The following is a 57,084-nucleotide window of genomic DNA, read 5'->3' as shown; positions in this document are numbered from 1 at the left end:
ATTCTGCGAGGCTCAATGACTGCCCCTGTATCGCTTGTTCAGCGTGGCCCAGTGGCCTGCATCGAGATCGACAATCCACCGGTCAATGCCTTGTCGCACGCAGCGCGCAGTCAGCTCATTGCCGCAGTTGCCGAAGCTGGACGCAGTGAGGCGCAGGCAATTGCGATAGTTGGCAAGGGACGTAACTTCATCGCTGGAGCAGACATTGCCGAACTAGAACATCCGGTGCGAGCGCCCGGACTGCTCGAGCTCGAGGAAGCCTGCCGGCTCGCACCGCAACCAGTGATCGCCGTGATGCACGGTATGGTGCTGGGTGGCGGTATGGTTGTTGCCTATTGCGCCGACTTTCGGATTGCGGCGCCGGGCACACTTTTTGGCATGCCGGAAGTCAAGCTTGGGCTGTTGGCAACCTTTGGAGGTACGCAATTCTTGCCGCGACTGGTCGGCATGCCGGCCGCCCTCAAACTCCTGATCGGAGCCGAGCCAATTGACCTGAAGGAAGCGCAGGAAATCGGCTTCGTCGACGCGGTTGGCGATCTGCAGATGGCAGTGACGATGGCTCCTAGGTTCTCAAAACGCCCGATTCGCAACATCGCAGGCGAACCAGCCCAAGCGGCACTTGCCGCAATCAGTCGCTATGAAACTGCACTGGATCCCGAATGGCAGGCTCCGCAGGCAACCCTTGAGGCTGCACGCGCAGGTGTGGAACACGGACTTGAGGCTGGACTGGCCCTTGAAGCCACCTCGTTTGAGACTCTGAGAGCCTCGCGGCAGTCGCGTGTATTGCGTCGATACTTCTTTGCCAGCCGCGCGCTTGCCCGCCACCCTGAACGCGACATTGCGTTGGCGAGGTTTCGCAAAATCGGGCCTGATCGCGGCGAACTTCGCCGTGCAGCCCAAAACATGATCGATAAAGGCGAGCTAACCGATACCGCAGTCGCAGACGCGGCGATCGTCGAAGCGCTGGCGCTGCCAGCGTGGCGCGCTGACCTGTTGCTCGAGTGATATACTACCGATAGGCCGCAATTCGCCATCCGCTTGGCGGCCTGTCCAAGGCAACAGAGCCCCCAGTCAACTGCCGCGCCCAATGGACCTCGCGGAACTGGAATTGGATCAAAAGCAGAAGGAACCATCATGGCAAGCATTATACGTCTGAACAGCGGCCCCCGGATGAGCCAGGCCGTGATCCACAACGGTACGATATACCTTGCCGGCCAGATTGGGGTGCCTGGCGAATCTGCGGCCAACCAGACCCAAGACATTCTTACCAAGATCGATGCACTGCTCGAGCAGAGCGGCAGCAACAGGTCGCACGTGCTTTTCGCGACCATCTGGCTCGCCGACATGGCGGACTTCGAGGAAATGAACGCCGTCTGGGACAACTGGATCGATCGCGAGGCTCCCCCTGCGCGCGCTACAGGTCAGTCTCGGCTTGCACGGCCGGGTTGTAAGGTCGAGATCATCGTTGTCGCGGCTGTCAAGTAATCCGCCTTCGTTTCAAATTCGGCCGCGATGTAGCCTGATGGCTTTTTCTGGGTACAGCCCGCCATCGCCCGAACATTTAGTCTAATTAGATTGAGCCCCCTTTCGCCAGGGCCTGTTCCCCGCACCATCTTAAGAATGAACTCAGCCTCGCTGGACCTGCCGTGCGGCCACAAAAGGCGCTTGCATTTGACGACCGGTCGGTCAATAAATGGGCCGAAAGTACAGAGGAGAGTTCTCGTGTCGAAGGTTTACGTTGCCGGTGTCGCCATGGTCCCCTTCACCAAGCCTGGGCGAAGCGAAACATACGATCTGATGGGTGCTGAAGCGGTACGCGCGGCTATTGCCGACGCGGGAATTGCCTATTCGAAGGTCGAACAGGCCTATGCCGGCTTTGTCTATGGCGATTCTACCTCGGGCCAGAAAGCGCTTTATTCGGTCGGTTTGACTGGCATTCCAATTATCAATGTCAACAATGCGTGCGCAACCGGCTCCACCGCGCTGTTCCTTGCGCGCCAGGCAGTTGAAAGCGGCGCGGTCGATGTGGCCTTGGCCGTTGGGTTTGAACAAATGATGCCCGGTGCGCTGGATGTAATGTTTACGGACCGGCCTTCGATCCTGGAAAACTACGTCAGGATTGCAGAGCAGGCGCCAGGCGACGACAACACCAGGCCACCAGCTGCCCGGCTGTTTGGCGGTGCCGGCGCCGAATATCAAAGGCGCACCGGCTTCGAGAGCCGAAGCTTTGCTCTCGTAGCGGAAAAGGCCCGCCGTCACGCCTTCAACAACCCGCTCGCGATCTTCCGCGATCCGCTTACAGCCGATGAAATCATGGCCTCACCTACGATCTTTGGCCCCCTCACCCGTCTGCAGTGCTGCCCACCCACCTGCGGAGCGGCGGCTGCGATCATCGTTTCAGAGAAGTTCAAGCGAGCCAATCCGGGTCGCTATGTTGAGATAGCCGCGCAGGCCATGACCACGGACCCAGAGCAATCCTTCAGCAATGGCAGCCTGATCGATGCGGTCGGGTTCAATATGGCGCGTGACGCTGCCCTGCAGGTATACGAGAAAGCAGGCATCGGCCCCAAGGATGTGCCGGTGGTCGAGTTGCACGATTGCTTCACAACCAACGAGGTGCTCACTTACGAGGCTCTCGGGCTGGCGGCACCGGGAGAAGCGGAAAAGTTCATCCGCGACGGAGACAACACGTATGGCGGTCGGACTGTAACCAATCCTTCTGGCGGGCTGCTTTCCAAGGGACACCCGCTTGGCGCCACGGGCCTCGCGCAGTGTAGCGAGCTCGTCTGGCAATTGCGGGGCGATGCCGACAAACGTCAGGTTGCGGGAGCGAAGGTCGGGCTGCAACATAACCTCGGTCTAGGCGGCGCCTGCGTCGTTACCCTTTACAAGGCTGCTTGAGATGGTTGACCTGTCGGTAATCGGAAGAACATGGCCGAAACGAACGATTGTTGCCGAGGAAGGTGCCCTGCGTTTCTTCGCAAAGGCCACGGGCGAGACCAATCCGGTCTACAGCGACGTGTCCGCTGCCAAGGCTGCGGGACACCCGGGACTCCCGTTGCCCCCAACCTATTTGTTCACGCTCGATTTGCTTGCGCCGTCTGAAACCTTCTGGCTCGATGACCTTAAGGTTCCCCTGGCAAAAGTGCTCCATGCAGAACAAAGCTTTGAGTATCGGCGAATGGCCTATGCTGGCGAAGAGCTGACGATCGAAACGAAGATCAGCGATGCCTATGACAGAAAGGGCGGACTGCTCGAATTCATAGTGCGCGATATGACCGTCACCGATACCAAGGGAGACGAATGTGCGCTGCTCAAGACAACCCTGGTGGTGCGACATGGCTGACGAACCAGAAGTGATCTCAGTCGGCACCCGCTTGCCGGAGCACGTGCTGCCGCCGATCTCCCGCACCACCCTCGCGCTGTTTGCGGGGGCGTCTGGCGATCACAATCCAATCCATGTCGACATAGACTTTGCCAGGTCTGCCGGCATGCAAGACGTCTTCGCACACGGCATGCTGTCGATGGCTTACCTTGCGCAACTACTTACCGGCTGGATGCCCCAGGCCCAATTGCGTTCCTGGAAGGCCCGGTTTGTCTCAATCACCCCAGTTGGGGCGGTCGTTTCCTGCAACGGTGAGGTCGTCGAGCTTTTCGAAGTGGATGGTGAGCGACGGGCTCGCCTGAAGATCTTGGCCACGATCGGCGGCGACGTGCAAACTCTGGCCGGCGAAGCGGAGGTCGCGCTTCCATGACTGCAACCGTCATCAGTGGATCAAACCTGATCACCGGCAGTACCATCGACCAGCGCGCTGCCAAGGTGGCGACTGGATTGGCCGAGATGGGCATTGGAGCTGGTGACACTGTTGCAATCCTGCTCCGCAACGATCCGGTTTTCTTCGAAATTTCGTTTGGAGCAAACCTTCTGGGGGCAAATGTCGTACCAGTAAACTGGCACTTCCGCAGCGATGAAGCCTTGTTCGTGATTGCCGACAGTGGTGCCAAACTGATTGTCGCTCACGAGGATCTCCTTCCGGTTCTCGGCGACCATTCGTCACTTTCATTGCCGATCCTGGTCTGTCCTGTCCCGCAAGAGGTCGCCGAGGCCTACGGCAGTCCGGTCTCGACAATCGATGAATGGGCGAGCTGGCGTGACAAGCATGCCGAATGGCGAGGCGAACCGCAGATCACCCGCTTCGGAATGATTTACACGTCGGGAACCACGGGCAAACCAAAGGGCGTGAAACGAGAGCCGGCAGATGCTGAGATGGCTAAACGCATGGCCGCGCTGATGGCGACGGCGCTCGGTCTTGTCCCTGGTCAGACAATACGTACAGTCATAACTGGACCAATTTATCACGCCGCACCCAACACGTACGCATTGGTAGCGGGCCGTGTCGGTGAGTTGGTGGTAATGCAACCGCGTTTTGACGCCGAAGGGCTTCTAGCGCTCATCGAGCATCACCGACTTACTCATGTTCACTTGGTACCGACTATGTTTGTGCGCCTTCTTAAGCTTCCCGAGCAGGTGCGCTCGAAATACGATCTGTCATCGCTTCGGTTTGTGGCCCACGGCGCAGCGCCCTGCCCGCCTGAGATCAAACAAGCCATGATCGCTTGGTGGGGGCCGATCATTCACGAATACTACGGCGGCAGCGAGACTGGTGGTGCCGTTTATCACAATTCCGAAGAAGCCTTGCGCAAGCCCGGAACTGTCGGTCGTGCAATGGATGGCTGCGCGATCCGCATTCTTGACGACGAGGGCAATGAGGTCCCAGCCGGGACCCCTGGCCATGTGTATATTCGTTCAACCAGTTTCCCGGACTTTACCTACCATGGTCGCGATGCTGACCGCCTTGCAATCGAGCGCGAAGGCTTCGTCACGATCGGCGATATCGGGTTTCTCGATGAAGATGGTTATCTGTTCCTCTGCGATCGAGCAAACGACATGATCATTTCGGGAGGGGTCAACATCTACCCAGCGGAGATCGAAGCCGTTCTACTTTCCCATCCAGGCATCGCAGACGCGGCCGTCTTCGGCGTACCCGACGCAGAGTTTGGAGAAGCCGTTTGCGCGGCGATTCAGCCTGCCGACATTGGCGGACCCGATGCCTCGGAAGTAAGGGCCTTTGTCCGCAGCAAGCTCGCAGCTTTCAAGGCTCCTCGGCACGTCGAATTCCACTCCACCCTGCCTCGTGAAGACTCCGGCAAGATCCTGCGTCGCTTGCTGAAGGAACCACACTGGGCGGGAACCGGAAGGACAATCTGACCCTTGCAATCTTTGCCATCAGTGCAGCGGGCAGCAGTCTTGAAGTTCCGGGCAATGGGCGAACTGAGCATGGCTAAGGCTGTACGAGGAGCCCGTTCAATCAGCCAAGCGTCATCTGCCCGGCAGCAAGGCGGCGACGGTCAAGCGATCTTGCGCCATCCGACCGGTACAATGCCTGCTTGAGCAACAAGTTCTTCGGCCGCACGTCGAGGTGGCGATCTTGCAACCAGCGCCGAGCTTGTGACGGACTGAGGAAGGTGCACAATTATGACATCAGCGGGACCGCTCAAAGGCCTTCGCGTTATTGAATTTTCCGGAATTGGTCCCGCACCATTTGCCGCGATGCTGCTGGCAGACATGGGAGCCGATGTTGTCCGAATTGATCGGCCGAATGCGCCGATGGAATATGTTCTAGCACGCGGCAAACGCTCGATTGCGCTCAACATGAAACAGTCGGCGGACCGAGACATGGCCGTTGACTTGATCAAGCGCGCCGAGATCTTAATCGAAGGATTCCGACCCGGCGTGATGGAACGTCTTGGGCTCGGTCCGGAACCGATGCTCGCGACCAATCCCAAGCTTGTATATGGGCGCATGACTGGTTGGGGGCAATTTGGACCTTTAGCCCAAGCCGCTGGCCATGACCTCAACTACATCGCTATCTCGGGCGCGCTCCATGCCATCGGCTCTGCGGATGGCCCACCGCTGCCGCCCTTGAACCTCGTAGGCGATTTCGGTGGTGGATCACTTTATCTCGCCATGGGTTTGCTGGCGGCGCTTAGCCATGCGCGGGCGACTGGCCAGGGTCAGGTCGTCGACGCCGCAATGAGCGACGGAGCAAGCTCGCTGATGGGGTTGTTTTATGGTCTCAAAGCCCGCGGCGAATGGAACGACTCGCGGTCTGCAAACTTTCTCGACGGAGCCGCTCCTTACTATCGCTGCTACCGTTGTGCCGATGGGAGTTGGATATCCATTGCCGCAATCGAACCTCAATTCTGGACGGAGCTTCGCGAACGGGTTGGGCTTGTCGACCCGCTCTTCGACCGTCGGGATGATACCGCATCTTGGCCGGAGATATCTCGAGCTCTTGAAGAAATCTTTGCGACGCGAACTCGAGCGCAATGGTGTGATTTGCTCGAGGGAAGCGATGCCTGTTTCGCACCTGTTCTTTCTTTAAGTGAAGCTCCGTTACATCCGCACAATCAGGCCCGCGGCACCTTCACGGCCAATGCGCAGGCAGCACCCGCACCGCGATTCTCGGTGACTCCTGCCAATATTGGGCAAGAACCTCCTGCCACAGACGCCGATCGTGAAGCCATTTTGCGGGACTGGCTAGGCCATTAGGCGAATTCTGGCACCTTCGGCCAAGCAGGAGCGATCGATCACAGCACAGGGCTGCGGCCAGCGCGTCGATGACCGGCCGGTTTTGAGCGGCATTATCTTGGTCAATCGTATTGGTTTGAGGGGGCGGTATCCGCCGAGAGAATAACGCCCGGTAACGACTCTCTAGAACCGCTGGACGCGATGGAGGCGTCAATGCACTAACAATCCAACCGGACCACTCGGTGGGGGCCGGTCACTCGCTGTGCGCTGAACAACAGCAAATGAGACTCGTCCTACGGAAAATTCTGGTATATCGATCAGAGCTTATAAAGCGTTAGTGCAGCTGAAAATCGATAATAACATTCCAATTTTTGGTGGTTGGGCAGGGCTGTCACGTGGCGATCGATGCGATTTTAAAGTTTATCAACGATCCGGAAACCGGCGAAGGCTCTGTTCGTATTCGTTTTGGCCATGCTAGAAATGAAAATGGCGTGCGAGGGATAGTCCACGCGATCAACGCGCATTCAATACTGGTCGAATCCGACGTCTCAATTGAGCTGGGAGGACGTGTAGATGTCACGGTTCCTCATGCAGGATCGCGAAGCGCAGTCGTTCGATGGGTTTGCAGCAGGGCATCCCAGACACCCTGTTCGGCCCAGCGACGGAAGCGGACATAGACCGAGTTCCACTTGCCGTAACGCTCGTGGATGTCGCGCCAGGGGCAGCCGACCCGCAGCACGTGAAGCATTCCATTGAGGAAGCGCCGGTTATCGCTCTCTCAGCGTCCGCTCGAACCAGGCGACCACGCGCGTGAGAGAATCCATTTGGTTTTCGCGGCGCGAAAAGCCGTGGCCTTCTTCGGGATAATAAACTGCCTCGACCGTCCGCCCTCGTTCTAGCAGTCGGGCTTGCAGTGCCGTCGCTTCGCTCTTCGGGGTTCGAATGTCATTTTCGCCCTGCAGGATCAGCAGCGGCGCCTCGATCCGATCGATATAGGTGGATGGGCTGGAACGCTCATATTGTTCAGCGTTTACTACCGGATCGCCGAGCAGATTGCGGACATAGGCCTGCAATACCGGCTCGGTGCTGGCCAGCAGGGTCTGCCAGTTGAGGATGCCGAAGAGATCAACTCCAGAAGCAAAGACTTCGGGATGGCGCGCCAGCCCCATGACGGTCAGATAACCGCCATAGGATCCTCCCATGATGCCAACGCGGCGACGGTCGACATAACCGGTCGCCAAAAGAAAATTGACGCCGGCAACCAAATCGTCGAGATCGCTGCCGCCCAGATCACCTACATTGGCGAGCTGAAAATCCATGCCATAACCGGTCGAGCCCCGAAAATTTGGTGCGATGACGACGAAGCCGCGGCTCGCCAGAGCGACTGCGTCGCGGTTGAAAAAATCCGAGATCTGCGCCGTCGGGCCGCCATGGGCCATAACAACCGCCGGGGCTGTACCATCGCGCGCGAGATTGGGCGGAATCCATACAAAGGCGCTGATGACCAGTCCGTCCTTGCTGGGATAATGCACCAATTCGGTACGCGGCAGCCGGTCGCCGTCCAGCGCCGCCGGGCTGAGTTCGGTGATCTTGGCCGCGGTTTTCGAAGCCATGGAGTATGTCCAGAAATCATTCGGCTGATGACCAGCTTGATGCCGGAAAAGCAGGGTTGCGCCATCGGCGGTGAAGGGGGACTGGCCGGAGGACGCGAAGCGGTTCATTCCTTCGGGCAGCAGCAGCGATTCGCTCTCGCCACGCCTGGCGTCATAGAGAAAGATGCCGCTGCGTCCCGATGCATTTTCCTCAAACGCGATATCCGGCCGCCCGGGGACGAACCAGCCGCCGCTCTGCGGCCACGGGCTGGAGCGCAGCCAACGGATCGCGCCGGTGTCTAGCGAAAGCAGGCCGCTGCGTCTGTTCTCGCCGGGACTGCTGGCAAAGAAGGCGATGCGGTCGCCTTCGTCGGAAAGATCCGAGGCAATCGCATAGACGCCCTCGCCGCTTGGTCCGAGGGGGTGGGGCGCCGACCCGTCGAGCGGGACGAGGATCATCGCGCCGTCAGTCTGCTGCACATTGAGACGATTGGCGAGCAGCGCCTTACCATCGGGCGTGAACTCTACCGGCGCCCAACGATAGCCGGGTGCATCTTCTGCAATGAGTGTCCGGCGCTTACCTGTCGCGATGTCCAAGACCGCAAGGTCAAAGTTCGAGGCATTCGCCTCGCGGCTGCTGAACGCCAGAAGGCGACCGTCATAAGAACCGACCGCGCCGATTTCAGATGTGTCGGGGCTTGCAGTCACGTTGCGCTCTGCCCCGGTCTCGAGATCGAGCAGGATCAGGTCATACATTTCGCGGCCGCCGCTGTCAGTCTCATACACGATCCGCTTCCGATCCGGCAGCGCTATGGGGTTCAATTGTCGATCAGGCGAGCGAGAGGCCGATCGGGGTCTGTCGCCAGCGCGGTCAAGCGTCCAAAGGTTAAATGGCCCATCAAGATTAGCTGTCGCGAGGATCGTCTCGCCGTCATCTATCCAAATCGCTCCAAACGCATCCTTGGCCGCGAAGAGTTCCTCGACGGATGGAACCAGCGGCCGGGAGAGCGACTGACTTTTGACCAGCAAGGGGTCGGTCAACGGCCGTGGAGGTTGCCCTTCCTCGCCGGAGGCGTTTCCGGGGATGAAAAGGAGGATGAGCGAAAGGGTGATGGGCCATCGGCGAGGAAATAGGCTGTGCATACCCTCATGATGACTGCGGAGAGGTTTTCCGCCATTAAGTCTGTTGTAGGGCCAGAGATCGAAATTGGCGCTACATAGAAGCGCGCGCTCGATTGAAATCCCGGATAGGCATTACGGAAGCCGTCTCCTCATGCATCGATACAAGATGTAGCTTTAGCTGAGGGGACATCCTTGATGATCGCGCGACGAAATGTCCTGCGGGCCGGTATATTTGGTTCTGCCTTTCCCTTGCTCGATAGTTCGATTGCAGTTGCGACAACCGGAACCGACCAGAAATCGGCCAAGGATCGCGTGGAGACGGGGATTATATGCGACACACCTAGCGGTAGAGTGCGCGGTGTCCGCAAGGGTGGTGTCCGGATCTTCCTCGGCCTCCCCTATGCTGGACCCCTTACCTCGGCACACAGGTTTTCTCCTGCGCCCCTTCTCGCGCCTTGGGCTGGAATACGGAATGCGTATAATTATGGGCCGATCTGCCCAAGTGAAGACCGTCAAGGCGATGAGAGCGCGAGTGAATGGCCATTCCTCCTTCAGCGCGGACCTGTAACGCTGGCGGGCGACGATTGCCTGCGGCTCAACATTTGGGCGCCCGCTTCGGGTGATCGACCAAAGCCCGTGATGGTTTGGCTGCATGCCCAAGGATTCGGCGGCGGATCGAGCCAGCATTTCCTTGCGACGAACGGGGAAAATCTCGCGCGCGAGCAAGACGTCGTTGTCATCAGTCTGAATCATCGGGTGGGCGTACTCGGCTATGCCGATTTGTCGCAGGTTGCTGGCGGAGACGAGGATTCGGGGAACGTCGGCATGTTGGACATCATTGCCGCGCTCCGCTGGGTACGGGATCATATTGCAAGTTTCGGCGGGGACTCCGATAATGTGACGATCTTCGGCCACTCGGGCGGCGGTTTCAAGACCAGTGTCCTGCTTGCAATGCCTGCGGCAAACGGCTTGTTTCACAAAGCGATCATTCAAAGCGGCGCGCGGCCCTTTGTCCATGACCGGGTCAGCGCCGCCGCGCTTACGAAAGCCTGGCTTGACGCTCTGGGGGCGCCTGAAGCGAATGTTTCCGAGTTGCGCGCTATGCCAGTATCTCGCTTGCTTGAGGCCGCTGGCAAGGCCTCAGCGGGCGTCCAGCGCAGCGCCGGTCGACCGGCGGATTTTCATCCCCCCGCTTGGTATTGGCAGCCGTTGGCGGGTGTGCCGAGCCTGCCGGACCACCCCTTTGGCGAGAAGGCGCCTGTCTCATCGAGGAGTGTACCGTTGATGATTGGCCGCACACATCATGAATTTCCGCGAAGCGTCGACGCGCCCGAAAATGAAGCGATGGACTGGGAGCAGCTCGCAAAGAATCTGTCTGCTGAGCTTGGCCGCCGTACGGACGGCGCCATCGCCGCTGCCCGCGCGGACAACCCGGCAGCCCCGCCGGTCGAAATCGCAGCGATCTTGTCTGGACGACATTTCCAGATGGGCAGCGAACGCATGGCAAGGCTTCGCGAGGCGGCCGGCCAAGCGCCGACCTGGATGTATCGTTTTGATTGGAAAACCGAGTTGTTCGACGGTCGACCGAGGGCCTATCACGGCGCCGACGTGCCGTTTGTCTTTGCCAACACTGACCTGTGCGACCAGGCGACTGGCGGCGGCGATCGCGCACGCCGTTTGTCGCGCGTGATGGCCAGCTGCTGGGCCCGGTTTGCTCGGACAGGAAATCCCAATGGTCCAGGCCTCCCGCATTGGCCGCCGTTTGCCGGATTGGCTCCGTCGACGATGATTTTCGATGATGATCGCCGCGTGCGCGCCAACCTCGAGCCGGCGCAGCGGCGATTGTTTCGGCCATGACCGACTTGGTCCCCACCGACCGGGCTATATGGATATCGCGGCATGTGCTCCCACATGAGCGAGCCTTGCGCGGTTGGCTGGCCAAATATTCGGCCAGCGCCATAAATATCGACGACATTGTGCAAGAAAGTTACGCGGCAATCTTCGATCTTGCGACCGTTGATCATATTCGTCGGCCGCAAGCCTATTTGTTCGAAATCGCACGCTCAATCATTTTGCAGCAACTCCGGCGGGCACGAATTGTCCCTATCCATAGCGTGGCTGACGTCGCACTTCTCGACCGGCCTGACGATCAGCCCAGCCCGGAAGACATTGTGGCGGGCCGACAAGAGTTGCATCAGCTGGCGGACGCCGTCGCACAGCTCCCGCCACGCTGCGCGGAGGTTTTTCGGCTGCGAAAGATCGATGGTCTGTCCCAGCGTGACACTGCAAGCGCGCTCGGTATCTCGGAGAATACCGTCGAAAAGCAGATAGGGAAAGCCATCCGCGTTCTGTCCGACATACTCGGACGTGGCGGAAAACAAAGGCCCGATGCATCTAAGGCGCGAAAAGTAAACAGGAAAGATAATGATGGAACCCCGCGAGACCAGTTCGGCGATTGAGGCCGCCGCAATCGGCTGGGTTGCCAAGCTCGATCGTGGGCCGCTGTCGGAAAACGAGAGTGCGGCGCTCGACGCCTGGCTGACCAGTGATTCTCGCCGGCGCGGGGCATTCGCGCGTGCGCAAGCCGTGATGGCGCTTGCCGATCGGTCTCGGGCATTGCGGCAACCTGACTCCTTGGGGTGGGACGCGAGGAAGTATTTTTGGCGATGGCCGTCGATCCGTGCAGAACGGTGGCCGAGAGTAGCTGTTGTAGCATGCATCGCGCTGCTGATTGGCTGGGCAGCATTGCCCGGCGCTGAAACGATTGCGACGCAGCGCGGCGAAATCCGCATGGCCGTCTTGTCTGACGGTTCACGTGCAACGCTTGATACCAAGAGTAATCTTGTAGTGCGGTTTCAGCGTTCGCGCCGTGATGTTGAGCTGCTTGAAGGCACGGCACTTTTTGACGTGGCGAAGGATCGCGAGCGTCCGTTCGTCGTTCACGCCGGGCCGATCGATGCGATTGCGGTCGGAACAAGCTTTAGCGTGACGCGCGACAGGAGCGGGGAGGCTGTTGTAACGGTCCGCGAAGGGCGTGTTGCCATCCGCGACCGGAAAGGGCGGATAACCCATATACTGACAGCCAATATGACAGCGAAGGCAGATGACGAGGCGGCGACGAGCGTAGCGAAATTGACGACAGAGGACGTGAATCGCGAACTCGCCTGGCGTTCGCACATGATTGCGCTCGATGGCGACACCTTGACCGAGGCGGCTGAAAAATTTGCCCGCTATGGCGGTCCGCCTATTGTGATCGCCGATAAAGCAGTCGGTTCGCGGACGCTTTCCGGCTGGTTCGCAGCCGACGATCCGCGCGGCTTCGCTCGCGCGGCCGCATTGTCGCTTGGCGTACGCGCTCGCGAGAAGGAAAATTCGATCATCATCGAGTGAAGATATGGCGGAAGCTTCTGCGCCATGCATCGAGAGATGAATGGGTCGTGACTTGGCCCGCAAATTGGGGGGGGGCATATGGCGAAATATCAAACAGCTTTTCTGGCAGGCGCAGCAATTTCAGCACTCGCGGTCGCGGCGCCCGCCGCCGCGCAGGAGCGGGATTTCAACATTCGCTCGCAGTCTGCGACAACCGCCATCCCCGAGTTCGCGCGCCAGGCCCGCATCCAGATCGTCGCCCCGGCGGATACGCTGGTGGGGGTGGTGACCCCGAGCATCCGCGGCTCGCGCGACATAAGGGTTGCGTTAGCCGAACTGCTGCGGGGCAGCGGTCTTGAGATTGTTTCGGATAATGGCCGGGTCATCGTGTTGCGCCGTGTCCCACAAGGCTCGGCGGCGGAATTCTCCGCCGCCGAGCCCGAAGCGGAAATTATCGTGACGGGATCGCGGATACAGGGAGCAGGATCGGTAACCGCCGCGCCGGTGGCGCAGCTTCGAGGCGATTCGGTTGTCACGCGTAGCGGTAGCATTTCGATCGGGGACCAGCTGAGCCTTCTGCCTCAGTTCCGGACTTCGGGCACTCAGGCGGCATCGACAGCGCTAGGCACGCAAGCGCCAGGACAAGTCGGGATCAACCTTCTCGACTTGCGCGGCCTCGGGCCAACGCGAACGCTGGTTCTCCAAAATGGTCGTCGGCTGGTCTCGAGCACGCAGCAAATCTCGCAGCCTGACACCAACACGATCCCCGCGGAGTTGATCGACCGCGTCGATATTCTGACCGGCGGCGCGTCGAGCGTCTATGGCGCCGATGCAATCGCAGGGGTCGTTAATTTCGTTCTGAAGCAAGATTATGAGGGGCTGTCGCTCCATGGGCAAGCGGGGATCAGCGATCGAGGCGACGCAGGCGCTCGGACGATTGGCCTCGTCGCCGGGCATAACTTCGCAAGCGACAGAGCGAATGTGGCAATCGCGCTCGAATATGCGCAGCGCGACGGATTGCGATACACGGATCGCGAATTTTCCAATGGTCAGTCGGACTTTATCCAGAATCCGCTGGCCGCCCAGGCTGGTCAACCTTTGACCATCCCGATCAATGATATCCGCTTTTTGTCCTATTCCAACGGTGGAACGCTACCTTATGGTCCACCCTTCTATCGCTTTCAGCCAAACGGTACCCTCGCGCCAGCAAACACCGGGACCGCAAGCTATCCCAATCTCGGCATCAGCGACGGCGGCGATGGCTATGGTCCGATTGAAGCCGGCTCCTTGCTCCCGGACAATGAGCGCTTCTCGGGGACTTTGCTTGCGCATTTCGGCGTCACGGACGCGATCACCCTGTTCGGGCAAGCTGATGTTATCTGGCAGCGCTCATCCGCATTTAGCGGACCGCTCATCCAGCAGTTCGTCTTTTCGAAAACCAATCCCTATCTTTCATCGCAGGCGTTGGGCGTGCTCAACGCTTATGGCCCGACGGCGGCTGGACCGGATTTTGTCGCCGTCCGAGCTCTTACCGACGTCGGAACCTTTGGTGAGCGCGATACGCGCGAGACCTATCGCGGCGTCATTGGGGCGAAGGGTGAGCTTAGCGACCATTTGCGCTACGAACTTTCCTACAGCTACGGTCGGACGAACGTCGAGACCAATTTCTTCAACAATGTCATCATCCCGCGCACGACCTTGGCCGCGGATGCGGTCATCGACACGGCTGGCGTGCTTGGCACCGTCGGTGCGATTGTTTGCCGGTCCCGCCTGAATGCGCCCACGAGCACAAACCCTGATATTGCCGGCTGTGCGCCCGCCAATTTCTTTGGAAATGGCGCCGTCACCCCGGCAGCGCGCGATTATCTGGCGATTACAACCACGTCTCGGGGCAGATTGCAGCAACATCTTGCCGGGGGCTTTCTCGCTGGTGACACGGGGGGATTTCTAACTTTGCCGGGCGGCGCGATTGGGTTTGTCGTTGGCGCCGAGTTTCGCCGGGAATCGACCCGCTATACACCTGATCCCCGTGACACGCTCGGTCGGACACAGTCGGGCGGGGCCGGTGTCGCAGGTTCGGTCGAAGTGGTCGAGGCTTACGGCGAGCTCAAAATTCCCGTTTTGGCTGACCTTCCTTTTGCCAGGCGGCTCGAATTAGGTGTTTCGGGGCGCCTCAGCGATTATAATTTGTCGAGGGTCGGAACCACGACATCCTGGGGTGTGAGCGCCTTATATCAGCCGGTGCGCGATGTGACGCTTCGCGGATCCTATCAGCGAGCCGTGCGCGCGCCCAATGTCACGGAGCTGTTTCAACCCACGCTGACCGGGACGACGCAGATCACCGATCCTTGTGATGCGCGTTTCATTGCGCAGGGTACATCTACTCGGCGCGCCAATTGTGCGGCCCTCGGCATCCCCACGAATTTTCAGACGCCGACCATTCCGATCACAATCGCTACCGTCACGAGCGGGAACCCCGATCTCGATGTCGAGCGGGGTACCACCTACAGCTTTGGTGCGGTCCTGCAGCCAAGCTTCATCCCGCGTTTCAGCCTGTCGGTCGATTATTACAACATTGAACTCAAGGGAGCGATTGCGGGCGTGAATAGCACGACGATCAGCCCATTCCGCGTGCCGTCGCAATGCGTGGACGCGCCGACCCTCGACAATCCCTTTTGCCCGCTCGTCGAGCGCGACGCGGGGTTCAACATTACGCGCGTCACGCAATATCCGATCAATCTGACGCGGTTGACGGCCTCGGGCATCGATGCTGACTTGAGCTATCGGATGCCATTATCGAGCGATGCAGGTATTTCGTTTCGTGGCCTCGCAAGTTATGTGATCAAGCGTGACGACTATCGCTCACCGGCTCTTCCCGACTTCCGCACGCAAATCGTCGAAACCCCGAGTTCGCCCCGGTTTCAAGCAACTTTGGCAACGACGCTAACGCTGGGGCCGGTGGAATTAACCCATCGAGCCCGGTATTTCTCGAGCGTATATTACAAGAATGATGACGTTGCCTTCTTTGAAAGTGTGAACGGCGCGGCACCCTTAAATGTCAATCGCCGTGCACCGGGTTGGGTGAAGACCGGCTCCTACAACTATCACGACCTTCGGCTTGGCTTTGATTTTGGCGAGGGACGCAGCTTCTATCTCGGCGTCGACAATCTTGCCGACAAAAAACCACCCTTCAGCATATACGGTGCTGGCTTCGGCGGTGCCCAGTTCGATAGCGTGGGTCGGCTGTTCTATGCCGGTTTCAGGGTGGCGATGTGATCACCGCGCTATTGTTGGCGGCAGCTTCGCCGGCCGTGCCCGACTGGTCGGGGCATTGGGAGGGGACGCTCATCAACTTCCCCGAACGGGGGGGCGCTCCGCCCATAACGATCAGTCGGGACATCGGGCCTTGGCCGACGCAGGACGCGACCTGCACGCCTTTTGTGACGACTTATCGTGAGGCTGGCGTAGTAAAGGGGGTCAAGGACTACAAGCTTTGTCGCGGAACGGGCGCCGACGATCTTTACATCGACGAAGGTGCGGTGCCCGAAGGTCCGGATGTTCGCCTCCCTGCGCGCCTTTTCGGCGACACGCTCGTCAGCATCTTCAAATATCGCGACCTGTTGCTTCTCGTATCGACGCAAACGGCGGGCGGCATCATGACTGAGGATATCGTCACTGCTAAGGACGTACCCGCCGGCGATGCCGTCGTGCAATTAAATGGCAGGTCGCTGCAGCGCCTCGAGCTTCGGCGTAGCGAGAAGGGTCACGCCCCATGATCGGAGCCGAGAAGGTCCGCCGCCTCAGCGGCTCGGCCAAGGCAGCCGTGATGCTGGCCGCCATCGGTTGTGCGAGCACTTCTCAGCCATTCGCGTTTGCAAAAGAGTCGAACTCTACCGCATTTCTTAATCGTAACGCCCGCGAGCAAGGCGTCGTCGTGCTCCCAGGCATTCAATATAGGATTCTGGCATCGGGATCACAGGATGGCGACCATCCCAAACTGTCCGGCAATCTGACCGTTCATTATGAGGGCAGCTTGCCCTCCGGCGAAATTTTCGACTCCTCTTTCGCGCGGGGTGACCCGGATACATTTAAGGGGCGTGAAGTAATTCCGGGATGGCAAGTCGCTCTGAGGTTGATGCGCCCCGGCGATGAATGGATGGTCTATATCCCGGCGGAGCTTGCCTATGGGGCAAAAGGTGCGGGGCCGATTCCCCCTGACAGTGCGCTCATATTTCGCATTCATCTGATATCTGCGGCGGCGGAGCAATGATTGCGGCACCATTCCTGCGCAGTTTGGGCGCTATGCTGCTTGCGCTTGGAGTCTCCGCTGCTGCACTCGGCAGTTCGCAGCAGTCCAGGTCGCCGGGGCGCGATATTCAAGAGGTAGGCGCGGCGCGCCTGGAACATCTGCCTCTGATTAAGGAGGCAGATCTCGAAGCCGCTCGCGCATATGAATCGCTTCGCGGCGTCAGTCTGCTCGATTGGTTTGAGGATGGCTCCTTGCTCATCCAGGCGCGAGACGGCGCGGCGAACCAGCTTTTTCGCCTGGCCGCGCCCAAAGGAATGCGGCAGCAGCTTACCACCGCGGCTGATCCCCCTATTATCGGCTTTCCCCTGGCGGGCGGTGGTTTCGCCTACATCCGCGATGCGGCGGGAGACGAATGGTACGAAGTCCTGCTCGCTGGAATTGGTACGGCCCCGCGGCGGCTCAGCGAGCCCGATACGCGAAATCTTCTGACGGCGGTCAGTCCCGACCGACGACACGTAGCTTGGGCGAGCGTCGCGCGCGGTTCCGCCGAACATGAGGTGGTTGTTGTCGATGCGTCCAAGCCCGACCTGCCAAAGCGCGTCTACAAGGACGCGGGCTCGGCCTTTCCGGTGGCTTTCTCGAACGATGGCAATCGCCTCATAATTTCGCGCCAAATCGCGCCAACCGAACGTTCGATGGTACTGGTCGATCTGGTCACGGGAACGACAACGCCGGTCGCCGGCGAGCAAGGCGCGATGCTCCGCGACCCCCAATTCTTTCCCGATGATCAATCGATAATCTATGTCAGCGATGCGGGATCGGATGCGATGCGGCTGGTCAGCCTTGACCTGCGGAGCGGCAAGCAGCGCGACCTTACGCGGCGCAGCGGATGGAATGTCGAGCTATTCGACTTGGCGCCTGATGGGAGATCGGCAGCCTATACTGTCAACGCCGACGGCTATTCCGAGCTTTATCTGATCGATATTGCAAGCGGTCGCGTGCATCCTGGCCCGAAGTTGCCCCGCGGCGTTATCTCTACCTTGCGTTATTCTCCCGACGGCAGTCGGATCGCCTTCGGGCTTGCGACGGCGACGTCGCCCGGCGATGTGTGGGTCTTGAGGCTCGCAGGGCAAAAGCTCGAGCGCTGGACAATACCGGACTCGGAAATCGCGTTGACGGATGGGTTTATCGAACCAAAGCTGATCCGTTTCCGGTCATTCGACGGTCTCCAAATTCCAGCGTTTCTATATCGTCCCGAGACCGCCAAGGCGAACGTACGAATACCGGTCATCATCGATTTCCACGGTGGTCCGGAGGATCAGGCAAGGCCCGTTTATAGGAGCGACCTACAATATTATGCTCGGTCGCTCGGCGCGGCTGTCATTCAGCCCAATGTTCGGGGAAGCGCAGGTTATGGCAAGCACTTTATGAGCTTGGACAACGGAATGAAACGCGAGGACGCGGTTCGCGATGTCGGCGCATTGCTTGAGTGGGTCGCTAGCCAACGCGACTTGGACCCGAAGCGCGTCATCGTCTCGGGCGGTTCCTATGGTGGTTATCTCACTCTTGCCAGCCTGATCCATTATCCGGATCGCCTTGCCGGAGGGGCCGATGCCTATGGCGTATCCAATTTCATTACATTTCTCGAGAGTACGGCGGAGTATCGACGGGCCCTCCGGCGGCCTGAATATGGCGACGAGCGCGATGTAGAAATGCGGAAATTTCTAAAGGCGATTTCTCCGCTCACGAATGTGGAGCGCATGCAGAAGCCATTGCTTGTGATGCAAGGGGCCAATGATCCGCGGGTCCCGCGATCGGAATCAGATCAAATCGTCTCGGCATTGCGGGCGCGAGGAATTCATGCGCCATATATCCTTTTCGGTGACGAGGGCCATGGTTTTCGCAAAGAAGCGAATCAGACGCTCCGTATCGCTGCCCAAGCCACCTTCATGGCCGCGCTGTTCAGGAGTTCAGGGCGGTAAGCGATAGATGTCGTGCGGTTTCGCTACGCCGCCATGGTTTGCGTTCGAAAAGCAGGACTAATTTCGGTAAATCCCCGATGCGGTGAGAGAATTCGACCGAAATTTCCCCACCTGGACATAGGTATCGGCTATTCGCCCCGGTCTGACGGCACATTAAACGTCAACGAGTGGCCAATATATGGCTCGAAGGAAATGACAGCGCCTATCAGGGCTGGGAGGCATGGTGGATCGGGGTGGGTGCCGGCTTTTTATTGTGCGCTGTCGTTTACCTGATCACGTGGGCAGCCGTCGCCACAGCCAAATGGATATGGCGTGGGCGCCAAAACCGCCAACCCTAGGGAGCGCGCCGCCTCAGCAACGCGCGCGGCCGCGCAACCGTCATCCCTTCCCCAGCTGCTGATCGATCAGCCCCGGCAACGAAGCCTGCGCCTCGCGCATGATCGAAGGCACGTCGACCCGGGCGGCGCGCGAGGTGCGACGGATGCCGACAAAAGCGACGATCGTCTCGGCGGCAACTTGCCCCTTCCGCAGTCCGCCATTCTTGCGCAGCGACTTCGCCGACCGGGACTTCCCCGCGGCGCTGAGGCTCGCACCCTGCACGACAAGCAACGCGCGGCCGCTGGGGGTCAGCACGAAAACGAGTGGCCCGATTCTGGTTGCCAGGCCGAGGCCGTTATAGGTTTCCGGCGTGACGCTGCGCCTGCCGACCCGCGCCGGAATGTCGTCGCTCGCGATCCAAAACCGCCTGCCCTTGCGCGGCGATATCTCGGCGCCTGCGGTATAGGCGAAGTCGGGCATTTATATACATGAGAAAGCAGAGCGGAAGTGACACAGGCGGGTTTCTCCAATGAGATTTATATAACGCCCGCTATGATCGAGGCTGGGGCATCGGTTTTGCGCTTTGCTGGCGCTGGCCTTTGGGATGGGGGCCGAGAGGCCCCACTATACGAAACTAAAGCCGCCGCAACGCGTCGTCATACGCTTTCAGACCGTCCCACAATGAATTGAATCGCGCTCTCGTCGTTGAAGGCGCATCAATCGCTGAAACCTGCTTCACATATGTATGGGCAAGACTGTCGCGGACGGTCTTAAGGTTGCTCAATTCCGCAACAAACTTGGTATGTACCGCGACGTTTATCGTTTTTCCAATTTCTTCAATCGTCACTATGCCAACGAGGCGAATAAGCATCGATCGAAAATGAGCCTCGTGATCGAAACCGTAGGTCCTTTTGACGACCTGCTTTTCGACGAATTTCAGATTTGCCGCATCACTTACCTTCCTACGGCAGTGGCACATAATAACTTCGTCCATCGACATCTCGAGGCGCGCCGCGCAAGTCTCGATGACGTGGCGCCAGAGCCTGCCGCAAATGCTAAGGTTGCGATTGGTTTCTCGGAGGTGGTCGCACACCAGTTCTCGTTGAAGGTCGAACAAATCCTCAAAGCGTGGAATTTTCCTGGCGAATGCCGCGTCTATTACGACAAGGATGCGAGCGATTTCGTCATCGACGGTAAACCGAGAGGCAGTCGCGGCAAGGGACTGCGCGCAATTACGCATGCCGCCGTTTCGATCACATTACTCGAATATTGCCAGGAGCATGAACTACCGCACCCGGGCTTTCTGCTTCTGGACTCCCCGCTCCTTGCCTATTTCAAGCCCGAAGGGGACGAGGATACCGCGCTGCAAGGTACTGATCTGAAAGAGCGCTTCTATGGCTACCTCAAGGCACATCATGGCGTTGAAAGCCAAGTTATCATCATTGAAAATCAGCATCCGCCAGATAGCGAACTCGAGGGCCTCAACCTTACAGTGTTTACGCGCAACCCGGCTGAGGGGCGCTTCGGGCTGTTGTAAGCACACTCAGGTCGCGCGCTTTTTGGCACTCACGCCCTTCTCCTCTTGCGCAAGCTGCAACGAATGAGGAGCTGGTTTCGCGTTGAGTAGTCAGCATGTCGAACGAACGAAATCGGGCGCATTGCTGATTTCCTGCTCTGACATTCGCGAACGGCAGGTTTCAGGCTGCCGCCTCGCGGCCGGCTACGGCTTAGATCAGGCGCGTTCCTGCCGGTAAGTTCTGAAGCACCCGAACGGCAGCTCTCAGGCATCGGTCTCGTGGCCGGCTATGACCGGGATCAGGCGCAAAGCAGCCTTTACAGATCACCTCACCAACGGCTATCGCGGCAGCGTGCTCGCAATCGTGAGTACACCTACTGAGTACACATGCGTCGTTTCACGTCGCGTAAAATGTCGGAAAACCGTGGGCTTCCAGCCCATCCGACCCCTCCCGTAGGGGTCACCATCTTCGGTCTTCATGCCGGACCGGCATTTGCGGCCCCTTCGTCTAGCGGTCAGGACGCGGCCCTCTCACGGCTGAAACACGGGTTCGATTCCCGTAGGGGTCACCAGCTTTTCCGGGATTTTTGGAACAAGGCCGGGCCATTTCCCCAATGAATCCCTAATAAGCGCCCTTGCGACGCCTAGGCTGGCCCCACTATTTTTCACTAAAATAGCCAGCCCGCCGGATCGGCAGTCAGGGCTTCGCTATCCCCAATGCACGCAATCGCGCCAGCGACCCGATCATTTCGACGGCGCAGCGTTGGTCCAGTTCCCAATATCGCTCTTCGAGCCGCGCATAGGTGCGGTGCCACATTCCCTTCGGTCGGCGGATCGGCTGTTCCCAGCCCCTTTCGCACCCCAACCGCTTTTGCAGCGCGAACAGTTGCGAGAATGGCCGGTCGCGCGCCGTCTCGCGTTGCGACTGATAGCCCAGCCGCCATGCCTGCCGCGATGCGAAGCGGTCGCCGCCGCTCGGCATATACAGCTTGTCGGCGCGCACCCCGCGATAGGGGCAAAGCATCCACCATCGCCGTCCGCCGAAATGAGGCTGCGTCGAAACCAGCCTGATCCGCTGCGTCACACTCTCCGGTTCGCCGCCGCTGGGCGTGCGACGATAATCCAGCGTCAGCATCGCCGCGTCGGGATCGGTCATGTCGCACTGATAGCCGATCCACGCGAACGTCTCGCCCCGCCGCTGCCAGCTCAATTGCCCACTTCGTATCTCGCCATCGACCGCACGCCCGGTGCGCAGCATCCATGACAGTTCGACGAACAGCGCATTGTCCGCAATCGGTCGCCCGCCTTGCCGTCCTGATCCGTAACCACCCATGTTGCCATCATAGCAGCAATCGACGCGCACCGAATCCCCAAATGTCGATGCGCGCCAGTCGGTCGTCCGGCTGCACGATCGCATCGGTGCGCAGTTCCCCCGCATCGGCGCGGCGCATCATTTCCTTTTTGGTCAACCCGGCAAGCCCGGCGGCCTTGGGCAGCGAAAACCAGTAAAGGGCGCCATCCTTTCGCACGTCGGGCTTGCGTTTTGCCATTACCCCGCGACCACCGCGTCGGGCTGTCCGGCGATCAGCGCGTTGATGTAGGCCAGCGCAAGATCGCGGCTGCGATAGCTGCCATAGGTGGCGGCGTCCTGCCGTTCCACAATCGGGAAGGTCGAATAGATGTAGCGAATATCGTCGCGGCTTTGCGCCACGTCGGCCGGATCGAAGATGCCGTAGAGGATGAAATAGAGCGCATCGAGCTTGGCGCGCAAATGCAGCCGCCGCTCTTCGTCCCAGATAAAGGGCGGCAGCACTTCGCCCGCGTCATCGACATGCCCCAGGTCGCGCGCGAAGGGCGCCATGTCGTGCGCGGTGTAGGTCAGCTCCAATGCGGCGGCGCGAACAATGTCGTTCGCAGACTTAAGGCCGAACGGGCGTGCATAAGCGGCGGGCGGCAACAGGGGCAATTGCTCGACAATGTACCAATTAAGATGCGTGCTTTGCGCCTTCTGGCGCACGACATAATCGAGGGCGACGGCCGACAGATTTGCCAGCAAAAGGCATTGTTCGATCAGTGGCGCGTCGGACACAATAAGGGGCGCAGTGTTGCCCGCCGCCCGGTTGGGTACAAAGGCCGCAATCGCGGTGCGGGCATCGGTTGCCCGTGCAATATCCCGAAACGCTATTGCTGCGCCCTTGGAAACGTCGGCGGTCGCTAGAACAAAAAACTGCGGATCGGGCACGAACGCTGGGTCGGCTTTCATTGCCGCCGTAATCTCTCCGCTTAGAGCCGCATTGTGCAAATTCTCTTCGTTTACCGTCACCGACGCTGCGCGATGATCAAATTGATGGATCATGCGCCCACCGTAGAGCGGCACCCATTGCCCCGCTGCGGACTGCCAGCGGTTGCCGCCAATCGGCCACGCGCCTTCTTGCCCCTCCAGTTCGGCCCGCGTGCGGAACAAGTGGCTGTCGTTCGTCATATCGAACATTCGCACGTATTTGACGGGCCACGCTGCCTTCGGCTCGTCGCCAGATTTATCGACCAGCACCGGCACGCGGCCATAGATTGCCGTCGTCAACGCCATGTCGCGGCGGGTGCGGAAAATCGGTGCGGTGCCGGTGTTGGGATTGACCCGCGCAAAGTCCGCCGCCGTGATCGGGAACGCCTGATCGGGATTTTTGCGCTCATCGACCGATTGCAGAAAGAAACCGCAATGCGACGCTTCAAACGTCCGGGCGGGGCTGGCAATCATAGCTGCGAATTTGAACCGGCTATCGACGTCGGGAAAGAATGGCTCCAGCCCGTATCGCGTGCGGCGATTCTCAAAATCATAGAGCGCGCGCAAATGGGAACCGGTCGCGATCTTGCGGAAAAACTCCGATGCCGACAGGTCCGACGCGATGCCGCTGGGGGTCAACAGCCCGACCATCCCGCCCGGTTTGACCAGACTATGCGCCCGCTCGACGAACAGGCTGTAAAGGTTGATGTCGCCCCGGCTCAACAGCGGGTAATGCCCACCCTTGCGGGCAATCCGCAGCGTGTCTGCGGCGCGCTTGTCGGCCTTCTGGTAATCGTCGAACAGCGGGTCGCCAGCACCTTTCAACGCCTTGATCATGCGCGCCCGATCGGATGCGCGCTGCGCCTTGGCAATGTCGGGCCGCCGCGCCGCGAACCATTCGACCTGTTGCAGCTTGATCCTGTCCCAAGGCGGATTGCCCACGATGGCGTCGAAGCCGCCTTCGCGTTCGGTACTGCCCCAATTGTCCCAGACACCGGGAAAATGGATTTGCCAGTTCAGGAACCGCTCTTCGTCGATCAGCGCCCGCGCCTCGCGCCAGACCGCCGTAAAGCGCTCCACCTCTTCGGGACGCGCCTTGCCGCCTTCGGGCGCGACCCGGCCGCGCGCAATCGGGATCGGTTCCCCGAACCGCCCGTCGAGCCACAGCGCGACCAGCGCCTTGTCCTCCCTTTTCAGGTCGAGCCATTCGAGCGCGTGCATAAAGCTGACAAAGCCGTCCAGCGGCCCCGTCTGCGCTTCGACGTCGTGCCACATTTCGGCGCTGCGATGCGCCTCGGCCACCTCGGCATCGGTCAGCGATTCGATGGTGCGCATGACGACAGCTTGGCGCTGCGCATTGGTCAGCGGCTCGTGCAGGAACAGCCCGCCGCCCTTCCCCGCCTTGTCGAGCGCGTCGCGCACCCACAACCCGAACAGACTGTCGCCCGCCGCCAGATGATGGTCGATAAAGCTCAGCGGCGCGCCGACGGTAAAGGTATGCAGCCACAGCGCGACCTTCGCCAGTTCGACCGCCATCGGATTCTTGTCGGCGCCATAGACACAGCGTTTCAGCACCATGCGCTTCACAAGCTGGGGATCGTCCAATTGCTCTTCGCTGACGCTCCAGCCCGCGTCGTCGGCATTGTGCCGGATGGTCGCGCGCACCCGGCGAATCTCTTCGGACACCGGGCTTTCATAATCGAGTTCCGCAACATCGCGTGCCAGCGCCCGCGCCTCTTCGATGGCGTCGAGCGCGTGATTGGTCAGGCGATCAACCAGCGAGACAAGGAAATGGCCCGACCCCATGGCCGGGTCGCAAACCTTCAACCGCGTGATCGCCCGCGCGGGATCGGCCTTCTGCAACTGCGCGATGCGGTAATCTTCGCTGTCCTTGGGTTTCAGCGCCGCCAGCCCCGCCTTGAAACCGTCCAGCGCATCTTCGATCAGCGGCGCGAGCGTTTCGTCGAGGATCAACAGGACCAGCTCGTCGGGCGTGTAATAGCTGCCCGAATTCTTGCGCGCGAAGATGTTTGGCCGGACATCGACCGCGCCGTCGGCATCGCGCGTCAGTTCGAATTCCAGCAACCGCTCATAGATCGAACCAAGCTGTTGCACCGACAGGTCGCGGTAATTGATATAGCGCCGCCGCCCGCCCGCTTGTTCGAATGACAATATGTCGATCGCCTCCGCCATCACCGCATCGGGCAGCGCAATCGACGCCAGCAAGGGGGTGGCGTCGGCATTGAACAGCCCGCCATTATAGGGCGGCAATCCCACCGACGGATCGCCCTTGTCGATCATGGTGGCAAGGTCGGCGAAGCGGTTCCAGTAATTGCGCGCGACCGCAGAAAAGGCATCGCCCGCGTCCTTGCGCTGCCCGACGTCGATGCGCGCGATGCGCAAGGCATAGTCGTCGAACCGTCGATCCTTCACCGGTAATAGCCCCCGGTCCTCGGCATAGAGGACGAACAGCAGGCGATAGAGCAGGATCAGCGTCGCCTGCCGCACGTCGTCGAGCGGGGTATCGGCTGGCGCCGCCGCCGCAACGGCTTTGCCCAGCGACGGGTAGAGCGTGCCGAACACCTTTTCGGACAGGCTCTTTGCCACCCGCTCTTCGTAAAAGGCGGCATCGCGGCGCGCGCTGTCGTGGAAGCTGGGCGCCGTGTCACTCGCCCGTTCGAACGCGGTGCGTGAGAACATGGCGACGAACACCGCCAGCCAATGGTCGCGGTCGGCATCGGTCAGGCCGGTATCGAGCAAGTCGGGATCGAGCGACAGAATGCGCGACAGGTCCAGCTCCAGATAATCGTCGATGGTCGAGCGCGCGCCCGAAAAATAGAGCCGCCATTTGGCGCCGTTGGTCAATATGCCCCAGCGCAGCCGCCCGTTAGTCAAATCGTCGATGCGGCGAAGGTAGCGCAGCAATTGGGTGGAAGGCGTGTCGCGGTCGGCGCCCTTGCGCCCCTCGGCCCGGTCGAGCGCGCGGCCCCAGCGCTTGCTTTCCAGCACCGCCGCCCCGAATTCATAGCGCCGCCACTCTTCGGGATGCTGGTTCGCCGCCTCTTTGGCCTCCGCATCGATGAAGAGCAGCCCGTCGGGAACATCGACGCGGCCGGTCGCCGACAGGTTTTGTTGGGTTAGAATATCGGTCCAGCCCAGCAAGCGAAGGACCGGCCAAACCAGATCGCCTTCGGTCGTTGCTTCATTGGGGGTATCGGCGTGCGGAAAACCCGCAAGGATATTCCCCAGCTCGGCCCGGACGGCCGCAACATCGACCGCACGGTAATTCGCCGTCGCAGTGATTCCTTCGGCAAGATAATCCTGGGTAAAGAGCGCACCGGACGTGAACAGGCTGGGGTCATGCATCGCGCGGGTCTATCCGCCCCGGCCGCTGCCGCCAAGATTTTCCTAAATCAATTGGAAACGGGACGCTGGGAAACAATCCGAAACCCCGCCTCGCGCGCGCGGGCGGGAAACTGTGTTAGCGTTCGCGTGGCGGATTAGCGGCGCTGTCCGATCCTTTGTCGCGAAGGATGCGCCCGCCCCCTCCCCTATTTTCGCCTATTTTAGAAATGCCGCCATCCCTGCCAAATCCGCAGACGCGCGCCGCTGATACGGCAATGTTGCCCCCAAGGTGGCGCATCGGGCCATCGCCACCCTTCGACCCCCAGATTGCCCTCTAGCACCCTTGGAGCGGCTTTCAGCATGTAATGGAGCCTCGCGTTCAATTCGCCCGCATAGGCCATGCTCGCGGCATCGCCACCGCTGGGATCGGCCGTTCGAAACTTCTTTGTATCGAGCGTGCCCCGCACATACCGCCCGCCCGGCGTTAGTTGCTTTACCCAACGTCTCGGCATCGACGAAAACAGGGGCGCCAGATTGTTCGGGACGTGCATCAACAGGTGGATATGCAACCCGCCCCGGTTCGCGCCATCCTCCATCACCCAAGCCCAGACCAAGGGGCGATGCCCCCGCGCGCCCAGCCAGTCGCGCGCCAGCTTCAACCAAGCCGCCGTCACGCGTCGAACCGCGACCGCATCCTGTCCGATCCCGGCGTTGACCCATGCCAGCGTCACAAAGCGATTGAAGGGGCGACCGGCTCCCCATGCCTTGTGCGCCGCTGCGATCAGGTCGCGGCACTCGCGTTCGGTAAGCCGGTCGCGCTCCCTGCCCCTGTCGCGCCGTCCGCCGCGCTTCAACAGGCGCGGGCGTGCTGTCGCGTCAACCGCTCGCGGGGTCATTCGATCCGCCTAATAATAGGGCAGCGGGGGAGTCAGCTCGGCAAGCCGTTGATCCTGCTAGACAATGCACGCATACCGCGCCGCTGTTCCGGAACACCGGGGCACAATATCGCGCAAGTTTCAAAGGCACGTCCAGCGCCAACAGGGGACACTCCAACACCGATCAAGGGAAATGGAGCCGGGACCAATGGCCCCGGCCCCGCCGTTCGACTGATCTCAAATGGCTGTCGCGTCGTGCGATTCCATTTGATCACAATCCGTGAATCGGGGTAGAAAGCGATTATCCAGTCCGCCAAGATTTGGATAGCGCGTCGGCGAAGGTCTAGGCTTTCGTCGGCGCTTTTGCTTTCAGCCCCGGCTCAGTTATCGTTAGCGAGCGAGTCCGCCCAGTTGCTAGCATCGGTCGCGCGAACGCGAACCGCACGCCCGATATGCACCGGTGCCAAATCGCCATTGGCGACGAGCCGGTAATAGGTCGAACGCGAAACCGCGAAGCGGTCGCAAAACTCCTGAACAGTCAAAAATTGCCGTGCTGTCATTCTATCCTCCTTTCCAAGGCTGGGGTGCCCCCTCGGAGGGGGAGTTCGGCCATGGCCCTCTTATAGCAGCACCGGGAAGCACCGTGATGCACTTTCTGACGGAATAAGGACTCAACTCGTCGCTATTCCGATTCGTTTGGCGGCTTGTTGCAAAAGGCATATCGCGCTCAACGGGCGGTTAGCCGCCAATTTTGGCATTGGCATTCGGGGCGCCTCGCACCCCTTAAATTTTTCTACCTTTCCAAGAAATGGTCGAAAACCTGCTTATCGAGGTCGGTCGTCTGATCACTTTTTGTTCGACTCGGCCGGATCGACCGAAAACCTTCCCTATGCGGAACAATCTGTCCCGATCACGGCAACAATCACGGCTGCCGAGCCGGTTCCAATCTAGCGACATTGCTCGCTTCAACAATCCCCAGCCCCGCAACGGCCGTTCGAACCGTATCCGCAACATAGGATTTGGAAAGGTGCGCATAGTGGCGCCGCGTGATGCGTTCGTCCGCATGACCCAATGCCTCGGCGATCACGGCTATCGGCACGCCGCGCAACGCCAGCCGTGCCCCGTAAGTTCGGCGCAGATCGTGAAAGCCTGTTGGCGCAAGCTTGGCGGCGACGCATGCAGCCGCCAAGGGACGGGCCTGATGCGATGGCCCCCATTTCTTTCCGTCAGGACGCGGAAAAACCAAAGCGTCAGCTTCTTTGCCGACCGTCGCCTGTTCGAATAATTCGACCCCTTCGCCTTCAAGATAGACCGCGCGAGGCGTCCCGGCCTTCGTTTCGCGAAGCCAGACAGTCTGTGATTGCCGGTCGAAATCGCGAACCTCCAATCTCGCGAGTTCGGAATAGCGCGCGCCAGTAAGCAGCGCGGCCTGAACAATCGGTCGAAACGCGCGGTCGGTGGCATTGGTCAGACGCCGGGCTTCATCGTCGGTCAGGTATCGCAAGCGGGGCGCATCGGCCTTCGCAAAGGGCTTCACCCTGCGCCAAGCATCGTCAGCACCGACTGTCCCGTCACGATAGGCGCGGTTCAACGCGGCTTTCAGAATAGTGAGAATGCGATTGGCACTCGACCGGCGGCTGCGACGGGCTTCGTCGGTGTCCGCTGTCATGCGAACGTTTTGCGATGCGCCTTTGGCAGTTCGCAGTCGGGCAGGCGCGCTGGCAAGACCTATGAGCCAGTCATGAACAATCTGTGTCGTGAGTGCCGCGACCTCGTGATGCCCCATCTGGGGGCGCACGATGGCTTCGATCCGGCGGCGCGTGTTGGCGACATCTTTGCCCTGAAAGCCGTGCAGGTAATCGTCCAAGGCATCGGAAACTGTATAGGCACCGCGCCTACGTCCGGCATTTTTCTCCAATGATAGAAACCAACCGCGCGCGGCTTCCTGTGCCTGTTTGAAATTCAGAATCACTGTGCCATCGGCATCAGCACTATCGTCCGCCTCGGCGATAGTGGTTTCCTGATAATTCGCGCCCGCGCCGGCCCGGCGATACCGCGCAACCCATTTGCCGACGCGTGCCCCCCGATAATAGCCCAGATGCTCGCCTTCGTTGAGTGTCATCCAATAGGGTTTCTTACGAGCCTCAAGCCGCAAACGATGCTCGCGCTTCGCAAGCTTCGTGTCCTGAACCACGCGCGCCATCGCTTACCCCTTCGCCACTTCCCTAATATTTCCCCAATATACATAGAGAAACACCGTGGCGCAATGCGACACATCGCTAGGCGGAATCCCCTTGATATCCTTTGTTTCTGATCATTTCCGGTCGCATCAGCAACCGGCGGGATTGCGTATGTTAGCGCCCTCTCACGGCTGAAACACGGGTTCGATTCCCGTAGGGGTCACCAGCTTTCATCACCCGCCTTCGTTACGCAGCGCCATGCCCGTGGCGCGCATGGTCGCGCGGATGCGGGCGCAACGCGCCCCGGTCAGGCGATCACCAGCGCACGCTGTTCGGCGCGGCCCATCGACAGCAGGATCGGATCGGCCGCCTGCCGCGCCATGAAATCGGCCTTGCCGGCAATCCCCTGCCATTCGATGCCGATCAGCGATTGCGCGATCGCACCGCCGAGCGTGTCGCCGGGACCCGGCAGGATGACGACGTCGGGGGCGAATTCCTTGACCGCGACCTGCACCGACAGCGCGAAGTCATAGGGCGCGAGGATCTGGTGACCGAAGGTGTAATCCCACATCGCGGCGGGATCGGATGCGAAGCGCCGCCAGATATGGCCGCGCCCGTCGACCAGCGGGATCGCCGGCGTGCCGAAGAGCGAAGCAGGCAGCTCGGCCCGGGCCTTGTCCGAGCTGCCGAACATCAGCGGGGTGTGGAAGGGACCGTGCCCCGCGAGGCGAAGCGGGTCACGACCGGGCGTCGGCGGGGCTTCGGCGAGGAGGGCGGCAAGGCCTTCCTCATTTCCGGCGAGGACGAGCATGCCGGCGAGATCGATCGACAGCGCGAGCGCGTGGCCGGGGCGCGCGGCGATGGACGCGACGAGGTCGAACAGGGTTGCGCGCAGGCCGGGAACCGGGCGCCAGTCCTCGTCGACGACCTGGAGCAGGATCTGCCCGCCGGGGCCGTGGGTCTGGCTGTTGAGTCCCATCGCGTTCGAAATGCGGAAACCGTCCTCGACCGACACCGCGCCGCCCAGCGCGAGCGCGCTGTACCAGCCCATCGAATTGCCCGCGACGGCGACGACGTCATATCGGTCGCGATCGATGCTGAGCCAGTCGAGCGCGGTCGCGGTGTAGATCAGCGGCGCGGCGACGTCGCCGCGCATATGCACCCCGACGCTGAAGCGATCGGCGCCGTCGAGTTCGCTGACCGTCGCCTGGCCGCGGTCGCGGCGCTGGGCGTCGAAATTCGCGATGCGGTCGGCAAAGCGTGCGCCGTGCAGCCGCGCGATGCTGCCGAGTTCGCCCTTGCCATAGGTGCCGCGGCCGGGGGCGATAACGAGCGCGGTTTTCCTGGTTGCAGTCATCCCAAACCCCTAACCCGTTCGTGCTGAGCTTGTCGAAGCACTGTTCTTCTCTCTTCGGTCAAAAGGACGGCCCTTCGACAAGCTCAGGGCGAACGGTTTGTTTTTCAGCGTTGCGCGAGAAGGTCACGCGCCGCCGCAACGATGCTGTCGCGGCTCGGCAGCGTCAGTGTCGCGGCCTTGCCGAGCGGAATGAAGCTGTCGTCGGCGGCTATGCGCGCGAGCTTCTTTTCGGGCGTGCGCTCGACGAAAGTCGCCATCAGCGCCTCGCTCTGCGATCCCGTGATGCGGCATTCGTCGACGATCAGGACGCGCTGCGTATCGCCCACCGCGGCGACGAGCTTGTCCGCGTCGACCGGCCCGAGCCAGCGCAGGTCGATCACGCGCGCCTTGACGCCGTCCGCGGCGAGCAATTTCTCGGCCTGCCGCGAGAGATAATAACCGTTGCCATAGGTCACGATCGCAAGGTCGGTGCCGTCGCCATGCACCCCGACATCGCCGAAGCGGATCGGCGCACCTTCGCCGGGGGCTTCGTAGGTGCTGGTCCACAGGCCGTCGCCTTCCTCGTGCAGGTCGCGCGTCATGTAGAGCGCGATCGGTTCGACGAAGACGACAACGCGCTGTTCTTCGCGCGCCAGCCGCACGCATTCGCGCAGCATCTGGACGGCGTCGCGCCCGTTCGACGGCACCGCGAGGATGACGCCGGGGATGTCGCGGAACACCGCGAGGCTGTTGTCGTTGTGGAAATGGCCGCCGAAACCCTTCTGGTAACCGAGCCCCGCGATGCGGATCACCATCGGGTTGGTGTATTGCCCGTTCGAGAAGAAACTGAGCGTCGCCGCCTCGCCGCGAATCTGGTCCTCGGCATTGTGGACATAGGCGAGGAACTGGATCTCGGGCATCGGGACGAAGCCGTTGTGCGCCATACCGATCGCGAGCCCGAGGATCGCCTGTTCGTCGAGCAAGGTGTTGATGACGCGGGCCGAGCCGAAGCGCTGGTGAAGCTTGGCGGTGACATTGTAGACGCCGCCCTTGGGCCCGACGTCCTCGCCCATCACGGCGATCTCCTTGTGCGCGAGCATCAGGTCGGCGAGCGCCCACGAGAGCAGCCGTGCCATGTGCATCGGCTTGTCCATCGCCTGCGCGTCGCTGCCGAACATCGCCTTGCGCTCCTCGGCCGAGGGCGTGTTGGCGCGCGCGACGTCGCGCTTGGGCGGGATCAGGCTTTCCATCACGCCCGCGGGCGTGGTGATCTTGGGCCGCAGGATCGCCGCCTCGGCCTGCCTTGCGAGCGTCGCGCCGATCTCTTCATAGGTCTCGGCGATCTCGGCCGGGGTCATCCAGCCCTGCTGCGCCATCAACGCCGCGCCCCTGAGCAGCGGATCGCGCGCCTCGTCGGCCTCGATCAGCGCCTTGGGCAGATAGGCGCCCTGCACGTCCGACCCGGCATGGCCGTAGAGGCGAACCGTGGCCATGTGGAGGAAGACGGGCTTGCGATAGCGGCGCGCATAGTCGGCGGCCTCGCACGCCCCGGCATAGGCCGCGGCAAGGTCGGTGCCGTCGCACTGGATATAGTGGAGCCCGGCGCGATGACGGAACTGCGCCTCGATCCAGCCCGTCGGCGTTCGCGTCGAAATGCCGATGCCATTGTCCTCGCACAGGAAGATCAGCGGCATCGGCGACCCCTGGAACGCCGACCAGCCCGCGGTGTTGAACGCCCCCTGCGCGGTCGAATGGTTCGCCGACGCATCGCCGAAGCTCGCGAGCACCACCGCATCCTCGGGAAGCGGCAGCCCGGTCATGCCGAGCCGGCGCGCGATGCCGACCGAAAAGGCCGCGCCGACCGCTTTCGGCAGGTGCGAGGCGATCGTCGAGGTCTGCGGCGGAATATTGAGCGGCTTCGAGCCGATCACCTTGTGCCGTCCGCCCGAGATCGGGTCCTCGCTCGATGCCGCAAAGCTCAGCAGCATGTCCCATGTCGCGGTTTCGCCGGGCAGCTGGCGCGCGCGGTGCAGCTGGAAGGCGTTCGAGCGATAGTGGAGGAACGCCATGTCGGTGACGCGCAGCGCCGCCGCGACCGCGGCATTGCCTTCGTGCCCCGACGATCCGATCGTGTAGAAGCCCTCGCCGCGCGCCTGCAGGTGGCGCGACAGCCGGTCCATCTGGCGGCTGGTGAGCTGCGACAGGAAGATGTCGGTCGCTTGCGCGCGCGACAGGCCGGCCGACGCCGGATCGGGCGCGTCGCCGCGGTCGGGCAGCGTGCCCCCCGCCAGCGCCGCGAGGAATTTTTCATGCACCGCCTGCGCCGCATCCACGCTCGATTCTCCCAAAATCGCCCCTTGGTTGCACCGGCAACCATCGGCATGCCGGCGCGCGCTAGAACGGGGCCGTTCCGCACGCAAGCATCTCTTGCCTTGTCGCGCCGCATCGCGCTACCACTTGCTGCGATGAGCAAGCGGGGCCGGGCTATCCTTTCACTATGATATCGTTGTGGATCGCCCAGGCATCGACGGCCGCCGCGTCGCCGAATGCCGCCGGGAGCCAGACCTGGCTCCTCGATCCCGAACTCGTCGATCCGGGCTATACCCAGACGATGGCGGGCGACACGATCCAGACCGGCTTTCCGCCGCCCCCGCCGCCGCCCGACACCCCCGAATGGCTGCGCGCGCTCGGCCGCGCGATCGCAAGCTTTTTCGAATGGACCGCGCCGCTGGCCCAGCCGCTGCTGTGGACCGCGCTCGGGCTGCTCGTCCTGCTCCTGCTCTATCTGTTCGTCCCCGCCTTCGCGCAGTGGATCGACGACCGGATGTGGTGGCGCAAACCCGCCGACGAGGCCGATGCCGTCGCCGGCCACGCCGAAGCGGGCATCGCGCGCGCGCTGCTCGCCGAGGCCGATGCGCTCGCCGCCGAGGGCCGCTTCGCCGAGGCCGCGCACCTGCTGCTCTATCGCAGCGTCGAGGATATCGAGAGCCGGCGGCCCGGGCTGGTCCGCCCCGCGATGACCTCGCGCGAACTCGCCGAAGCGCGCGACCTGCCCGCGGTCGCGCGCGACGCGTTCAGCCGCATCGCGCGCGCGGTCGAGATCAGCCTCTTCGGCGGTCGCGCGATCGACGCCGGCGCCTGGCAGCAATGCCGCTCCGCCTATGCCGAAATGACCGTCCCGCAGAATTGGGCGCGCGCATGAGCGGCGAGGCGGACGGCAGCAATCCCTTCAACCCGCGGCTGATCGCGGGGGTGATCGCGATCGGCATCGTCGCCTTCATCGCGCTGTGGGCGCTGATGGCGCTCGGCCCGCAGATGAGCGCGGGCAACAATGGCGGCGGCCATGCGCTGTCGAAAGCGGCGCCGGGCTATGCCGGAATCGTCGACCTCGCCGAGCGCGCGGGCGCGAGCGTCGAGGTGCTGCGGCGCGAGGAGCCCTACAGCTACGACGATTTCACCCAGCTGATCGTCCTGACCCCGACGCAGCGCACGCGCCCCGAAGAGGTCGCCAACCTGCTGGCCAAGGCGGGCGGGTCGCCGGTGCTGATCATCCTGCCCAAATGGCAGACGATGACCGTCCCCGGGCAGGAGGTGAAGCCCGGCTGGGCCGGGGTCGGCGTCCCGGTTCCGGCGCCCGCGCGGCTGGTGCCCGAGGGCGAGTTCGGCAAGGTGAAAATCCTGCACAAGGAAGCGCCGGCGCGCGCGTCGGCGTGGCTCGCGGGCCGCGCGGTGCCGCTCGCGCTCCCCGCCACCGTCCAGACGATCGCCGGCGACGGTCTCGACATATTGGCCGAGGGACCCGACGGCGCCGCGATCCTCGCGCGCGCCGCGTCGAAGGACATCTACATCCTGTCCGACCCCGACCTTCTCAACAATCTCGCCTTTGCCTCGCGCGAGCGCGCCGCCGCCGCCGCGGCGCTGCTCGACGCGCTGGCCGAGGATGCCGATGCCGACGGCTTCGCCTTCGACGTCACGCTCAACGGCATCGGCGGCGGGCGTTCGCTGCTGCGCTTCGCCTTCGTGCCGCCCTTTATCGGGGTAACCCTGTGCCTGATCGCGGCTTTCCTGTTCGCGCTGTGGCAGGCGTGGGCGCGTTTCGGCCCGCCGCTGCGACCGCAGCGCGCGATCCCGGTGTCGAAGGCGGCGCTGATCGCGAACAGCGCCGACCTGATCAAGCAGGCGGGGCGCGAACTCGAGGGCGCGGCCGCCTATGTCGCCAGCCTGCGCGCCGCGATCGCGCGGCGGCTGCACGCGCCGCGCGGGCTCGACGACGCTGCGACCGATGCGTGGATCGACAAGCATCTGCCCGCGGACCGCGACCGTTTTTCGACCCTCGCGGCGCGGCTGGTCCGCGCGCGCAACACCCATGAACTGCTCGCAGACGCGCAGGCGCTGCACGACATCAGGAAGGACTTAATCCGTGACAGCTAATCTCGGCGAGGGAGACGGAGCCAAGGGCGTCGCGCGCGTCAAGGCGCTCGGCGAAGCGATCGAGGCCGAAGTCGGCAAGGCGGTGTTCGGACAGCAGCCGCTGACGCGGATGGTGACGATCGCCCTGCTCGCGGGCGGCCATGTGCTGCTCGAAGGGCCGCCGGGAACCGCCAAGACCCTGCTCGCACAGGCCTTCGCCCGCGCGACGGGGCTCGATTTCGGGCGCATCCAGTTCACCCCCGACCTGATGCCCGGCGACATATTGGGGTCGAACCTGTTCAACTTCCAGACGTCGAGCTTCACCCTCACCAAGGGGCCGATCTTCACCGAACTGCTGCTCGCCGACGAAATCAACCGCACCCCGCCCAAGACGCAAGCCGCACTGCTCGAGGCGATGCAGGAGCGGCGGGTGACGATCAACGGCGAGCCGCATGCGATGAGCCCGCGCTTCACCGTGCTCGCGACGCAGAACCCGATCGAGCAGCAGGGCGTCTACCCGCTGCCCGAGGCGCAACTCGACCGCTTCCTGTTCAAGCTCGTCGTCGACTATCCCGACGCCGCCGAGGAGCGGCGCATCGTCGCCGACCATGGCGGGCGCTTCAAGAGCCCCGCAGTTGCCGATTTCGGCGTGGCGCGGGTTGCCGATGCCGCCGCGATCGGCGAAGCGATCGACACGATCGCGACGGTCCGCCTCGCCGACGAGATCGTCGACTATATCGTCCGCCTGATCCGCGCGACGCGCGAAAGTGCCGACCTCGAATGCGGCGCGAGCCCGCGCGCCGCGACCCTGCTCGCGCGCGCCGCCTGCGCCGCCGCGGCGCTCGACGGGCGCGACTATGTCATCCCCGACGACGTCCAGCGGCTGGCGGGCGGCGTGCTGCGGCACCGCGTCATCCTGTCGGCGGCGGCCGAGATCGAGGGCCGCAGCGTCGAACAGGTCGTCGCCGCGCTGCTCGATCACGAGGAAGTGCCGCGGTGATCTACCCGACGCGGCGGACCATATGGCTGCTGCTCGCGGGTGCGCCCGCGGCGCTGCTGCTCGGGCTGATGCGGCCCGAACTGTGGATCGCCGCGCCGGCGTGGATCGCCTTTCTGCTCGCCTGTCTGGCGATCGACGCCGCGGTCGGCGCCAATCCGCGCAAGCTGGCGCTCGATGCACGCTTTCCGGGTCAGGTCGGCGTCGGCGATGCGTTCGACCTGCAACTGACCGCGACGAGCCCGACCCCCGTGCCCGCGCGCGCCGAGATCGCGCTCGCACTCGACGAACGGCTGGCCACCGGCGGGCGGCTCGCGGCCAGCATGCGGGCGGTCGACGACGGCGGCGGCGGGCGTGCCCGCACGCTGGCGCGCACGCTGACGCTCGCCGCGGCACGCCGCGGGTCGGCGCTGATCGAGGCGCTGACGATCCGCTGGACCGGCCCCCTCGGGCTGGTCTGGAAACAGCGCCGCTTCGCGATCGACGGGCGCGTCGGCGTCGTCCCCAGCCTGCGCGCGGTGACCGAGGAAGGTAGCCGCCTGTTCCAGCGCAACAGCTGGTTCGGCCTGCGGCAGCAAAGGCTGCGCGGCGAGGGGACCGAATATGAGGCGCTCGCCGAATATCAGCCCGGGATGGACCGGCGCGCGATCGACTGGAATGCGTCGGCGCGGCACGTCAAGCTGCTCGCCAAGGAATATCGCGTCGAACGCGACAATCGCGTCGTGCTCGCGATCGATGCGGGGCGGACGATGGCCGAACCCGTCGGCGCCATGCCGCGCGTCGACCGCGCGGTGTCGGCGGCGCTGCTGCTCGCCTATGTCGGGCTCAAGCTCAACGACCGGATCAGCCTCTTCTCCTTCGCCGCCAAGCCGCAGGCGATGACCCCCGCCTATATGCACACGCAGGATTTCCCCGCGTTGCAGCGCGCCGCGAGCCTGATCGACTATGCGCATGTCGAAAGCAATTTCACCCTCGCGCTGTCGACCCTCGGCGCGACGCTCAACCGCCGCTCGCTGATCATCCTGTTCACCGAATTCACCGACGCGACGAGCGCCGACCTGATGATCCGCGCCGCCGGGCGGCTCGTGAAGAAGCACCGGCTGCTGTTCGTCGTGCTCAAGGACGAGGAACTGGAGAGTGAGGAACGCCGCCGCCCCGAAAGCGCCGCCGACATCACGCGGTCGAACGTCGCGGCATCGATGCTGCGCGACCGCCAGCTGGTGATCGCGCGGCTCCAGCGGCTCGGCGCCGACGTGATCGAGGTCCCCGCCGACGCGATGGCGGCGGGCGCGGTCGAAGCCTATCTTGGCATCAAGCGCGGAGGCACATTGTGATTCCTCCCGCCCAGGCCGCGGTCCCCGCCGCCCCCGCCTTTTCGACGAGCCGCTTTCGCGCCGAGCGCGAGGCCGACTGGATCGCCTTCGACGCGCTGTTGACGCGGCTGGAGAAAAAGGGTGCCAAGGGCCTGTCGAGCGAGGAGCTGCTGCAACTGCCCAGCCTCTATCGCGCGACGCTGTCGTCGCTGTCGATCGCGCGCGCGACCAGCCTCGACAAGGCGCTGCTCGACCATCTCGAGGCGCTGTCGATGCGCGGCTATTTCCTGATCTACGGCGTTCGCGAATCGCGCCTGCACCGCACCATCCGCTTCTTCACGCGCGACTGGCCGCTTGCGGTCAAGGCGGTGTGGAAGGAAACGGTCATCATCGCGCTGATCATCCTGCTCGGCATGGCGACGAGCTGGTCGCTCGTCGCGAGCGAACCCGAATGGTATTATAATTTCGTGCCCGAGGAACTGTCGGGGGGCCGCGACCCGCGCGCCACCGCCGACTATCTGCAATCGACGCTGGGCCACGGCAAGGCGGTGAGCGAAGAGGAAAAGGACGGGCTGCACGTCTTTGCGACCTTCCTGTTCACCCACAACAGCCGGGTGTCGATCATGTCCTTCGCGCTGGGCTTCGCTTTCGGCATTCCGACGATGATCCTCGAATTCTACCAGGGGATCAGCCTGGGCGCGATGGTCGCGGTGTTCGCGGGCAAGGGGCTGGGCTTCGACTTCGGCGGCTGGCTGTTCATCCACGGCACCACCGAATTGTTCGCCGCGGCGTTGTCGGGCGCGGCGGGGCTGCGGATCGGTGCTGCGGTCGTCTTTCCCGGCGCGCGCAGCCGATTGCAGGCAGCGTCCGATGCTGGGCGCACCGCGGGCAAGGTGATGGTCGGGGTGATCATCATGCTGCTCGCCGCGGGGCTGCTCGAAGGTTTCGGGCGCCAGCTGATCACCGATACGATCACGCGCTATGCGATCGGAACGCTGATGCTCCTCTTCTGGCTCGCTTATTATTACCTGCCGCGGCGCGGGGAGGCGGCATGAGCGCCGCCGCCAACACCCGGCTGCGCCAAGCGCAGAAAAGCAAGATCCGCCAGTTCATCACCCCCGAAGGCGTCGATCTGGAATTGAAGATCGCCAGTTCGGGGCTGCGGCTGGGCGCACTGATCGTCGATCTCGCGATCATGCTGTTGCTGCTGATCCTCTTCACCCTCGCGGTTGCGTGGGCCGGCTTCGCCACCGAATCGAACCTGTTCGCCAGCATCTGGCTGCTCGGCTTCTTCCTGCTGCGGACCTTCTGGTTCATTGGCTTCGAGCTCGGACAGCGCGCGGCGACGCCGGGCAAGCGGCTGGTCGGCATCCGCGTCGTCGCGCGCGACGGCGGACGACTGACCGCCGACGCGGTGGTCGCGCGCAACCTGATCCGCGAGCTCGAACTCTTCCTGCCGCTGATGATGCTGGGCAATGCCGCGGCCGAGGACATGGCGTCGGCGTGGACCGTGCTCGCGGGCTTTGCCTGGTCGCTAACGCTCAGCCTGTTTCCGTTGTTCAACCGCGACCGGATGCGCATGGGCGACCTCATCGCCGGCACCTGGGTGGTGATGGCGCAGCGCGCCCGGCTCGACCGCGATATCGCCGCCGAAGCCGAAAGCGCCGGGCCGATTGCCTTCACCGAGGCCGAGCTCGCGGTCTACGGCATCTTCGAGCTGCAGGAACTCGAGCGCATCTTGCGCGCGGGCGATCCGCGCGCCATGCGCGAGGTCGCCGATACGATCCGCGCGAAGATCGGGCGGCCCGTCGCGGAGGAGGATGACGTCTTCCTTCTTTCCTATTACCGCCAGCTGAAGGCGCGGCTCGAACGCAAACTGCTGTTCGGCAAGCGCCGCGAGGACAAATATGCCAGCGACTGACACGCTTTCCCTCCCGGTCACCGCCGCGCTCCACAAGCGCCGCTCGGTCCGCGCCTTCACCGACCGGCCGGTCGACCCGGCCCTGCTCGCGGAAATCTTCGCCGCCGCGCAGCGCGCGCCGTCGGGCGGCAACCTCCAGCCGTGGCAGGCGGTCGTGCTCGCGGGCGAACCCTGGGCCGACGTCAAGGCCGCGGTCGCGGCGCGTATCGCGCTGGGACGCGAGGGGCACGAACCCGAATATGACATCTACCCCAAGGGGCTGGTCGATCCGTGGAAAAGCCGCCGCTTCGGCGTCGGCGAGGGGCTCTATGCCTCGCTCGGCATCGCCCGCGAGGACAAGAAGGGCCGCCTCGCGCAGTTCATGCACAATTACACCGGCTTCGGCGCACCGGTCATGCTGTTCCTCCACTGCTCGCGCATCATGGGTCCGCCGCAATGGGCCGACATGGGCATGTGGCTGCAATCGGTGATGCTGCTGCTCGTCGAGCATGGGCTCGCGAGCTGTCCGCAGGAATGCTGGGCGATGTACGGACGCACGATCCGCGAGACGCTGGCGCTCGGCGACGACCAGATTCTCTTCACCGGGCTGGCGATCGGCTACGCCGACGAGGATGCAGCGGTGAACCAATGGCCGGTGCCGCGCGTTGGCATCGACGAAGCGATCGATTTGCGGGGGTTTTCCCGATGACCAGTTTGCGCGCCGCCCGGCGGCCCTTCACCGCGACGGCGATGCTGCTGGCCATGGCCGGCTGTACCGCCGTGCCGACCCCGGCGCCGGCGCCCGCGCCGACCCCGGTCGCGGCCGCGCCGCAGCCAGCCCCCGCTCCGCCGCCCGCCGCCGTCCGGCCATGGGACGAGCGCCGGCTCGACGCCGGCGAGTGGCGCTATGATGCCGGATCGCGCACCGCGACCTTCGCCCAGGCGGGCGGTGCCGCGCCGCTGGTGACGATGGCGTGCAGCGGCGGCGCGATCGACCTGACCGCCGGGCTCGGCGCCGCGGGCGAAGCGCTGGGCGTCGACCTCAAGACCAGCGCGGGAACCGACCGGCTGCAGCTCAGCGGCAACCGTGCCCAGTTGCCCGCGCGCGACGGGCGCCTCGATCGCATCGCCTTCAGCCGCGGGCGTTTCGCGCTCGAAGCGGCGAACGGCCGCACGCTGACGCTGCCGGTGCAGTCGGAAATCGGGCGGCTGATCGAGGATTGCCGGGGCTGATGCCATCGCCCCGGCGAAGGCGGGGGAAATTCTAGAGCGGCGTGCGTTCAATATGAACCGTTCGCCCTGAGCTTGTCGAAGCGTTGAACGAGTCACGTGCCTCGTTCAACCCTGAGCGCCTGCCTTTGCAGGCAGTCGAAGGGGGCCGTCCTTTCTTTCAACGGTGAAGGAAGAAGAACGGTGGTAGGCCTACGGCCGCCTACGGCCCGACAAGCTCAGCACAAACGGGCTTAGGGATGATGCGAGTTTAACGCACGATGCTTTAGGCGCCGAGCCGCACCGTGCCGCCCTTGATCCAGCCCCAGCGGCACGGCCCCTGATATTCGCGCGCGTTGCGCACGCTCTTGCCGATGCCGCACAGCGTATCGTCCTGCCCCGGCGGCGGAAACACGACGCCGAACCAGGCGTCGTCGTCGGTCGCCTCGCACAGCGACACGCGCGCGCCGCCCGCGAGTTTCGCCTTGACCGCGCGCGTCTCGCCCGGCGCCCAATAGACGTCGGTGCCGCCGTCCTTGACGCGGCTGACGCTCGAACAGGCGGGCAGGCTGGGGCCTTCGGTGCCGATCATCACCGCGCGCGTCGCGAGCGGCTCGCCCGCGACCGCGGGGGCGTTGTCGGCGGGGGGCGCGGGCTGCGAACAGGCGGCGAGCGCAAGGAGGGCGAGGCCGGCGAGCGAAACGGGGAGACGATGGGTCATGCCGCGAAACTAGCCGCCGCGGCGCAGCGGCGCAACGCTCCATCCGGACGCGCCGAGAGCCGCATTTTCGCTTGGGTTTTTCGGGGGCGGACCCTATATAATCGTCATGACGGACACCCCTGAGAATCCCGCGCCCGAAAGCGGCGCCAAGCAGCCCAATGCCAATGCCTATGGCGCCGATTCGATCAAGGTTCTCAAGGGCCTCGACGCGGTACGCAAGCGCCCGGGCATGTATATCGGCGACACCGACGACGGGTCGGGCCTGCATCACATGGTGTTCGAGGTCAGCGACAATGCGATCGACGAGGCGCTCGCGGGCCACTGCGACCTTGTCCTGATCACCTTGAACAGCGACGGGTCGGTCAGCGTCGAGGACAACGGCCGCGGCATCCCGACCGGGATCCACGCCGAGGAAGGCATTTCGGCGGCCGAGGTCATCATGACCCAGCTCCACGCCGGCGGGAAGTTCGAGAACACCAGCGACGACAATGCCTACAAGGTGTCGGGCGGCCTCCACGGCGTCGGCGTCTCGGTCGTCAACGCGCTCTCGGAATGGCTCGAACTGACGATCTGGCGCGACGGCGAAGAGCATTGGATGCGCTTCGAGCATGGCGATTCGGTCGCGCCGCTCAAGGTCAACGGCCCCGCACCGGCAGGCAAGAAGGGCACGCGCGTGACCTTCTTCGCGTCGACCGACACCTTCAAGAACGTCACCGAATTCGATTTCGACAAGCTCGAGCACCGCTATCGCGAGCTCGCCTTCCTCAACTCGGGGGTGCGCATCAAGCTCGTCGACGCGCGCCACGCCGAGCATGTCACGCACGACCTCTTCTACGAGGGCGGGATCGCGGCGTTCGTCAAATATCTCGACCGCAACAAGAATCCGCTGCTCCCCGATCCGATCGCGATCAGCAGCGAGCGCGACGGCATCGGCATCGACGTCGCGCTCGAGTGGAACGACAGCTATTATGAAAATGTCCTCTGCTTCACCAACAACATCCCGCAGCGCGACGGCGGCACGCACCTCGCGGCGTTCCGCGCCGCGCTGACGCGCACGCTCAACGGCTATGGCGACAAGTCGGGGCTGCTCAAGAAGGAGAAGGTCAGCCTCACCGGCGACGACATGCGCGAGGGGCTGACCGCGATCGTTTCGGTCAAGCTGCCCGACCCCAAGTTCAGCTCGCAGACCAAGGACAAGCTCGTGTCCTCCGAAGTCCGCCAGCCGCTCGAAAGCCTGATGGCCGACCGGATGACCGAATGGCTCGAGGAAAACCCGGCGCATGCGAAAGCGGTGATCCAGAAGGTCATCGACGCCGCCGCGGCGCGCGAGGCCGCGAAGAAGGCGCGCGAGCTGACGCGGCGCAAGGGCGCGATGGATATCGCCTCGCTGCCCGGCAAGCTCGCCGACTGCCAGGAACGCGATCCCTCGAAGTGCGAACTCTTCCTCGTCGAGGGTGACTCGGCGGGCGGCTCGGCGAAGCAGGGCCGCGACCGGCATGTGCAGGCGATCCTGCCGCTGAAAGGCAAGATCCTCAACGTCGAGCGCGCGCGGTTCGACCGCATCATCTCGTCGAAGGAAGTCGGCACGCTGATCCAGGCGCTCGGCACCGGCATCCGCGACGAGTTCAACCTCGACAAGCTGCGCTATCACAAGATCGTGATCATGACCGACGCCGACGTCGACGGCGCGCATATCCGCACGCTGCTGCTCACCTTCTTCTATCGCCAGATGCCCGAGATCATCGAGGCGGGGCATCTCTACATCGCCCAGCCGCCGCTCTACAAGGTGACCAAGGGCCGCAGCGAGGTCTATCTCAAGGACGATGCCGCGCTCGAAAATTATCTGGTCGACGCCGGGATCGACGCGCTGGTCTTCGAAACCTCGGGCGGTGCGCGCTCGGGCAACGACCTGCGCGAGCTGATCGAGCACGGCCGCAAGCTGCGCGCGCTGATGCGCTATGTGCCGCGCAGCCTCGACCACCGGCTTGTCGAGGCGCTGGCCTTTGCGGGCGCGCTCGATCCGGCGATCGACACCGCGGGCCGCCACAGCGCCGCCGGCACCGCCGCCAAATGGCTCGGCGCCGCCGAACGCGCGCTGACCGGCGGCAGCGAGGCGGTGTGGACCGTCGATGCGGTCGAGGGTGGCGGCTATACGCTCGAGCGCCGCTGGCGCGGGGTGAGCGACCATCATGCGATCGACGCCGCCTTCCTCGCCAGCCAGGAAGCGCGCCGCCTCCACAGCCTCGCGCAGGCGCAGGCCGACACCTACGGCGCCCCCGGGCGTCTGGTAAAGGCGGGCACCTCCGCCGCAGCGGCCGCCGTCGAGCCCGATGCCGAGGAAGAGGCCGAGACCACGGCGAGCAACGCCAAGGCGGTCGCCGTGACGCGCCCGTCCGAACTGCTCGACGCGATCTTCGCGCACAGCCGCAAGGGACTGGCGATCAGCCGCTACAAGGGGCTGGGCGAGATGAACGCCGAGCAGCTCTGGGAAACCACGCTCGATCCCGCCAACCGCTCGCTGCTGCGCGTCGAGGCCGAACAGGCCGACGTCGCGCACGAAATTTTCGAGCGACTGATGGGCGACGAGGTCGAGCCGCGGCGCGATTTCATCCAGACCAACGCGCTTTCGGTCGCGAATCTCGACGTCTGACCGCGGCTTGCCGGGGCCGGGCCGAGGGCGGCTCGGGCCCGTTTTCCCGCAGGTGGGCGCAAAATCGCTTCAACTTGACGCGCGGCGGCTTGCCTCGGCGCGCCGCCGCTGCTTTGGGCGCCTCCACCAAAAGGGGAGGATGCCATGCGGGCTCTTTTTACCATGGTGATGCCGCTTCTGCTCGTGGCATCGGCCGCCGCGCAGGACGCGGAAATCGACGAACAGCCGGCCGCTTCGGCCGAAGTCGAGACCGTGATCGACGGCGGCATGGCGAGCTATTACGGCCGCGAACTCGAAGGCAATCGCACCGCGAGCGGCGAGCGCTTCGACCCCGACGAACTCACCGCCGCGCACCGCACCCTGCCCTTCGGCAGCAAGGTGCGCGTCACCAACGTCTCGAACGGCGACAGCGTGATCGTCCGCATCAACGACCGCGGCCCCTTTTCGCACGGCCGCGTGATCGACGTCAGCCACGCCGCGGCGCGCGAGATCGGCATGCACCGCAGCGGCACCGCGCGGGTCAAGCTCGCACTGCTCGTCAACGACTGAGGCGCAACGCCGACGCCGGTCGGCGCACGATAGCGGCCATCGGATAATCCTCCTTGTGACCGCAGGGGGACAGTTCAGGCAAAGGCCGCTTCCGACCCCCTAAGCCTCCATCGATCCGCCCCCGACGGCGCAAGAAAGCGCTTTCCTAAATTGTCGCGCCATGATCCAAGCTGGTCAATGAAACCGATCGCCCCGCAGAACCCAGGCGCTCCGCTGCTCGCCGGCAGCGCCCTTGCCTTCATCCCCGTGCCGCAACAGCGCCGCCGCGCCGACGGCTGGACGCCCGAGGCGCAGGCGCGCTTCATCCGCGCGCTCGGGGCGATGGGGTCGGTGGGAAGGGCGGCGCGCGCGGTCGGCATCGGCCGCGCCTCGGCCTATCGCCTGCGCGACCGGCCGGGGGCGTCGAGCTTCGCCGCCGCATGGGACCGCGCCATCTCGATGGGGCGGACGCACCAATATAGCATCGCAATGGACCGCGCGCTCAATGGCGTGACGACCGTTCGCATCCTCAAAGGCGGCGCGGTCGATGTCAGCGGGGGTCCGGACATGGCCGTCATCCACGCCGCGCTCCGCGACGAGGCGAGGCCGCCCCGCCCGCCTGACGCGACAAAGGAGACAGAATGACGGCGTACGTCCGTATATTTTGTCGCTTTAGCGGCCGCGCGGCGTCACTCGCCCTCTTCGCCTTTCGGCCGCCGCACTTCGCTGACCAGCAATTTGTCGATCTTGCGCCCGTCCATGTCGACGATCTCGAAGCGCCAGCCGCTGTTGGTGAAATGCTCGCCCTCGACCGGCAGATGCTTGAGGATCGCGAGCGCATGCCCCGCGGCGGTTGCATAGTCGCGGTCGTCGGCGAGCTCGATGCCCAGCCGTTCGGCCATCTGGTCGGCGGGCATCGACCCCGCGATCAGCAGGCTGCCGTCCTCGCGCTCGGTGACGAAGGGTTCGCTGCCGATGTCCTGATCCGACGCGAATTCGCCGGCGATCGCCGACATCAGGTCGGCGGGGGTCACCAGCCCTTCGAAATGACCATATTCGTCGTGGACGAGCAGCATCGGCACTTCGGCGAGGCGCAGATTCTCGAGCGCGTCCATCGCGTCGATCTGGTCGTGGATGACCTTCGCCGAGCGGGTGAGCTGCTCGAGGTCGAGTATCTGCCCGCGGAACAGCGCGGCGGCGATGTCGCGCGCCTGGACGATGCCGATGATGTCGTCGACCGAGCCGCGCGCGACCGGCAGGCGCGTGTGCGGGCTTTCGAGCAGCTTGGCGCGCACCGTGTCGGCGTCGGCGGCGATGTCGATCCAGTCGACGTCCTTGCGCGGCGTCATCACTTCGCGCACCGGCCGGTCGGCGAGCCGCACGACGCCCGAGATGATCGCGCGCTCGCTTTCCTCGATCACCCCCGACTTCGACGCCTCGGCGACGATCAGGTGCAGTTCCTCGGCGGTCACCCGGTCTTCCGATTCGCGGCTCAGGCCGAGCAGGCGGAAGACGAGGCCCGAACTATTGTCGAGCAGCCAGACGAGCGGCGCGGCGATTCGCGACAGCCAGTACATGATCGGCGCGACGAAGATCGCGATGCGTTCGGGGGCACGCAGCGCGAACTGCTTGGGCACCAGTTCGCCCGCGATCAGCGATGCGTAGGTCGTCAGCGCGATCACCACCGCAAAGCCCGCGGTCAGCGCGGTCTCGTCGTCAAGGCCGAACAGCGCCTGCAACCGCTCGCCGACCGGCTGGCCGAGACTGGCGCCCGAATAGGCGCCCGCGAGGATGCCGATCAGCGTGATTCCGACCTGCACCGTCGACAGGAAGCGCCCGGGGTCGGCGGCGAGCTGGCGCGCGACCTTCGCGCCCCGGCTGCCACGCTTCTCGGCGGCCTGGAGGCGCGGGTCGCGCGCCGAGACGATCGCGAGTTCGGACATGGCGAACAGGCCGTTGAGGAGGACGAGGATCGCGATGATCGCGACGTCCGACCAGGGAAAAGGGCTCATCGGGCGGTCGTGCGGCGCGGTCGCGCCATGCCCCTGTCAGCTTCGGTCATGGCCCCCTATAAGCGAAAGCCGCCGCATTGCACAATGGGATCGCCACGCTTGCGCTCAGCGCGCGTTCAGGCGAACGATGGAACCAGATCGGCAGCCGGATGTTATCGGCACGTAACAGCGCGACCGGGACCAGCCGGCGCGCCAAAAAGGGAGCGCACCCAATGAATATCAGGACCATCAAACTCACCGCCCTCGCCAGCATCGCCGCCGTCGCGCTGACCGGCTGCGTCACCGATCCCGAAACGGGCGAAAAGCGCATCTCGAAGGCCGCGATCGGCGGCGTCGGCGGCGCGCTGGGCGGCTATCTGCTCGGCGACCTGATCGGCGGTCGCAACAGCCGCACCGAGGAAATCGTCGGCGCCGGCATCGGCGCGGTCGCCGGCGCGGGGGTCGGCTATTATATGGACCAGCAGGAAAAGAAGCTGCGCGAACGCACCGCGGGCACCGGCATCGACGTCGAACGGCAGGGCGACCAGCTCGTGCTCAACATGCCCGGCGACGTCACCTTCGACCTCAACAGCGCGATGGTGAAGTCGCAGTTCCGCAGCGCGCTCGACAATGTCGCCTCGACGCTCGCCGAATATCCGAGCACCTATATCGACGTCTATGGCCACACCGATTCGACGGGCAGCGACAGCTATAATCAGGGGCTGTCCGAACGCCGCGCCGCGTCGGTCGCCGACTATCTGGCGGGCCGCGGCATCCAGCGCGCGCGCATGGCGACGCTCGGCTACGGCGAATCGCAGCTGAAGTGCAGCCCCGAACGCAGCGAGGCCGACTATCAGTGCAACCGCCGCGTCGAGATCCGCATCGCCCCGGTGACGCAGAACGACGTCAACGCGGCGCGCTGATTTCCACTCTCGTGGATGAAAGGGGCGTCGCCTGCGGGCGGCGCCCTTTTTGCGTCTAGCCCAGCGAGGGGAAGCTCGCCTTGAGCCCGTCGATGACGAACTGCGCCGCGAGCGCGGCGAGCAGCACCCCGAGCAGGCGGGTGATCACCGCCTCGCCCTTGTGCCCGATCAGCCGCATCAGCGGCCCCGCCGTCAGCAGCGCGGCCAGCGTCAGCAGCAGCACGAGCAGCAGCGCCCCGAAGATCACCACGGCGCGGTCGAGCCCGTTGTTCTGCGACACGAGCAGCATCACCGAGGCGATCGATCCCGGCCCGGCGAGCATCGGCATCGCCATCGGAAAGACCGAGACATCCTCGACCTCGGGGGTCGCCTTGATCTTCTCGGCGCGCTGCTCGCGGCGTTCGGTGCGCTTTTCGAACACCATGTCGATCGCGATCATGAACAGCATGATCCCGCCCGCGATGCGGAAACTGTCGAGGTCGATGTGCAGGAAGCTGAGCAGCGCCTCGCCGAACATCGCGAAAAAGACGAGGATGCAGCCGGCGATGAACGTCGCGCGCAGCGCCATCGCGCGGCGCTGCGCCGCGCTCGCCCCGGTGGTCAGGCTGGCATAGATCGGCGCGCACCCCGGGGGGTCGATCACCACGAAGAGCGTGACAAACGCCGAAATGAAAAGGTCGAGCATCGTCAGGGCCGGGGCGCGGGCGCCGCGACACGGTCGTCGATCACGGGCTGCATCGCGGTGCCGTCCCACAGGCGGACGGTGACGCGCCGCGCGCCGTCGGGGGCGACGACCGAGGTCCAGCTCAGCGTCTGGTCGGGCGACAGGCCGACGGCGCGGTCTTCGCCCTCACCGCCACCATCGACCGCGGTACCCGGCCGCGAGCCGCAGCTCGCCTGTTTCGATTCGATGAAATCGGGCGCTTCGCGCGGCGCCGCAAGCGTGTCGCCATGGTCGAGGATCCAGCGCGTCTCGCCGCTCTTGGGATCGCGCAGCCAGACGGTGCTGAAATAACCGTTCGCGGAGCCCTTCTGCCATGCGCCGGTCGTCGCGCCGACATTGCCGTCGCAGCTGACATAGACCGCGTGCGGTTGCCACACCACCGCCTGCGCCGGGTCCTTCTGCGTCTTGAGCCAGTCGCGCGCCTTCACCCGCTGCGGCACGAACATCACCGCATCGGGCGCCGACGTTTCGCGAAAGGCCGTCCACTGCCCCTTTTCCTGCGCCAGCCGCGCAAAGGCGATCTCGGCGGCGACAAAACCGCTGGGGTTGGGGCCGAGCGGCCGATTGCGGGCGTCCCCGGGCTGCCCCGCGCAGCCGGCGAGCAGCGCTCCCACGAGTGCGGCGGCGAACAGGCGACGCATCAGAAACCCTCCGGATCGTCGAGGCCCGCGCGGCGGTGCGCCGCGACGAGCGTATTGCGGAGCAGGCAGGCGATCGTCATCGGACCGACGCCGCCCGGAACCGGGGTAACCGCCGAGGCAAGCGGCAGCACCGACGCATAATCGACGTCGCCCACGAGCCGTCCTTTCGAAGCGCCGTCAGCGGCCGGCAGGCGGTTGATGCCGACGTCGATCACGACCGCGCCCGGCTTGATCCAGTCGCCCTTGACCATCTCGGCGCGCCCGACGGCGGCGACGACGATGTCGGCGCGCCGCACCAGATCAGGCAGGTCCCGCGTGCGGCTGTGCGCCATGGTGACAGTGGCGTTGGCGCCGAGCAGCAGCGCCGCCATCGGCTTGCCGACGAGGATCGAGCGACCGACGACGATCGCGTCCTTGCCCGACAGGTCGCCGAGCCGGTCCTGAAGCAGCAGCAGGCAGCCATAGGGGGTACAGGGCACCATGCCGGGGATACCGAGCGCGAGCCGTCCGGCGCTGACCGGGGTGAGGCCGTCGACATCCTTGTCGGGGTCGATCGTCGCGACCGCACGCTGTTCGTCGAGATGGGCCGGCAGCGGCAGTTGCAGCAGGATACCGTCGACCGCCTCGTCGGCGTTGAGCGCCGCGAGCAATGCCTCGACCTCGTCCTGCGTCGCGGTCGCAGGCAACCGATGCTCGAAGCTCATCATGCCGGCGGCGATCGTCGCCTTGCCCTTCGACCCGACATAGACCGCGCTCGCCGGATCGTCGCCGACCAGCACCACCGCGAGCCCGGGAGCGCGCCCGGTCGCCGCTTCGAACGCCGGAACCGCGTCCGCGATGCGCGCGCGCAGCCCCGCGGCAAAAGCCTTGCCGTCGATCACATGCGCCTGGCTGTCGTTGCTTGTCGTCATCGGATTACATCAATCCTGCGTTGATACCGATCGTGTAGAGATAGTTCATCACCGGCCCCCGGACGATGATCAGCAGGATCAGCACCACCATCGGCGTCAGGTCGATCCCGCCGAAATCGGGCATGATCTTGCGGATCGGGCGATAGAGCGGCTCGGTGATACGCTCGAGCACCAGCCACAGCTGGCGGACGAATTCATTGTGGGTATTGATGACGTTGAAGGCGAGCAGCCACGACATCACCGCCTGCACGATGATGATCCACCACAGGATATTGAGGAGGATCGACAGGATCTGGAGAAACATCAAATACATTGGGGGCTCCGGCCGGATGGTCGAGAACGGCACACTAGCGGTGAATGAGCGTCCCTGCACCCCTGGCGGTGAAAATTTCCAGCAGCATCGCATGCGGCACGCGGCCGTCGAGGATGACCGCGGCTTCGACGCCGCTGTCGACCGCGGCGAGGCAGGTGTCGACCTTGGGAATCATCCCCCCCGTGATCGTCCCGTCGTCTTTCAGCCCGTCGATGCCCGAGCGGTCGAGATCGGTGAGCAGGGTGCCGCCCTTGTCGAGCACCCCGGCGACGTCGGTCAATAGGAAGAAGCGCTTGGCACCGAGCGCGCCTGCGATCGCGCCCGCCATGGTGTCGGCGTTGATATTATATGTCGCCCCGTCGGCACCGAGCGCGACGGGTGCGACGACGGGAATGAAATTGTCCTTGGCCAGATTGTTGAGGATCGTCGGATCGACCGCGACCGGCTCGCCGACAAAACCCAGATCGACGTGGCGCTCGATCCCCGAATTGGGATCGGGCTCGCTGCGCGTGACCTTTTCGGCAAGCACCAGATTGGCGTCCTTCCCCGACAGGCCGACCGCCCGCCCGCCGAGCCCGGCGATCCAGCTGACGATTTCCTTGTTGATCTTCCCCGCGAGGACCATCTCCGCGACTTCGGCGGTGGCGGCGTCGGTGACGCGCAGTCCGCCGATGAACTGCGATTCGATGCCGAGCTGCTTCAGCATCCGCCCGATCTGCGGTCCGCCGCCGTGGACGACCACCGGGTTGATGCCTACCGCCTTCAAAAGCACGACATCTTCGGCGAAGTCGCGCTGCGCCTCGGGATCGCCCATGGCATGGCCGCCATATTTGATCACGAAGGTCTCGCCGGCGTAGCGCTGAAGATAGGGCAGCGCCTCGACGAGCGTTTCGGCCTTGGCGAGCAGCTCGGGACGGCTGGCGGGATCGGGAAGCTGGCTCATGCGACGCCTCCCTTGGCGTCGAGATTGCGGCCGAGCGCGACGAGCCCCGTGATGACGAACGGAATGACGAGGATCGACAGCGCGACCTTCGCCAGCATCTGTCCGCCCATCAGGTTGGCGATCGGGAATACGCCGTAAAAGGCGATGGTGACGAACAGCAAGGTGTCGACGATCTGGCTGAGCGCGCTGGCGATCGCGCCGCGGATCGCAAGCCAGGTCGATCCGCTCGCGCCTTCGCGCCCGCGCAGCTTGGAAAAGATGGTGACGTTGAGGAATTGCGACGTGCCATAGGCGACGATCCCTGCCGCCATCAGGCGCGGGCTCTGACCCAGGATCATGTCGAACGAGGCAAGCCGTTCGGGCTGCATTTCGGGCGAGGCCGGAAGCGCCAGCACCAGCGCGGTGAGCATGATCGAGAGGACCAGCGGCACGAAACCCCAAAGCACGAGCCGGTTCGCGACCGATTGTCCGTGCAGTTCGGCGACGCTGCTCGACAGCGCAACAAGCAGCAGGAAGGCAAAGATCCCTGCCTCGACCGCGAGCCAGTCGCCGAGCGCGACCTGCTTGTTTCCGAGCACCCCGGCAAGCACGACCATGCCGCCGTAGATGATCGTGAACAGAAAGAGCGAGGGCGATAGCGTGCGCGGGAGCGCCGTGGATGCGGGTTCGGTCATCGGCGCGCGATAGTCGCTTTTTCGGGCGCTGGAAAGATGCCGGTCAGTCGGGCGGACTGTGCCCGGCGAGCAAGGCACGGATCGCGTTCGGCAGCCTTGGCGACGCCTGCCCCGCCCCGCGCGGCCGGCAACGACAACCAGAACCCGAACCGGCCCGAGCCGAACCAGTGCAGAGCGGGAAAACGCCGGCCCGTCGCACCGGACACCCTCGCTGCGGCGAACGGCGATCACCGCCCCTTGCCCCGTGCGTTCAGCCCGCTAGACAGGCGCAAGTAAATTGCGGGGGACGCACAGAAGTTATGGAACGCCTTATCGGTCTGCTCGGGATCGTCGCCTTGCTCGCGATCGCCGTGCTGTTTTCGTCGAATCGCCGCTGGATCCGGCTGCGCGTCGTCGTCCCCGCCTTTCTGCTACAGGCCGGTTTCGCGCTGCTGGTGATCGGTACGCCGTGGGGCCGCAGCGCGATCCAGGCGATGTCAAACGGCGTCTCCAACCTGCTCGGCTATGCCAAGGCGGGTACGGATTTCATCTTCGGCCCGCTCGCTTCGCCCGAAATGGGCGGCCACAGCTTCGCGATCGCCGCGCTGCCCGTAATCATCTTCTTCGCCTCGCTGATCTCGATCCTCTACTATCTGGGCATCATGCAACTGGTGATCAAATGGGTCGGCGGCGCGATCCAGAAGGTCACCGGGATCACCAAGGTCGAGAGCCTCGGCGCCGCCGCAAACATCTTCGTCGGGCAGAGCGAAAGCCCGCTCGTCATTCGCCCCTATCTCGCGAGCCTCACCCCGTCGCAGCTGTTCACGATCATGACCGTCGGCATGGCGGGCGTCGCGGGCACGATTCTCGGCGCCTATGCGAGCATGATCGGGGAGCAATTGCTGCCTTATCTGCTCGCCGCGAGCTTCATGTCGGCGCCCGGCGGCATCCTGATGGCCAAGATCATGATGCCCGACGACCCCAAGGATCTGGGCATCGAACCGGTGATCATGCCCGAGGCTAGCCACGACGAGGAAAAGCCCGCGAACATCATCATGGCAGCCGCACAGGGCGCGCAGACCGGGGTCAAGCTGGCGGTCGCGGTCGGTGCGATGGTGCTTGCCTTCGTCGCGCTCGTCGCACTCGCCAACGGCATCCTCGCTGGCGTCGGTGGCTGGTTCGGTTACGAGAGCCTGTCGTTCCAGGCGATCATCGGCGCGATCTTTCGCCCGGTGATGTGGCTGATGGGAGTGCCGTGGGATGAAAGCGCCGTCGTCGGCGGTCTGTTCGGGACCAAGGTGGTGCTCAACGAATTCGTCGCCTTCATCGACCTCGGCAAAGTCCAGGGCGACATGTCGCTGGCGGCTGTCGCGATCGCGACCTTTGCGTTGTGCGGTTTCGCCAATTTCAGCTCGATCGCGATCCAGATGGCGGTGACCGGCGGGCTCGCGCCGAACCAGCGGCCGATGATCGCCCGACTGGGGCTCAAGGCCCTGCTCGCGGGCAGCCTGTCGAACCTGATGTCGGCAGCGCTCGCGGGACTGATCCTGGCGGTCACCCCGCCGCTCACGACGCCCGAACCGGCGCCGGCCGCCACGCCGGTCGCCGCCGATTCTGTCGCGCCGCCGGTCGCCGGTACGACGCCCGCACCATAGCGCTCTTCACCATCGGGCGGAGGCAGCTGGTGCCGCCCGATCGCTGGAACGGGTCGGCGCGCGAGCAGATGGAGACCATCGGCAACCGCGAATATCTGGCCGGCGTGCTCTGCGTGCGATCGGCCTATTGACGCGAACGGACCCGGGTCAGAGCCGCATGCAGGCGAGCGCCGCGCGCACCTCGTCCACGAACAGGTCCGGCTGTTCCCACGCGGCGAAATGCCCGCCGCGGCAGGGTTCGTTCCAGTAGACGATGTTGGTGTAGCGACGCTCGGCCCAGCGCCGCGACAGGCGCATGATTTCGTTCGGGAACAGGCTGCAACCGGTCGGCACATGGATTTCGCCGGCGCCGAACGCGCGGAAGCTGTGCCAGTAGAGCCGCGCCGACGAGGCTGCGCTCGCGGTCAGCCAATAGAGGCTGACGGTATCGAGCATCGCGTCGCGCGACAGCGCTTTTTCGGGGTGGCCGCCGATCGACTGGCCGCCCAGTGCATGGCCGCAATCGGTCCAGCCGTGGCATTTCTCGACGATCCACGCCATCTGGCCGACGGGCGAATCGGTGAGGGCATAGCCGAGCGTCTGCGGCCGCGTCGCCTGCTGGGTCGAATAGCCGCTGTCCTTGGCCTGGTACCAGCCGAAGCGCGCGAGATAGAGTTTCTCGGCCTCGCTGAGATCCGTCATCAGGTCGGACGGCGGCGCGCCGACAACCATGTTGACGTGGATACCCGCGCAATGATCGGCGTGGTGCATGCCGAGCGCGCAGGTCACCGCACTGCCCCAGTCGCCGCCTTGCGCGAAATAGCGATCGTAGCCGAGCCCCCGCATCAGCGCGTCCCACGCGGCGGCAATATGCTCGACGCTCCACTTCGCCTCGGCCGGCTTGCCCGAAAATCCGTAACCGGGAAGCGAGGGAATGACGAGATGATAGTCTCGCGACAGCGGTTCGATAACGTCGAGGAATTCGAGGATTGATCCCGGCCAACCGTGCGTCAGCACCAGCGGCCGCGCGGCGGGACTCGCCGAGCGGATATGGAGAAAATGAATGTCGAGGTCGTCGATCGTCGCGAGATAGTTGGGCCACGCGTTGAGCCGCGCCTCGATCCGGCGCCAGTCGTAACCGCCGCGCCAATAGGTGGCGAGGTCCTGCGCATAAGCCAGCGGCAATCCCTGATCCCAGTCGTCGACCGTCTCCTTTTCGGGCCAGCGCGTGTTTGCGAGCCGCGCCTTGAGATCGTCGAGCGCCGCCTGCGATACCTCGACGGTGAAAGGGCGCAGATCCTCGACGTTCATTGGCCATCCTCCATTGCTTTACGGGTCAGAACGCGAACCCACGGTCCCTGGACGCCGTCATAACCGCCGCCAAGCCCTTCGGCGATGTCCAGCGAACCCCACGGGCCGGCCCGACGATACACCGCTTCGGCGTCGGCCGCCGACAGATAGTTGAAATAGCGCCCGAAGCGGTCCCGTCCCTCGCTCCCGCCGCCCTTGTAACTCGCAAGATGCCATCCCCCCGGGCGCAGCGCGCGCCAGATGCGATGCAGGATATCGGGCAATCCGGGACGGGGCACGTGCAGCAGGCTCGCCGACGCGAGCACGGCATCATAGCCGCGCTCGACGTCGAGTTCGTCGAAGCGCAGAACAGCAACGCGCCGGCCGAGCCGCGTAGCCGCCCGCGCCGCGATTTCGGCGACACCATCGGTCACATCGACGTCGAAGCCGCGTCCGATCAGATATTCGGCATCGATCCCGCCGCCGCATCCCAGTTCGAGGACGCGCGCGCCGCGCGGCAGGCGGTCGGCGAAGCCGGCGAGGTGACGGCTGACACCTCCTGCACCGCTGGCAGTGTAGACGGGCGCTTCGGCCGCATAGAAAGCCAGCGTCGCAGGATCGAAGGTCGCGCGGGCGACATCGAATCCGGGCGTATCGCTGGCGATATCCGTCCTCCCCCTTCCCCGGTTCAGGGCCGGGCCGGCGCCTTGCAGCCGCGTTCGATCCCGACCCCCTTCAAAAAGCCCCGCCGTACCGTACCGGCATAAACCGCGATCGCATAGCGCCGCCGTTCGGCGTTGGCGCCGGTGACCTCGCCGATCAGCCCGCCGAAGGGAATGAAGCTGCCCGCCACATTGCCCGCGACGCGCCCCGCGGTCTTCTCGCGCTTCTTGGCGAGGCTCTCGTCGACCCGTTCGTTGATGTCGGGCCCGAGCACGGCGTTGAGTTCCTCGACCTCGCGGATGATCGCGGCGCATTTGCCGAAGCCGGCGAGCGAATAGGGATCGCCCTGGATCGCGAGCAGCTTCGGCGGGACCTCCTTGCCGTCGAAGGGTTCGGTCACCGAATTGGCGGTTTCCTTGATCGTCGACTGCTCGGGCGCGCCCTGCTGGGCGCAAACCGGGACCGTCGCCATCAGTCCGAGCACCGGCAGAAAGGCGAGGCTTTTTCGAAACATGGTCAGGCTCCCGTTGCGATCTTCGGTTGTCGACCTCTAACGCACGGCAACCGATTCGGCTCCCGCACCGACCAGCCGGCTGCGCGCGGGACGACGGCGATCAGCGCGTCGGAACGGGCGCCTCGCCGGTCCAGTCGTAGAAGCCGCGCCCGGCTTTCTTGCCGACCCAGCCCGCCTCGACATATTGGACGAGCAGCGGCGCGGGGCGGAATTTGGGGTCGCCGGTTCCGCTCTGGAGCACGCGGATGATCTCGAGGCAGGTGTCGAGACCGATGAAGTCGGCGAGCGTGATCGGCCCCATCGGATGGTTGAGACCCAAACGGCAGCCGGCATCGATGTCCTGCATCGTCGCGACGCCCTCGCCCAGCGCGAAGATCGCCTCGTTGATCAGCGGCATCAGCACGCGGTTGACGATGAACCCCGGCGCGTCGTTGGCGTGGACGATCTCCTTGCCGAGTCCGCGGCCATAGGCCTCGACCGCCTGAAGCGTGGCGTCGCTGGTCGCGAGGCCGCGGATCAGTTCGATGAGGCCCATCACCGGTACCGGGTTGAAGAAATGGACGCCGATGAAGCGCGCCGGATCGGGCGCCGCCTGCGCGAGGCGGGTGATCGGGATCGAGCTGGTGTTCGACGCGAGGATCGCGGTGGCCGAGAGATGCGGGCCGACGCTCGAGAAGATCGCGCGCTTGATTTCCTCGCGCTCGGTCGCCGCCTCGATCACGAGATCGGCGGGTGCGAAAGCGGCATGATCGGCGACGGGAGTGATGCGCGCAAGCAGCGCGTCGGCGTCGGCCTGCGTCATCTTCTCTTTGGTCACGAGGCGCGCAAGCCCCTTGGCGATCCCCACCTTGCCCGCTTCGGCGCGTGCGATGTCGATGTCGGACAGCAGCACATCGTGGCCGGCTCCCGCCGACACCTGCGCGATACCCGCGCCCATTTGCCCTGCCCCGATGACGCCGACGATCATATGCCTGTCCTTTTATCCACACGCGCGCCCGTTGCGGGCAGCCAATCCAATCATCCCATATTCCGTTTGCCCTGAGCTTGTCGAAGGGCTGTTCTTTCTTTCAACGTTGAAGAAAGAGAAGGACGGTCCTTCGACAAGCTCAGGACGAACGAGTCAGGACGTGGCCGCTGCTCTAGATTCTGGCGCGGTCTCGTCAAGAGTGGAGGATCAGGGAGCCGAGCGGAACTCGGTCGCCCGGGCGAGGATCAGCGCGAAGGCCGGGTCGGCATCGTCCCAGGTCGCCACGGGTGTCCAGCGGCCGGCGCGGAGCAGCAGGTTCGCGTCGCGCGGGCCATATTTATGGCTGTTCTCGCTGTGGATCGTCTCGCCCTTCGCCATATGATAGCGGCGCCCGTCGACCGTGAAGTCCATGGCGCAGGCCGCGACGAGGTG

52 protein-coding genes, 1 tRNA gene and 1 pseudogene (1 of these 54 only partly in view) are annotated in these 57,084 nt (G+C 63.9%); 30 read left to right on the top strand and 24 right to left on the bottom strand.

The features are described from left to right. Positions 1–51 precede the first annotated feature (51 nt). The 8 genes and pseudogenes from EAO27_RS19605 to EAO27_RS19570 all read left to right on the top strand — a co-directional run. Complete coding sequence (locus EAO27_RS19605) at positions 52–1,005, top strand: enoyl-CoA hydratase/isomerase family protein (protein WP_242774102.1); 954 nt, start codon at positions 52–54, stop codon at positions 1,003–1,005. 129 nt (positions 1,006–1,134) lie between these two features. After that, entirely contained in the window at positions 1,135–1,485 is a 351-nt protein-coding gene (locus tag EAO27_RS19600; protein ID WP_242774099.1) for a RidA family protein, read from the top strand. 237 nt (positions 1,486–1,722) lie between these two features. Continuing rightward, the gene (locus EAO27_RS19595) at positions 1,723–2,901 is read left to right on the top strand and encodes a lipid-transfer protein (RefSeq protein ID WP_242774095.1); all 1,179 of its coding nucleotides are present in this window, start codon (positions 1,723–1,725) and stop codon (positions 2,899–2,901) included. A gap of 1 nt (position 2,902) precedes the next feature. Beyond that, positions 2,903–3,346: a MaoC family dehydratase N-terminal domain-containing protein gene (locus EAO27_RS19590; RefSeq protein WP_062186642.1), complete on the top strand. Its 444-nt coding sequence runs from the start codon at positions 2,903–2,905 to the stop codon at positions 3,344–3,346. Beyond that, positions 3,339–3,755: a MaoC/PaaZ C-terminal domain-containing protein gene (locus EAO27_RS19585; protein ID WP_242774092.1), complete on the top strand. Its 417-nt coding sequence runs from the start codon at positions 3,339–3,341 to the stop codon at positions 3,753–3,755. The genes EAO27_RS19590 and EAO27_RS19585 overlap by 8 nt, the downstream gene beginning before the upstream one ends. Further along, positions 3,752–5,269, top strand: a complete 1,518-nt coding sequence (locus EAO27_RS19580; RefSeq protein ID WP_242774088.1) for an AMP-binding protein — start codon at positions 3,752–3,754, stop codon at positions 5,267–5,269. The genes EAO27_RS19585 and EAO27_RS19580 overlap by 4 nt, the downstream gene beginning before the upstream one ends. 267 nt (positions 5,270–5,536) lie before the next feature. Beyond that, complete coding sequence (locus EAO27_RS19575; protein WP_242774080.1) at positions 5,537–6,613, top strand: CaiB/BaiF CoA-transferase family protein; 1,077 nt, start codon at positions 5,537–5,539, stop codon at positions 6,611–6,613. Positions 6,614–6,671: 58 nt separating this feature from the next. Beyond that, positions 6,672–6,755, top strand: a pseudogene (locus EAO27_RS19570) (IS5/IS1182 family transposase); the annotation flags it as partial. Between the two features lie 423 nt (positions 6,756–7,178). Here the strand turns inward: EAO27_RS19570 and EAO27_RS19565 are convergent. Together EAO27_RS19565 and EAO27_RS19560 are read right to left on the bottom strand one after the other, a co-directional pair. After that, positions 7,179–7,340 carry a transposase gene (locus tag EAO27_RS19565; RefSeq protein WP_242774078.1) on the bottom strand — a complete coding sequence of 54 codons (162 nt, stop codon included), beginning with the start codon at positions 7,338–7,340 and terminating at the stop codon, positions 7,179–7,181. A 19-nt stretch (positions 7,341–7,359) separates the two neighbouring features. Continuing rightward, a complete protein-coding gene (locus tag EAO27_RS19560) occupies positions 7,360–9,225 on the bottom strand; it encodes a S9 family peptidase (protein WP_242774076.1) in 1,866 nt (621 codons plus the stop codon). Positions 9,226–9,501: 276 nt separating this feature from the next. Here EAO27_RS19560 and EAO27_RS19555 point away from each other — a divergent pair, with 276 nt between their 5' ends. The 7 genes from EAO27_RS19555 (at position 9,502) to EAO27_RS19525 (ending at position 18,906) form a co-directional block, all read left to right on the top strand. Next, positions 9,502–11,163: a carboxylesterase family protein gene (locus EAO27_RS19555; RefSeq protein WP_242780668.1), complete on the top strand. Its 1,662-nt coding sequence runs from the start codon at positions 9,502–9,504 to the stop codon at positions 11,161–11,163. Beyond that, positions 11,160–11,765 (top strand): sigma-70 family RNA polymerase sigma factor, encoded by a 606-nt coding sequence (locus tag EAO27_RS19550; protein ID WP_242774073.1) that lies wholly within the window; start codon positions 11,160–11,162, stop codon positions 11,763–11,765. The genes EAO27_RS19555 and EAO27_RS19550 overlap by 4 nt, the downstream gene beginning before the upstream one ends. Then, a complete protein-coding gene (locus EAO27_RS19545) occupies positions 11,731–12,696 on the top strand; it encodes a FecR domain-containing protein (protein WP_242774071.1) in 966 nt (321 codons plus the stop codon). The genes EAO27_RS19550 and EAO27_RS19545 overlap by 35 nt, the downstream gene beginning before the upstream one ends. Positions 12,697–12,774: 78 nt before the next feature. Continuing rightward, a complete protein-coding gene (locus EAO27_RS19540) occupies positions 12,775–15,951 on the top strand; it encodes a TonB-dependent receptor (protein WP_242774058.1) in 3,177 nt (1,058 codons plus the stop codon). Next, on the top strand, positions 15,948–16,451 hold the full coding sequence (locus EAO27_RS19535) for a hypothetical protein (RefSeq protein ID WP_242774043.1): 504 nt from the start codon (positions 15,948–15,950) through the stop codon (positions 16,449–16,451). The genes EAO27_RS19540 and EAO27_RS19535 overlap by 4 nt, the downstream gene beginning before the upstream one ends. Further along, positions 16,448–16,945, top strand: coding sequence for an FKBP-type peptidyl-prolyl cis-trans isomerase (locus EAO27_RS19530; RefSeq protein ID WP_242774040.1), 498 nt, complete (start codon positions 16,448–16,450; stop codon positions 16,943–16,945). The genes EAO27_RS19535 and EAO27_RS19530 overlap by 4 nt, the downstream gene beginning before the upstream one ends. A 32-nt stretch (positions 16,946–16,977) precedes the next feature. Continuing rightward, positions 16,978–18,906, top strand: coding sequence for a S9 family peptidase (locus EAO27_RS19525; RefSeq protein ID WP_242774037.1), 1,929 nt, complete (start codon positions 16,978–16,980; stop codon positions 18,904–18,906). A 378-nt stretch (positions 18,907–19,284) separates the two neighbouring features. Here the strand turns inward: EAO27_RS19525 and EAO27_RS19520 are convergent, their stop codons facing one another. Continuing rightward, complete coding sequence (locus EAO27_RS19520) at positions 19,285–19,704, bottom strand: hypothetical protein (RefSeq protein WP_242774035.1); 420 nt, start codon at positions 19,702–19,704, stop codon at positions 19,285–19,287. A gap of 265 nt (positions 19,705–19,969) precedes the next feature. Between EAO27_RS19520 and EAO27_RS19515 the strand changes: the two genes are divergently transcribed. Together EAO27_RS19515 and EAO27_RS19510 are read left to right on the top strand one after the other, a co-directional pair. Beyond that, positions 19,970–20,761 carry a hypothetical protein gene (locus EAO27_RS19515; RefSeq protein WP_242774018.1) on the top strand — a complete coding sequence of 264 codons (792 nt, stop codon included), beginning with the start codon at positions 19,970–19,972 and terminating at the stop codon, positions 20,759–20,761. Positions 20,762–21,237: 476 nt separating this feature from the next. Further along, positions 21,238–21,312: transfer RNA gene (locus EAO27_RS19510), tRNA-Glu, on the top strand. Positions 21,313–21,437: 125 nt separating this feature from the next. On the opposite strand, the gene EAO27_RS19505 is transcribed toward EAO27_RS19510, so the two are convergent. From EAO27_RS19505 to EAO27_RS19470, 8 genes are all read right to left on the bottom strand, one after another. Then, positions 21,438–22,073 (bottom strand): hypothetical protein, encoded by a 636-nt coding sequence (locus EAO27_RS19505; RefSeq protein WP_242774016.1) that lies wholly within the window; start codon positions 22,071–22,073, stop codon positions 21,438–21,440. 7 nt (positions 22,074–22,080) lie between these two features. Further along, positions 22,081–22,290 carry a hypothetical protein gene (locus EAO27_RS19500; RefSeq protein ID WP_242774013.1) on the bottom strand — a complete coding sequence of 70 codons (210 nt, stop codon included), beginning with the start codon at positions 22,288–22,290 and terminating at the stop codon, positions 22,081–22,083. Further along, positions 22,290–26,387 carry a hypothetical protein gene (locus tag EAO27_RS19495; RefSeq protein ID WP_242774002.1) on the bottom strand — a complete coding sequence of 1,366 codons (4,098 nt, stop codon included), beginning with the start codon at positions 26,385–26,387 and terminating at the stop codon, positions 22,290–22,292. The genes EAO27_RS19500 and EAO27_RS19495 overlap by 1 nt, the downstream gene beginning before the upstream one ends. Before the next feature lie 200 nt (positions 26,388–26,587). Beyond that, on the bottom strand, positions 26,588–27,262 hold the full coding sequence (locus EAO27_RS19490; RefSeq protein WP_242773997.1) for a hypothetical protein: 675 nt from the start codon (positions 27,260–27,262) through the stop codon (positions 26,588–26,590). Positions 27,263–27,621: 359 nt separating this feature from the next. After that, positions 27,622–27,801, bottom strand: coding sequence for a helix-turn-helix domain-containing protein (locus EAO27_RS19485; RefSeq protein WP_242773994.1), 180 nt, complete (start codon positions 27,799–27,801; stop codon positions 27,622–27,624). 362 nt (positions 27,802–28,163) lie between these two features. Next, positions 28,164–29,444, bottom strand: coding sequence for a site-specific integrase (locus EAO27_RS19480; RefSeq protein WP_242773990.1), 1,281 nt, complete (start codon positions 29,442–29,444; stop codon positions 28,164–28,166). A 284-nt stretch (positions 29,445–29,728) separates the two neighbouring features. Next, complete coding sequence (locus EAO27_RS19475) at positions 29,729–30,778, bottom strand: ACP S-malonyltransferase (protein WP_242773987.1); 1,050 nt, start codon at positions 30,776–30,778, stop codon at positions 29,729–29,731. Positions 30,779–30,882: 104 nt separating this feature from the next. Beyond that, a complete protein-coding gene (locus EAO27_RS19470; protein WP_242773984.1) occupies positions 30,883–33,090 on the bottom strand; it encodes a thiamine pyrophosphate-dependent enzyme in 2,208 nt (735 codons plus the stop codon). 164 nt (positions 33,091–33,254) lie between these two features. Here EAO27_RS19470 and EAO27_RS19465 point away from each other — a divergent pair, with 164 nt between their 5' ends. The 8 genes from EAO27_RS19465 to EAO27_RS19430 are packed head-to-tail and all read left to right on the top strand — an operon-like array spanning position 33,255 to position 40,610. Then, complete coding sequence (locus EAO27_RS19465) at positions 33,255–33,959, top strand: DUF4129 domain-containing protein (protein WP_242773981.1); 705 nt, start codon at positions 33,255–33,257, stop codon at positions 33,957–33,959. Then, a complete protein-coding gene (locus tag EAO27_RS19460) occupies positions 33,956–35,188 on the top strand; it encodes a DUF4350 domain-containing protein (RefSeq protein WP_242773979.1) in 1,233 nt (410 codons plus the stop codon). Before EAO27_RS19465 ends, EAO27_RS19460 begins: the two co-directional genes overlap by 4 nt. Beyond that, positions 35,178–36,167 carry a MoxR family ATPase gene (locus EAO27_RS19455; RefSeq protein ID WP_278190108.1) on the top strand — a complete coding sequence of 330 codons (990 nt, stop codon included), beginning with the start codon at positions 35,178–35,180 and terminating at the stop codon, positions 36,165–36,167. Before EAO27_RS19460 ends, EAO27_RS19455 begins: the two co-directional genes overlap by 11 nt. Next, on the top strand, positions 36,164–37,498 hold the full coding sequence (locus tag EAO27_RS19450) for a DUF58 domain-containing protein (protein WP_242773976.1): 1,335 nt from the start codon (positions 36,164–36,166) through the stop codon (positions 37,496–37,498). Before EAO27_RS19455 ends, EAO27_RS19450 begins: the two co-directional genes overlap by 4 nt. Then, positions 37,495–38,532 (top strand): stage II sporulation protein M, encoded by a 1,038-nt coding sequence (locus EAO27_RS19445; protein ID WP_242773974.1) that lies wholly within the window; start codon positions 37,495–37,497, stop codon positions 38,530–38,532. Before EAO27_RS19450 ends, EAO27_RS19445 begins: the two co-directional genes overlap by 4 nt. Next, complete coding sequence (locus EAO27_RS19440) at positions 38,529–39,398, top strand: RDD family protein (protein WP_242773973.1); 870 nt, start codon at positions 38,529–38,531, stop codon at positions 39,396–39,398. The genes EAO27_RS19445 and EAO27_RS19440 overlap by 4 nt, the downstream gene beginning before the upstream one ends. After that, entirely contained in the window at positions 39,385–40,086 is a 702-nt protein-coding gene (locus EAO27_RS19435) for a nitroreductase (RefSeq protein ID WP_242773971.1), read from the top strand. Before EAO27_RS19440 ends, EAO27_RS19435 begins: the two co-directional genes overlap by 14 nt. Next, positions 40,083–40,610 (top strand): hypothetical protein, encoded by a 528-nt coding sequence (locus EAO27_RS19430; protein WP_242773968.1) that lies wholly within the window; start codon positions 40,083–40,085, stop codon positions 40,608–40,610. Before EAO27_RS19435 ends, EAO27_RS19430 begins: the two co-directional genes overlap by 4 nt. A 262-nt stretch (positions 40,611–40,872) precedes the next feature. Here the strand turns inward: EAO27_RS19430 and EAO27_RS19425 are convergent, their stop codons facing one another. Next, positions 40,873–41,307, bottom strand: a complete 435-nt coding sequence (locus tag EAO27_RS19425) for a hypothetical protein (protein WP_242773965.1) — start codon at positions 41,305–41,307, stop codon at positions 40,873–40,875. Positions 41,308–41,413: 106 nt separating this feature from the next. Here EAO27_RS19425 and gyrB point away from each other — a divergent pair, with 106 nt between their 5' ends. The 3 genes from gyrB (at position 41,414) to EAO27_RS19410 (ending at position 45,130) form a co-directional block, all read left to right on the top strand. Further along, complete coding sequence (gyrB, locus tag EAO27_RS19420; protein ID WP_242773962.1) at positions 41,414–43,957, top strand: DNA topoisomerase (ATP-hydrolyzing) subunit B; 2,544 nt, start codon at positions 41,414–41,416, stop codon at positions 43,955–43,957. 144 nt (positions 43,958–44,101) lie between these two features. Beyond that, positions 44,102–44,506 carry a septal ring lytic transglycosylase RlpA family protein gene (locus EAO27_RS19415; RefSeq protein WP_242773955.1) on the top strand — a complete coding sequence of 135 codons (405 nt, stop codon included), beginning with the start codon at positions 44,102–44,104 and terminating at the stop codon, positions 44,504–44,506. Positions 44,507–44,683: 177 nt separating this feature from the next. After that, a complete protein-coding gene (locus EAO27_RS19410; RefSeq protein WP_242773952.1) occupies positions 44,684–45,130 on the top strand; it encodes a hypothetical protein in 447 nt (148 codons plus the stop codon). Between the two features lie 44 nt (positions 45,131–45,174). On the opposite strand, the gene EAO27_RS19405 is transcribed toward EAO27_RS19410, so the two are convergent. Continuing rightward, positions 45,175–46,497 (bottom strand): hemolysin family protein, encoded by a 1,323-nt coding sequence (locus EAO27_RS19405; RefSeq protein ID WP_242773949.1) that lies wholly within the window; start codon positions 46,495–46,497, stop codon positions 45,175–45,177. Positions 46,498–46,709: 212 nt separating this feature from the next. Between EAO27_RS19405 and EAO27_RS19400 the strand changes: the two genes are divergently transcribed. Next, positions 46,710–47,399, top strand: a complete 690-nt coding sequence (locus tag EAO27_RS19400) for an OmpA family protein (protein WP_242773946.1) — start codon at positions 46,710–46,712, stop codon at positions 47,397–47,399. 55 nt (positions 47,400–47,454) lie between these two features. Here the strand turns inward: EAO27_RS19400 and EAO27_RS19395 are convergent, their stop codons facing one another. Genes EAO27_RS19395 through EAO27_RS19370 form a run of 6 tightly spaced genes read right to left on the bottom strand, consistent with a single transcriptional unit; the run spans position 47,455 to position 51,605 of the window. Then, positions 47,455–48,084: a MarC family protein gene (locus EAO27_RS19395; RefSeq protein ID WP_242773943.1), complete on the bottom strand. Its 630-nt coding sequence runs from the start codon at positions 48,082–48,084 to the stop codon at positions 47,455–47,457. 2 nt (positions 48,085–48,086) lie between these two features. Continuing rightward, positions 48,087–48,764, bottom strand: coding sequence for a hypothetical protein (locus EAO27_RS19390; RefSeq protein WP_242773940.1), 678 nt, complete (start codon positions 48,762–48,764; stop codon positions 48,087–48,089). Next, the gene (gene folD / locus EAO27_RS19385) at positions 48,764–49,675 is read right to left on the bottom strand and encodes a bifunctional methylenetetrahydrofolate dehydrogenase/methenyltetrahydrofolate cyclohydrolase FolD (RefSeq protein WP_242773937.1); all 912 of its coding nucleotides are present in this window, start codon (positions 49,673–49,675) and stop codon (positions 48,764–48,766) included. The genes EAO27_RS19390 and folD overlap by 1 nt, the downstream gene beginning before the upstream one ends. Before the next feature lie 4 nt (positions 49,676–49,679). Continuing rightward, positions 49,680–49,988, bottom strand: coding sequence for a YggT family protein (locus tag EAO27_RS19380; protein ID WP_242773935.1), 309 nt, complete (start codon positions 49,986–49,988; stop codon positions 49,680–49,682). Positions 49,989–50,022: 34 nt separating this feature from the next. Continuing rightward, a complete protein-coding gene (gene argB, locus EAO27_RS19375; RefSeq protein ID WP_242773933.1) occupies positions 50,023–50,931 on the bottom strand; it encodes an acetylglutamate kinase in 909 nt (302 codons plus the stop codon). Continuing rightward, a complete protein-coding gene (locus tag EAO27_RS19370) occupies positions 50,928–51,605 on the bottom strand; it encodes a queuosine precursor transporter (RefSeq protein WP_242773930.1) in 678 nt (225 codons plus the stop codon). The genes argB and EAO27_RS19370 overlap by 4 nt, the downstream gene beginning before the upstream one ends. A 299-nt stretch (positions 51,606–51,904) precedes the next feature. Between EAO27_RS19370 and EAO27_RS19365 the strand changes: the two genes are divergently transcribed. Continuing rightward, entirely contained in the window at positions 51,905–53,239 is a 1,335-nt protein-coding gene (locus EAO27_RS19365) for a NupC/NupG family nucleoside CNT transporter (RefSeq protein WP_242773926.1), read from the top strand. A gap of 147 nt (positions 53,240–53,386) precedes the next feature. Here EAO27_RS19365 and EAO27_RS19360 read toward each other — a convergent pair whose 3' ends face one another. The 5 genes from EAO27_RS19360 to egtD all read right to left on the bottom strand — a co-directional run. After that, positions 53,387–54,529, bottom strand: coding sequence for an epoxide hydrolase family protein (locus EAO27_RS19360; protein ID WP_242773923.1), 1,143 nt, complete (start codon positions 54,527–54,529; stop codon positions 53,387–53,389). After that, positions 54,526–55,116, bottom strand: a complete 591-nt coding sequence (locus EAO27_RS19355) for a class I SAM-dependent methyltransferase (protein WP_278190170.1) — start codon at positions 55,114–55,116, stop codon at positions 54,526–54,528. Before EAO27_RS19355 ends, EAO27_RS19360 begins: the two co-directional genes overlap by 4 nt. A gap of 80 nt (positions 55,117–55,196) precedes the next feature. Then, positions 55,197–55,685, bottom strand: a complete 489-nt coding sequence (locus EAO27_RS19350) for a hypothetical protein (protein WP_242773920.1) — start codon at positions 55,683–55,685, stop codon at positions 55,197–55,199. A 100-nt stretch (positions 55,686–55,785) separates the two neighbouring features. After that, positions 55,786–56,652, bottom strand: coding sequence for a 3-hydroxyacyl-CoA dehydrogenase NAD-binding domain-containing protein (locus EAO27_RS19345; protein WP_242773917.1), 867 nt, complete (start codon positions 56,650–56,652; stop codon positions 55,786–55,788). Between the two features lie 207 nt (positions 56,653–56,859). Further along, positions 56,860–57,084 carry the end of an L-histidine N(alpha)-methyltransferase gene (gene egtD, locus EAO27_RS19340; RefSeq protein WP_242773915.1) on the bottom strand. 762 nt of this gene lie beyond the right edge of the window, so 225 of the gene's 987 nt are visible here — the last part of the coding sequence; the start codon falls outside the window, past its right edge; it ends in the stop codon at positions 56,860–56,862.

The organism is Sphingopyxis sp. YF1 (assembly GCF_022701295.1).
In the GTDB taxonomy this organism is placed as follows: domain Bacteria; phylum Pseudomonadota; class Alphaproteobacteria; order Sphingomonadales; family Sphingomonadaceae; genus Sphingopyxis.
This window is presented reverse-complemented; position numbering and strand designations above follow the sequence as displayed.

Excerpts from the sequence above, each read along its gene's own strand:
- EAO27_RS19600 (WP_242774099.1), top strand. The coding sequence starts at position 1,135 with ATGGCAAGCATTATACGTCTGAACAGCGGCCCCCGGATGAGCCAGGCC.
- EAO27_RS19590 (WP_062186642.1), top strand. The coding sequence starts at position 2,903 with ATGGTTGACCTGTCGGTAATCGGAAGAACATGGCCGAAACGAACGATT.
- EAO27_RS19585 (WP_242774092.1), top strand. The coding sequence starts at position 3,339 with ATGGCTGACGAACCAGAAGTGATCTCAGTCGGCACCCGCTTGCCGGAG.
- EAO27_RS19580 (WP_242774088.1), top strand. The coding sequence starts at position 3,752 with ATGACTGCAACCGTCATCAGTGGATCAAACCTGATCACCGGCAGTACC.
- EAO27_RS19575 (WP_242774080.1), top strand. The coding sequence starts at position 5,537 with ATGACATCAGCGGGACCGCTCAAAGGCCTTCGCGTTATTGAATTTTCC.
- EAO27_RS19565 (WP_242774078.1), bottom strand. The coding sequence starts at position 7,340 with ATGCTTCACGTGCTGCGGGTCGGCTGCCCCTGGCGCGACATCCACGAG.
- EAO27_RS19555 (WP_242780668.1), top strand. The coding sequence starts at position 9,502 with ATGATCGCGCGACGAAATGTCCTGCGGGCCGGTATATTTGGTTCTGCC.
- EAO27_RS19550 (WP_242774073.1), top strand. The coding sequence starts at position 11,160 with ATGACCGACTTGGTCCCCACCGACCGGGCTATATGGATATCGCGGCAT.
- EAO27_RS19545 (WP_242774071.1), top strand. The coding sequence starts at position 11,731 with ATGATGGAACCCCGCGAGACCAGTTCGGCGATTGAGGCCGCCGCAATC.
- EAO27_RS19540 (WP_242774058.1), top strand. The coding sequence starts at position 12,775 with ATGGCGAAATATCAAACAGCTTTTCTGGCAGGCGCAGCAATTTCAGCA.
- EAO27_RS19530 (WP_242774040.1), top strand. The coding sequence starts at position 16,448 with ATGATCGGAGCCGAGAAGGTCCGCCGCCTCAGCGGCTCGGCCAAGGCA.
- EAO27_RS19525 (WP_242774037.1), top strand. The coding sequence starts at position 16,978 with ATGCTGCTTGCGCTTGGAGTCTCCGCTGCTGCACTCGGCAGTTCGCAG.
- EAO27_RS19520 (WP_242774035.1), bottom strand. The coding sequence starts at position 19,704 with ATGCCCGACTTCGCCTATACCGCAGGCGCCGAGATATCGCCGCGCAAG.
- EAO27_RS19515 (WP_242774018.1), top strand. The coding sequence starts at position 19,970 with ATGGGCAAGACTGTCGCGGACGGTCTTAAGGTTGCTCAATTCCGCAAC.
- EAO27_RS19505 (WP_242774016.1), bottom strand. The coding sequence starts at position 22,073 with ATGGGTGGTTACGGATCAGGACGGCAAGGCGGGCGACCGATTGCGGAC.
- EAO27_RS19500 (WP_242774013.1), bottom strand. The coding sequence starts at position 22,290 with ATGGCAAAACGCAAGCCCGACGTGCGAAAGGATGGCGCCCTTTACTGG.
- EAO27_RS19495 (WP_242774002.1), bottom strand. The coding sequence starts at position 26,387 with ATGCATGACCCCAGCCTGTTCACGTCCGGTGCGCTCTTTACCCAGGAT.
- EAO27_RS19490 (WP_242773997.1), bottom strand. The coding sequence starts at position 27,262 with ATGACCCCGCGAGCGGTTGACGCGACAGCACGCCCGCGCCTGTTGAAG.
- EAO27_RS19485 (WP_242773994.1), bottom strand. The coding sequence starts at position 27,801 with ATGACAGCACGGCAATTTTTGACTGTTCAGGAGTTTTGCGACCGCTTC.
- EAO27_RS19480 (WP_242773990.1), bottom strand. The coding sequence starts at position 29,444 with ATGGCGCGCGTGGTTCAGGACACGAAGCTTGCGAAGCGCGAGCATCGT.
- EAO27_RS19475 (WP_242773987.1), bottom strand. The coding sequence starts at position 30,778 with ATGACTGCAACCAGGAAAACCGCGCTCGTTATCGCCCCCGGCCGCGGC.
- EAO27_RS19465 (WP_242773981.1), top strand. The coding sequence starts at position 33,255 with ATGATATCGTTGTGGATCGCCCAGGCATCGACGGCCGCCGCGTCGCCG.
- EAO27_RS19460 (WP_242773979.1), top strand. The coding sequence starts at position 33,956 with ATGAGCGGCGAGGCGGACGGCAGCAATCCCTTCAACCCGCGGCTGATC.
- EAO27_RS19440 (WP_242773973.1), top strand. The coding sequence starts at position 38,529 with ATGAGCGCCGCCGCCAACACCCGGCTGCGCCAAGCGCAGAAAAGCAAG.
- EAO27_RS19435 (WP_242773971.1), top strand. The coding sequence starts at position 39,385 with ATGCCAGCGACTGACACGCTTTCCCTCCCGGTCACCGCCGCGCTCCAC.
- EAO27_RS19430 (WP_242773968.1), top strand. The coding sequence starts at position 40,083 with ATGACCAGTTTGCGCGCCGCCCGGCGGCCCTTCACCGCGACGGCGATG.
- EAO27_RS19425 (WP_242773965.1), bottom strand. The coding sequence starts at position 41,307 with ATGACCCATCGTCTCCCCGTTTCGCTCGCCGGCCTCGCCCTCCTTGCG.
- gyrB (WP_242773962.1), top strand. The coding sequence starts at position 41,414 with ATGACGGACACCCCTGAGAATCCCGCGCCCGAAAGCGGCGCCAAGCAG.
- EAO27_RS19415 (WP_242773955.1), top strand. The coding sequence starts at position 44,102 with ATGCGGGCTCTTTTTACCATGGTGATGCCGCTTCTGCTCGTGGCATCG.
- EAO27_RS19410 (WP_242773952.1), top strand. The coding sequence starts at position 44,684 with ATGAAACCGATCGCCCCGCAGAACCCAGGCGCTCCGCTGCTCGCCGGC.
- EAO27_RS19405 (WP_242773949.1), bottom strand. The coding sequence starts at position 46,497 with ATGAGCCCTTTTCCCTGGTCGGACGTCGCGATCATCGCGATCCTCGTC.
- EAO27_RS19400 (WP_242773946.1), top strand. The coding sequence starts at position 46,710 with ATGAATATCAGGACCATCAAACTCACCGCCCTCGCCAGCATCGCCGCC.
- EAO27_RS19395 (WP_242773943.1), bottom strand. The coding sequence starts at position 48,084 with ATGCTCGACCTTTTCATTTCGGCGTTTGTCACGCTCTTCGTGGTGATC.
- EAO27_RS19390 (WP_242773940.1), bottom strand. The coding sequence starts at position 48,764 with ATGCGTCGCCTGTTCGCCGCCGCACTCGTGGGAGCGCTGCTCGCCGGC.
- folD (WP_242773937.1), bottom strand. The coding sequence starts at position 49,675 with ATGACGACAAGCAACGACAGCCAGGCGCATGTGATCGACGGCAAGGCT.
- EAO27_RS19380 (WP_242773935.1), bottom strand. The coding sequence starts at position 49,988 with ATGTATTTGATGTTTCTCCAGATCCTGTCGATCCTCCTCAATATCCTG.
- argB (WP_242773933.1), bottom strand. The coding sequence starts at position 50,931 with ATGAGCCAGCTTCCCGATCCCGCCAGCCGTCCCGAGCTGCTCGCCAAG.
- EAO27_RS19370 (WP_242773930.1), bottom strand. The coding sequence starts at position 51,605 with ATGACCGAACCCGCATCCACGGCGCTCCCGCGCACGCTATCGCCCTCG.
- EAO27_RS19365 (WP_242773926.1), top strand. The coding sequence starts at position 51,905 with ATGGAACGCCTTATCGGTCTGCTCGGGATCGTCGCCTTGCTCGCGATC.
- EAO27_RS19360 (WP_242773923.1), bottom strand. The coding sequence starts at position 54,529 with ATGAACGTCGAGGATCTGCGCCCTTTCACCGTCGAGGTATCGCAGGCG.
- EAO27_RS19350 (WP_242773920.1), bottom strand. The coding sequence starts at position 55,685 with ATGTTTCGAAAAAGCCTCGCCTTTCTGCCGGTGCTCGGACTGATGGCG.
- EAO27_RS19345 (WP_242773917.1), bottom strand. The coding sequence starts at position 56,652 with ATGATCGTCGGCGTCATCGGGGCAGGGCAAATGGGCGCGGGTATCGCG.